The following is a 41957-nucleotide window of genomic DNA, read 5'->3' as shown; positions in this document are numbered from 1 at the left end:
GAACATTTGATAATTTAAGTAATCAAGAACCGAAGTTCTTGGCACCTTCATCAAACGCCCACACTTATCGACTGTTAATTTTTAAAGAACTTTATTCGGTGCTTCATCTGCCGTTTGCTTCGAATCGTTTTGTTCGCTGCAGCAGAGGAATGAGATTATGCTCGACCAGCTGAGCTTCGTCAACAGCTTATTTTTCAGTTGTGTGACAAATCTGGCGCGATGTCTGCACCGAACTGCCTCGCTACTCGCGCAGCGTGACGGTCGTGTAGTTCGGGTCGGCCTTGATCTTCTCTTGCGTGAAGGGAAGGCTTGGCCAGCTCTTGCGCGAATACAGCAGCGTCTGGTCGGCATACCACGGCGAAGCCGGGTCGACCGACTGCCCATACGTCAGCATCGCCTGCGCCACCGGCCCCTGCTCGTCGAACGTCACGGTCTGCAGATAGCTCTGGCCCCAGTGCGCGCCGACATAGCCTTGTGCCGTCAAGCCACTGCGCATCGTCAGTGATCCATACGTACCTTCCTGATTACCGTTGCCGCCATGCAGTGGGATCCGCACGCCATTGCGCGATTCGACCTGGTAGTCACCCAGGCGGCCATCGAGTAGCACCCCGAGCGACTGCAGCTTTTCCGCCGCTGTCCTGAGCGCCGCCAGCATGGCGGGCATAGCCGCCGGCGCCACGCCGGCCGGCGTATTGACCGGATCCGCCGGATCGAACGGCCGTGCCCATTTGTTCGGGATCGCTGTCGCCACTGCCCAGAATTCGCGGAACAGCACCGCGCCCCGGCTATCGAGATCGGCGCGCCGATCCCACGCTTGCAGCGTCGTGCAGGCTTGCTGCATCAGCGTGCTGCTCGCGCTACTGCAGGCGGTCAACAACTCGGGCAACACCAGCTCGGCCGCATAGACGCGGTTCGAGAACGCCAGCGCCTGCATGTCAGCGAGGGTCAACTTGTTGCGCTGGGCCAGCATATCCTCGACCTGGCGGAACCCGATCCGCGTGCGCAGACTTTGCTCGGCGTTCACCCGCCCATACAGCGGCGAATAGCCCAGCGGCGCCGGACCAGTGAGCAATGCCTTCGGATTGGTCAGCCAGTAACTGTCATTCGAATTGCCGACGTAATCGGTGCGCATCATCCACGGCGCCGTCGCCGGTGCGTAAATGCCGGCCGGCGCGCCCACATCCTGCCCCCAGCCGCAGCTGCTCTTTGACCCGTCGAACAGCAGCGCCGCCTGCAGCAAAAGGCAACCGTTGACGAACTTGTCCGCATTCATGTGCGGCACGACACTGGCGTCCGCATACAGCGTATTGCCATCGCGGTCAGCCGCCACCGTGTTCACCCATGGCAGCCCCACCACCTTGTCGAGTGAAGCCTTCAGCGTGCGCACACTGGTGGCGGTGCCGATGCCCAGCCACTGCTCGAGCATCCGGGTATTGCTGCGGTTGGGGTCGGCCAGCACATACGCGGCCTGCGCTGTCCAGGTCAGGCCCGCCGCCGGCCGGCTGATGACGGCGCCCTGGTGGCTGAAATAAAAGGTTTTGGTGCGCCGGCCGACCAGGCCGTCGGGCAGCAGCGCCTCGACCGTCACCGTTTTCGACGTCATCGTGCGCCGCGCCCCGTCATACAGATAGGTGGTGCCAGTGGCGTCGCCGGGATCCAGCGCCAGCCGGAAGGTGGTGAAGTGATTGGCGAACGTGACCGTGTGACTCCAGGCCACGTCGCGGTTGAAACCGATGACGACGGCCGGCACGCCGCCGATGATCACGCCCATCGCATCGTAGCGCCCCGGCACGGTCAGGTGGGCCTGATAGAAGCGGTCGGTGGTGGTCCACGGATAATGCGGGTTGCCAAGCAATAGCCCGCGCCCATTGGCGGACAAGTCCTTGCCCACCGCCAGCGCATTGCTGCCGAAACCTTGCCGGTTGAGCAGATCGAGCTGCGCGACCAGCGACGACGCGTCGATCTTGCGTGGTGCCGCCTTGGCCAGCGTCACGGGTGCGCCGGGAACCCGACCAGCCGCAACGAAGTCGCGGGCAAAGGCCTGGCCCGATGCGTGCAGCGCTTTTTCTGCCACCACCAGCATCATGTCGTCGAGCGAAATCGGGCGCACCCATTTCGTGTTGGCACACGCCGCCGGCAACTTGCTTCCCGCATCCTTCAGGTAACGGTTATAGCCTTCGACATAGCCTTCAAGCAGGTCGCGTGACTCACGCGCGCCGCTGGCATACCCCGCACGCAATTGCTCGATGTCGAGGTAGCCCTTGAAGAAGAAGTCGCTGTCCTCGTTGTTCAGGTCCATGAACCCGCTGCCGCCGCCATACTCGTCGCCGGTACGCTGGCGTGGCCGCGCGTCGGCGCCAAAGAACAGCGAGCGCTCACCGCGTACGGTCAGCACCGCATCGGCGAACATGCAGACATTGTCCTGGGCATAGGCATACGCCAATCCATACCCGAGGCTGCGGAAGTCGTCGGCCCGCACATGCGGCACACCATGCGCGGTGCGGGCGACGTCGACGTTGATGCGGGCAGCGGTGGCTGGGGGCGGCGGCTGAACGGCCGGATCGTCATCATGATCCCGACCACAGGCGCCCAGCGCCAGCACGAGTGAGATTGCAAGGAGGCGACGGTACGCAGCAGGATGACGACGTTGCATGAGGGACGCTTTCTGCGGCGGGCGCCGCGCGATCGAACCATAACGAAGTAAAACTAATGCAATACTTTAATCTTAAAATAGTTCCAACGTGCTATTTCTCTCGCATTGGTGCGGCATCGACGCGACAAAAGCGGCGCTCCAAAGCAAAAAAGCCCACCAGACACCTGGTGGGCTTTCTCTATATAACTAGCCTGACGATAAACTACTTTCACACTGGTTGCAGCACTATCATCGTCGCAAAATCGTTTCACGGTCCTGTTCGGGATGGGAAGGGGTGGGACCGATTTGCTATGGTCATCAGGCATAACTTGCTGGAAAACTGTTCCTCTACTGGGCAACAGGCTTCCTGAATTCCGGCTCGCATTCTAACAAGCAATTTCCGATACCGCCAGCTTTATCGCACACCCCATCAAAAACGCGGCAACGCCTGCACCGGGCCAGCCTGCAAGCCCGCCTGGCGCATTGCCACCTGCACGGCATCGATGCGCGCGGCCATCGACGGATGCGACGCCAGATAATGCAGCACGGCCGGTGTCTTGCCCTCCTCACGCTGCAAGGTGGTGAACAATTCGGTGGCGCCGCCAGCATGACCATAGCGGCATTGCAGGATAGCCAGTGCCTTCGCATCTGCGGCAGCTTCGCGGCCCCGCGAATAGCCCGACTCACCCAGATGCTGCGCCGGCGCCAGCACGCCCGCCGTCCCGCTACCGTCGCCCGTGAGCACGGTGGCAGCGGCAATCAGCACCAGTCGCCGGCCAACTGCGCGCAGATGATCGCGGTTGGCCATATGCGACAGCTCATGGGCCAGCACGAACGCCATCCCGTTTTCGGATTGCACGCTGTCGAACAGCGCCGAGAACATGATCACCACGCCGCCCGGCGCCACCATTGCATTGGGCGTGTCCGAGCGGTTCACGCGCACCGTGACCGGCCCGCTGACGCCAGCGCAGCGGCGCATGCCATCGACCAGCTCCTGGGCCCACGCTTCGCGCGTGCGCATCGCCGGCTCGCTCGCGGGCGGCGTCCATGCCACCATCTGCGTCAGCTGCGCCTCGGTCTGCGGCCCCATGCGGTCCACCACCACATCGACCAGCCAGCCCAGCACCAGATAACCGACCACCACCGCCGCCGACAGCGCGGCCAGGATCAGCACGAAATCCTTCAGAGGATGGCCGGGCGTGACGTTGTCGTTGTGTTCGGGCAGCGACGCCTGGTACTTCATGGTGCGGCGCTCTGTTCCACGTAATAGATGGCGGTGCCGTAGGCCAGTACCTCGACGCCATTGATCTGCCGCTGGTTGCCGGTGAGCGGCATCGTTTCGAGGCGCACGTTGACGATCTCGTGGGCACCCGGACAGCTTTCCTTCAGGCGCAGCACTGCTTCACGCTTGGCGCGATCAAGCAATGTCTCGTACGACTGCACCGGCCCACCCACCAGCGAGCGCAGCGCCGAGGCTGCCTTCTTGAAGTGATCGACGGCCACCACCACGCTGCCCGTGACCAGCTCGGTGCGCGCCACCGGCCCAGACCCAAGCAATGTCTTGAGCGACGTGGCCGGCAAGTGCAGCCACGTTTTTTCCCTGGCAATGATGGAGCGGTAATGCCTGGATTCGGCCATGCGTCCGAACACATAACCAAGTGCGATCGGCACCGACCAGAAGACAATCAGGAAAATTAAGTCCATCAGCCCACCGTCACTGCAGTGCCGTAGACATAGATCTCGGCGGCACCGGCCGCCACCGACGAGGTCGAGAAGCGCACATTGACGACGGCGTTCGCCCCCATCTGCGTGGCTTGCGCCTGCATGCGTTCGGTGGCCTGCGCGCGCGATTCTTCCAGCAACTCGGTGTAGCCCTTGAGCTCGCCGCCAACCATGTTCTTCAGTCCCGCCATGATGTCGCGGCCCACGTGCTTGGAGCGCACCGAGCTGCCGGAGACAACGCCGTGGCACGCCGTGATGGTCTTGCCCGGAACGGTTTCGATATTGGTCATGAACATGGAAGGCACTTTCTAAAGAAGGAGTCTTCGATTGTAGGCGCCGATCTTTATTAGAAGCAATGTCAACTGCATAGTCGCGCGAATGACTGCAGCATCACAGTAAAATACCGCCTTCAAATCCCCTCCTCCTGCCGCCACCATGTCGATCCTGCTCACCACCCTGAATGCCCGCTACACGCACGCCTCGCTCGGACTGCGCTACCTGCTGGCCAATATGGGCCCGCTGCAGGACCAGACCCGCATCCAGGAATTCGTCACCGGCGCCAAGACCGCCGACCTCGTCGAGCGCATCCTGGCGCACGCGCCGCGCATCGTCGGCTTCGGCGTGTATATCTGGAACGTGGAAGAAACCACGCGCCTGGTGGCGATGCTCAAGCGCGTCGCACCCGCCGTGAAGATCATCCTGGGCGGCCCGGAAGTCTCGCACGAGACCGGCGAGCAGGAGATCGTCGGGTTGGCCGACTATGTCATTACCGGCTGGGGCGACGTCACGTTCCCCAAGCTGTGCGGCGAGATCCTCAATGGCCCGAAGCCCTTGATGAAGATCCACGCCGGCGTGCAGCCGCCGATGGACGCCATCGCCCTGCCCTACGCGCTGTACAACGACGACGACATCGCCAACCGCACCCTGTATGTGGAAGCCTCACGCGGCTGCCCATTCAAGTGCGAGTTCTGCTTGTCGTCGCTCGACAAGACCGCCTGGCCGTTCCCGCTCGACGCCTTCCTGGCCGAGATGGAAGCAATGTACGTACGCGGCGCGCGCCTGTTTAAATTCGTCGACCGTACATTCAACCTGAACGTCAAGACGAGCCTGCGCATCATGGATTTCTTCCTCGACAAAATCGCGCAGTATCCGGACGACCCGATCTACGCCCACTTCGAGCTGGTGCCCGACCACCTGCCCGATGCGCTGAAGGACACCATCGCCAAGTTCCCGGCCGGCGCGCTGCAGTTCGAGATCGGCATCCAGAGCTTCAACCCCGAAGTGCAGGCGCTCGTGAGCCGCCGCCAGAACAACGAGAAGGCGGCCGAGAACATCCGCTGGCTCACGCAGCATGCCACCGCCCACCTGCACGTCGACCTGATTGCCGGCCTGCCCGGCGAAGACGTGGCCAGCTTCGCGCGCGGCTTCGACCAGCTGGTGGGCCTGGGCGCCGAAGAAATCCAGTTCGGCATCCTCAAGCGCCTGCGCGGCACGCCGATCATCCGCCACACCGAAGCCTTCGGTATGGTCTACGACCCGTACCCGCCGTACACCGTGCTGGCGACGGACAAGATCGACTTTGCGACCATGCAGCGCCTGGTGCGCTTTGCGCGCTACTGGGATCTGGTGGCCAACTCGGGGCGCTTTGCCAACACCACGCCGGTGCTGCTGGGCGAGGCGCCATTCGACAACTTCATGGCGTTTTCGGACTGGATCTACACGCGCACCGATGCGACACACCGCATCGCGCTGGATCGTCTGGCCAAGCTGGTGGCCGAGTACCTGCAGGTGCGCGGCATGGCGGCGCATGAAGCGGCCAGCCTGCTCGCCAGCGACTACGCCGGCAAGGTCGATGCGCCGGCACGCACGCCGCAAGCGGTCGCGGGCACGGTCCCGGATACGGCGCGCGCGGTGGCCCCGTCACGCCAGGCGCGCCACCTCGCAGCCTGATCGCGCAACCAACAATGTGGCAGCAGGCGCGATTCTCTTTTACACTGCCGCAATGCAGATTGAAAATGCGCCAACATTAACCATTCAACAGGCCGCCCAGGGGGCGGGCCAATCTGTCATCGCCAGCGGGGTCTGGCAAGTCCACGGCCTGTCGCAGCACGGTATCTTGAAGGGCATCACGCGCCAGCTCGCGGGCCTGAAAGACAAATCCGCCTGCACCTGGGATCTCTCTGGTGTCGATAGCCTCGACCACATCGGCGCCCAGATGTTCTGGAATACCTGGAACAAGCAGCGCCCACCGCGCCTCACGCTCGACCCACGCCAGGAAGACCTGTTCAAGCGCATCGAAGCAGCCAGCAAGATCACACTGCCGCGCCAGCGCGTCAGCCCCTTCGACTGGCTGATCAAGCTCGGCGCCGGCATGCTCGACTTCTTCGCGCACCTGCGCAGCTTCATTGGCCTGATCGGCATCGTGGTCCAGGACCTGTGGCGCTTTGCGCGCCGCCCGGCTACCGGCCCGTGGCGCGAAATCTCGGCCAATATCTATCACTCGGGTTTCCAGGCGCTGGGCATCACGGCGATCGTGGGCTTCTTGATCGGGATCGTGCTGTCGTTCCTGTCGTCGCAGCAGCTGCGCATGTTCGGTGGCGACGCCTACCTGGTCAACATCCTCGGCATGGCGGTGATCCGCGAACTGGGCCCGCTGCTGGCCGCGATCCTGGTTGCGGGCCGCTCGGGCTCATCGATCACGGCGCAACTGGGCGTCATGCGCGTGACCGAAGAACTCGATGCGATGCTGGTGATGGGCGTTTCGCACGGCTATCGCCTGATCCTGCCGAAGGTGATCGCGCTGGCGATCTCAATGCCCCTGCTGGTGGTCTGGACCGATGCGATGGCCCTGCTGGGCGGCATGGTGTCGGCAAAAATCGAGATGGGCATGTCGTTTCGCTACTTCCTGCAAAAGCTGCCTGACGCGGTGCCGTTCGTGAACTACACCATTGGCCTCCTCAAGGGCGCGACCTTCGGCGTGCTGATCGCGCTGATCGCTTGTCACTTCGGCCTGCGCATCAAGCCCAATACCGAAAGCCTCGGGCGCGGCACCACGACCTCGGTCGTCACCGCGATCACGGTGGTGATTCTGGCCGACGCGGTCTATGCAATCATCTTCAGCAACACGGGATTCTGATGGCGGACACCCAAGCACAATCCCCCCAGCGCCTGAACCTGCGGCCCGACGAAGATGTGGGCAAACCCGTCGTCGAGATCCGCAACCTGTGGACCCGCTTCGGCCGCACCGTCGTGCACCAGGACCTGAACCTCGAGATCTACGATGGCGAGATCCTGTCGATCGTCGGCGGCTCGGGCACCGGCAAGACCGTGCTGCTGCGCCAGATGCTGGGCCTGGAGCGCCCGTCGCAGGGCAGCGTGCACGTGTTCGGCGAAGACATCAGCGCGGCCAAGCCGGAGCAGCTGCAACGCATGCGCAACCATTGGGGTATGCTGTTCCAGCAGGGCGCGCTGTACTCGGCGCTGAACGTGTTCGACAACATCGCCCTGCCGATGCGCGAGCTGCATGCGCTGCCCGAGGACGTCATCCGCGACGCGGTGCTGCTCAAGATGGACATGGTGGGCCTGGGGCCGGAACACGCGGCCAAGATGCCGTCCGACCTGTCCGGCGGCATGGTCAAGCGCGCAGCACTCGCACGGGCACTGGCGCTCGAGCCACAGCTGCTGTTTCTCGACGAGCCGACCGCAGGTCTGGACCCCGACCTGTCGGACGCCTTTGTCACGCTGATCCAGACGCTGCACCGCGAACTGAAACTGACGGTGGTGATGGTCACGCACGATCTGGACACGCTGTTCGCGCTGTCCTCGCGCATCGCGGTGCTGGCCGAAAAACACGTGCTGGCAGTGGGGCCGTCGTGCGACGTGCTCAAGGTCGAGCACCCGTTCATCAAACACTTTTTCCTGGGCCCGCGCGGCCAGCGGGCACTGGAAGTGCTCGACGAGCGCCGGGCCCAGAACGAATCGGAGACACACTAGTATGGAAAACAGGTCACATGCGCTGATGACCGGCATCTTCACGATCGCGCTCTTGGTGGCGACGGTGCTGATCGGCCTCTGGTTCAACCGCGACAAGACCGAACTGGTGCAATACGAGATCGTTACCACGCAGTCGATCCCCGGCCTGAACCCGCAAGCGACGGTGCGCTACCGGGGCCTGGAAATCGGCCGCGTCGACACCATCGACTTCGATCCGCGCGTTACCGGCCAGATCCTGATTCGCCTGTCGGTCGACGAAGCCTCGCCGATCACCAGCACCACCTATGCCTCGCTTGGCTACCAGGGCGTGACGGGCATCGCGTTCATCCAGCTCAATGACGAGCGCACCGGGTCGCCGCGCCTGGCCACCGGCGGCGAGCGCATTGCCCGCATCCCCCTGCGCCCCGGCCTGCTCGACCAGCTCGAAGACCGCGGCCTGGCAATCCTCGACAAGGCCGAAAAGATCACGACCAGCCTCGACGAGCTGCTCAGCCCCGAGAACCGCGCCACGATGCTCGGCGCGTTCGAGAGCGTGGACCGCGCCGCCGACGCCTACGCGGCAATCCCGCAGCGGCTCGATCCGGTGCTGGACCGCTTGCCGTCACTGATCACGAAAGCCGACCGCAGCATGGACTCGATCGACACGCTGGCCACCAGCGCCACATCGATGACGCGCAACTACGACAACCTGGCCACGCGCCTGCAAGCGCCGGATGGCCCGATCGAACGCCTGAACAGCACCATCGGCGCGCTCGGCGCAGCCACCAGCGAACTGGAACTGGAGACGCTGCCGCACGTGGTGCAGATGACCGACGAAGCACGCGCCTCGCTGCGCGCCGTGCGCCGCACCGCGAATTCGTTCTCCGACCGCCCGCAAAGCATCCTGTTCGGCACACCGGGCGATGCGCCCGGACCGGGCGAGCCGGGCTTCGCGCCCCCGACCAAATGAGGACCACCGTGAATTTCCGCCCCTACCGCCTCGCCGTTGCCGTGACCGTTGCTGGCGCCGCGCTACTGGCCGGCTGCGCCAGCAACAAAGGCGCGCCCAATACCATCTATGACTTCGGCGCGCCATCGGTCCAGCTGTTCACGGCTGCCAATCCATCGTCGCAACTGCCTCCGATCGTCGTGATGGACGCCACCGGCGGCGCTGTCCTCGACAACGAGCGCATGGTCTACCGGCTGAACTACGCCGATCCGCTGCAAGCCCGTACCTACGCCGGCAGCCGCTGGAGCGGCACACCGCTCGACCTGGTCACGCGGCGCCTGAAGGTGCGCCTGGCGCAGGCCGGTGTCACGGTGCTGTCGGCCACCGACGCCGCCAACCGCGTGCCGATCCTGCGCATCGAGGTCGACGACTTCGTGCACGCTTTTTCGAGCACCAGCGCAAGCGAAGGGCAGATCCTGCTGCGCGCGTCGGTCCTGGCCGACCATCGCCTGGTGGCCCAGAAAAGCTTTGCGCACAGCGCACCTGCCCCAAGCCAGGACGCCGCCGGCGGCGTGGCCGCACTGGCTGCCGGCACTGACCGGATCGCGCTCGATCTCAAGAACTGGCTGTCGACCCTCGACCTGCAGGGCAAATGAGCGACGAGGCCATCTCCGCCGAAGTCGCAGCCGGGCGCTCGCGCGGCTCGCCGATCGTGCGCGCCGCGCTGATGGCGTATCTGCTCCTGATCATCTACGCCAGCTGGTTTCCGTTCACCGGCTGGCGCGATACGGGCGTAGCGCCGCTGGCATTTTTGAACCTGGTCAAGCAGCGCTACTTCACGGGCTTCGACGTCGGCGTCAATATCGTCGGCTACATCCCGTTCGGGATGCTGCTGGTGCTGTCGTTCTATCCGCGAGTGCGCGGCGTCTGGGCGGTGCTGCTGGCCGCGCTGATCGGCATCTTCACCACCGGCGTCATGGAAACGGTGCAGAACTTTTTGCCCAGCCGCGTGCCGTCGAACCTCGACTTCGTCACCAATGCGGGCGGCGCGCTGCTCGGCGCCGTGCTAGGCGCCCTGTGGGCGCCTGGCCTGCTCGATCGCAGCCGCCTGTTCAAGCTGCGCCAGCGCTGGTTCGCGCCGCATGCGAGCCAGGGCCTGGTGCTGGTGGCCATGTGGCCACTGGCGCAGATCTACCCGCAAAGCTATCTGTTCGGCCATGGCCAGGTGCTGCCGATCGTCTCCGGCTGGCTGTCGTCGTGGTTCGATACCGACATCGACCTGGTGGCCATGCTGCGCCCCGGCGTGACGATGAGCGTCGAGCAGTACTGGCTGTCCGAGACCATCATCACTGCCTGCGGCATGACCGGCGCGGCGCTCACGCTGATGTGCCTCGTGCGGCGCGGCGCCCCGCGCTTCTGGCTGATGATCGCTCTCTTGGGGTCGGCGCTGGCGCTCAAGGCGTTTGCCAGCTCGCTGCTGTTCCGACCCGACAACGCGTTCGTCTGGGTGACGCCGGGCGCTGAAGGGGGCTTTTTGATCGGCATGATCATGCTCTCGGGCCTGGTCTTTGCGCCGCAAGTAGCGCAGCGGCGTCTGGCGGTGGTGACGCTGATACTGGCGCTGGTGGTCGTCAACACGATTCCGGTGAACCCATATTTCTCGTCCACGCTGCAGGGCTGGGTGCAGGGAAAATTCCTGAACTTCAATGGCGCGGCATGGTTCCTGTCACTGAGCTGGCCGTTCTTCGCGCTCTGGTTCCTGCTACTGCCGTCACATAAACTCAATCGCCAGTAAGATAATACTTCTGCCTTTTTCGACGAGAACGCCATGACCGACCAACCGTTTTACCAGCACCACGTCTTTTTCTGCATGAACGAGCGCGAAGGCAAGGATGCGCGCCAGAGCTGCGGCAAGTGCGGCTCTGAAAAAGCCCAGAAACACGCCAAGAAGCGCATCAAGGAACTGGGCCTGAGCGGCGAAGGCAAAGTACGCATCAACCAGGCCGGTTGCCTCGACCGCTGCGAAGAAGGCCCCGTGCTCGTGGTGTACCCGGAAGGCGTCTGGTACACCTATGTCGATAACGAAGACATCGACGACATCATCGATACCCATCTGGTCGGCGGCAAGGTCGTCGATCGTCTCAAGATCTGACCATGAACATCCACTCGCAAAAATTTTATCTGGACGGCGACGCCGGCAAGATGCAATGCCTGCTCGACCTGCCCGACGACGCCCCGCGCGGCATCGCGCTGGTCGCGCACCCGCACCCGCTGTACGGCGGCACCATGGAAAACAAGGTGGCGCAGACGCTGGCGCGCACCTTCGTCACGCTGGGTTACGCCGTGGCGCGCTTCAATTTCCGCGGTGTCGGTGAATCCGAAGGCGTGTACGACGACGGCAAGGGCGAAGTGGACGACATGGCCATCATGTATGAGCACATGCGCGCGCGCTACCCCGACCTGCCGGTGACGCTCGCCGGTTTTTCGTTCGGCACCTTCGTGCAGGCGCAGTTCGCGCTGCGCCTGGAAGCCGAGGGCCGCGCGCCCGAGCGCCTGGTGCTGGTAGGCACCGCGGCCGGCAAATGGCCGATGCCGCCCGTGCCACAAGACACGATCCTGATCCACGGCGAGCAGGACGACACGATCACAATGCAGCAGGTATTCGACTGGGCACGCCCGCTGGATATCCCGGTGATCATCATTCCGGGCGCCGACCACTTCTTCCATCGCCGGCTCGGCCATATTAAAAATCTGGTCGTTCAACTGTGGCGCCGTGACATTTAACGGTCACAGTCCCCTATAATCATTCCCTTCTCTTGAGGCAGTGCCCCCGGGCATTGCCTTGCGCTCTACCACCGCTCCACCTTTTACAATGACGAACGTTTCCATGAAAAAACTGTTAGCGGCCTTTGCCGCCAGCCTGGTAATGATCTCGGCCAGTGCGCAAACCGTGCCGGCTCCATCCATCGCAGCCAAGTCGTGGTTACTGCTCGACACCACAAGCGGCCAGGTCATCGCGTCGCAAGACCAGAACATGCGCATCGAACCGGCATCGCTGGCCAAGATCATGACCGCGTATGTCGCGTTTTCGGCGATCCGCGACAAGCGCCTGTCGATGAACCAGATGGTCAATGTGTCCGAGCGCGCCTGGAAAGTCGACAGCAGCAGCTCGAAGATGTTCATCGACCCGCGCGTGCCAGTCTCGATCAGCGACCTGCTGCATGGCCTGATGATCCAGTCGGGCAATGACGCCGCCGTGGCGATCGCCGAAGCCGTTGCCGGCGACGAAGCCACCTTCGTCACGCTGATGAACCGCGAAGCGCAGCGCCTTGGTTTGAAGAGCACACGCTTTGCCAACCCGCACGGCCTGCCGGACGCGAACAACTACTCGACCGCCGCTGACCTGGCCAACCTGGCCTCGCACGTGATCCGCGACTTCCCCGAGTTCTACAAGATCGACTCGATCAAGCAGTTCACGTACAACAAGATCACCCAGCAGAACCGCAACCGCCTGCTGTGGCTCGATCCGACCGTCGACGGCATGAAGACCGGTCACACAGATTCGTCGGGCTACAGCATGATCTCATCGGCGCGCCGTCCGAACGGCAGCACCGGTGAGCGTCGCCTGGTCGCCGTCGTACTGGGCACCAGCTCGACCGAGGTGCGCACGCAAGAGAGCCAGAAGCTGCTGAACTGGGGCTTCCAGAACTTCGACACCGTCAAGCTGTATTCGAAAGGTCAGGCGATCCAGACCCCGCAGATCTGGAAGGGCAGCCAGCCGACCGTGAAGATCGGCTTCACGCGCGATATCCTGGTGACGGTGCCGAAGGGCGTGGCCGGTAAACTCAAGCCGGTGCTGGAGCGCCGCGATCCGCTGGTCGCGCCGCTGGCGCGCAATGGCGCGGTCGGCACCCTCAAGATGACGGTCGACGGCAAGCCGCTGCTGGTGCTGCCAGTGGTCGCGCTGGAAGAAGTCCAGGAAGCGAGCATCTTTGGCCGCGCCTGGGATTCGATGCGTCTCTGGATGCAGTAATCCGGTCGCCTGATCCGACAAGCCCGCCCGCGCAGCAGCGCCGGCGGGCTTTTTTTTACCTCGAAACGATGCGTAGTCATTCACCTTGGAACGCTGAACCGTCATTCCCGCGCAGGCGGGAATCCAAGCCCATTGCGTGCCGAGATCAAGGTTGCAGCAAGGGTGCGCAACTTGGGTTCCCGCCTGCGCGGGAACGACGTATCGGCTACCGCTATAATCGTGTAATCCTGTCATGACGAAAGAAACACGATGTCGCCTGCCCTGCCTGCCGATCTGCGCTGCTCCCGCACCCTCACGCGCGAAGGCGGCCCGACGCTCTCGCGCATCGTCGCCGGCATGTGGCGCATGACCGAATGGGCGATGCCGGTCGCGGCGCGCGTGGAATTCATCGAACAATGCATCGCGCTGGGCGTGACCTCGTTCGACCACGCCGACATCTATGGCGACTACGGCGTCGAGATGCTGTTTGGCGAGGCGCTGCGCGCCCAGCCGTCGCTGCGCGCGCGCATCGAACTGGTGAGCAAGTGCGGCATCCGGCTCATGTCGGCCAAACATCCCGGCCACACGATCCAGCATTACGACACCGATGCGGCGCACATCATTGCGTCGGCCGAAGAATCGCTGCGCCGCCTGCACACCGATCACCTCGATCTGCTGCTGATCCATCGCCCTGACCCTTTGATGAACTTCGACGAGATCGCCGAAGCGTTTACGCGCCTGCAGGCGGCCGGCAAGGTGCGCCACGTGGGCGTGTCGAATTTCACGCGGCACCAGTTCGAGTCACTGAATCGCCGCGTCGCCCTGAGCACCAACCAGGTCGAGTTCTCGCCACTGGTGACGGCGCCCCTGTTCGACGAAACCTTCGACGGCCTGCAAGACCTGGGGATTGCGCCGATGGTCTGGTCGCCGCTCGGTGGTGGACGCCTGTTCGACCCGGCCAACGAGCGCGCGGCCGTGCTGCGCCAGACGATCCAGAGTATTGCCGAGCGGCTGAACCAGCCGTTTGCCAGCGTGGTGTTCGCGTGGATCATGCGCCTGCCAAGCCGGCCGATTCCACTGACCGGCACCGGCCGCATCGCGGCGATTGCCGACGCGGTGGCCGGCACGACGTTCGCGTTGTCGCGCGAGGACTGGTTCCAGATCCTGCGCGCTGCGCGCGGCCACGAGGTCGCATGATGCTCGAGGCCCACGTCAAGATCGTCGAAGGCAAGGCGCTGACGGCGCCGCAAAAGAAGGATCTGCTGAACCGGCTGGCACGGATCGAGGGCCAGCTGCGCGGCGTACAAAAACTCATCGCGCTGGCCGACACGCCACTGGACTGCGACGCAGTGGCGCAGCAGATGGCGGCGGCGCGCAAGGCGCTCGACCGCTCGTTCGTGCAGTTGCTGACCGCGTCGATCGTGACCCAGACCAGCGGCGCGGCCGACCTGCCGGAGGCGCGGGAACGGGCCGCGCACCTGGCAGCGATGCTCGACAAGTTCGCCTGAAGGTCGGTTCCGTGGGCGTGGTGGGGGCGGCTGTGCGTTGACGCTGTGATCATCTCTGGCCGCGATACTTGAACGTAGGGTGGACGGCTCTGCCGTCCACGCGTCGATCGCTATCGGCGCTGTTTTTCGCGCCGGATGATCTCACTGCCAACCATCACCGCGTGGACGGGATACCCGTCCACCCTACGCCGTCCACGCGGCGATCGCTATCGGCGCCGTTTTCGCGCCGGATGATCTCGCCGCTAACCATCACCGCGTGGACGGGGGGACCCGTCCACCCTACCGTCAATCCTCTTCGTAGACCCTTGGCTGCGCCACCCCGCGCCAGCCCATCTTCCAGCCGATATTGAGCAGCAGCGTCAGGCTGATGTACACCAGGAAGAACAGCACGAAGAAGCGTGTCTGCAGCACGGCCAGCAAAGCCGCGCAGACGGCGACGATGACGATCATCAGCTTGCCGCTCGGGTGCTTGGAGCTGGGGAAGCGGATGGTCGACACCATCAGCGCGCCAACCACCACCATCAGACCCGCGACCATGAACGCCTGGGCCATCTGGGTGACCGGATCGGGCCAGGCCACGACCACGGCCGACACGCAGGCCGCGCCGGCGGTGATCGGCATGCCGACGAAATAGCGCGGGTCGGTGCGGCCCTGGCTGATATTGAAGCGCGCCAGGCGCAGCGCGCCGCAGGTCACAAACACGAAGCAGGCCAGGCCGCCCATGCGCACCAGCGTCGGATGCACGTCGTTCAGTTGCGTGAAGCCGTAGCAGTACAGCAGCAGGCCCGGGGCGCAGCCGAAGTTCATCACGTCGGCGATCGAGTCGAGCTGCATACCGAAGCTGGACTGGGTGTTGGTCGCGCGCGCCACGAAGCCATCGAGCGCATCGAACACGCCAGCCAGCACCAGCAGGATGGCGGCCAGGCGGAAGTCGCCCGGGTCGCCCACGCGCGCATTGTCGACCGAGATCACGATACTGGCGAAGCCGCAGGCAATCGACAGCAACGTGACGGAACTCGGCAGGGCGAACTTGGCGCGTGCGAGGCGTTGTTGGTTAATAGGCTTCAATGGACGACTCGACAAGATAAATGATGGCTTATTCTACAGCCTGCAAATCAAGGTGGTTGCGCGTTGACGTCACCACCCGCCATGACGTCAAGATTTGCCCTAGAATATCGAATTAAGCCCGTATTGACAGGAGTTGTAAAATGAGCTATACGCTCCGTTGGCAGCTGATGATCCCAGCCCTGGCTGCCGTCCTGGGCCTGGCTGCCTGCGGCAGCAGCGATAGCGACAGCCTGTCCGGCCAGGTCACCGGCGGCACCGCCGTCAATCCAGATTCGTCCGTGGCCCCCGACCCCACCGGAGTCGCAGCGCCGACGCAGACTGGCAATATCGCTGTCGACGGGCGCAACTGGATCAACTACCGGCGCAGCCAGATCAAGGTACCGCAGGTGTCCGAGAACGCGCAGATCAACAACGCCGCGCTCGGGCATGCCGAATACCTGCGCGTCAATAACCTCATGAGCCACGACCAGATCGCCGGGCGCCAGGGCTTTACCGGCGCCGACCTGGGGGCGCGCCTGAACGCAGCCGGCTACACATTGCGCGCCGATCGTGGCTATGCCTATGGCGAAGTCATCTCGGGCAGCCGCAACGGCTCCGGCTTCTACATGGCCGAAGAACTGATTACCGCGATCTACCACCGCTTCGTGATCTTCGAGCCGATGTTCCGCGAGATCGGTACCGGCGTGGCCACGGCCAGCAGCGGCTACCGCTACTTCACGGCCGATTTCGCCAGCCGCGACGGCTTCGGCCCCGGCATCGCCCGCGGCACGCTCGTCACCTGGCCGTTCAATGGCCAGACCCAGGTCGTGCCGAACTTCTTCAGCAATACCGAACAGCCCGACCCGGTCCCGAACGCCAACGAAGTGGGTTATCCGATCAGCGTGCACACCAACCTCGATGCCAGCGTCACGGTCACCAGTTTCAGCGTGCGCCCGCGCGGCGGCAGCGACCTGGCCGTGCTGCGCGTCCTGCCGCTGTCCGACAACAAGCCTGCTGCCGCCATCATCCCGCTGCAGCCGCTGCGCGGGTCCACCGTCTACGACGTCAGCTTCGCCGGCACGGTCAATGGTGCGGCCGTCACGCGCACCTGGTCGTTCACTACACGGTGACGAGCGCCCCGAGCGGCGACGCCGCAGCCGTCATCGACCTGGCGGCCGCCCTGGACCGGGTCATGGGCGACCGTGCGATGTTCCTGCGCCTGCTGGCGCGCTTCGCCGGTGACTACCGCGACCTGATCCCACGCCTGCAAGCCGCCATCGCCGCCGGCGACACCGTGCTGGCACAGCGCATCGCCCACACGCTCAAGGGCGCGGCCGGCATGATGGAGGCACTCCCGCTGCGCCGCCTGGCGCTCGAGGCCGAACTGGCGCTCAAAGCTGACGGCGCGGCGCCGCCGGCGCTGATCGATGCGCTGGACTGTGAGCTGACGCGGGTGCTGGTGGAAGTGAATGCGCTGCTGGCGGCGCCGGCTGTGGCGCCTTTGCCGGAGGTGTCGTCAACGGCAGCGCCAGCGCTGCCGGTCGATGCGCGCGACCTGGCGCGGCTGCGCGCGATGCTCGACATCGGCGATGGCCGCGCACCCGAGCTGGTGGCGCTGCTACGGCCACGCCTGTTGGTCACGCTGGGCGCCGACCGCATGGCGGCACTGGAGAAGTCCATCGAGCGCTTCGATTTCGAACATGCGTTGCTGCTGCTGGCGCAGGCAGGCAACGCATCGCCGCCAGACCTCAACGCGTAAACTCGGCCTCTTCGTCGAAGGCATCGGCGCAGGGCTTGCCGCAGAAGCGCCGCACGCTGTCGAGCGGCTTTTCGCAATACCAGCACGAGCCCTTGGCGGGCAGGTTGGCGCGGGTGGGCGCGGCGCTCACGGCGGCGGCAACCGAGACGGGCGGCGCCTGAAGCGGCCTGCCACCGTTCGGAAAACTCTCATAAGTCGTTTCCAAGATCCACCCCCTGATACGGCAACCTGAAGTCAGAGAAAGATTACTTCAGTGGAACTCCATGCCCATGAGAAAGCGCAAGCGGGAGCCCAACTGGCGAACCCAGCACTGCGGTTCTTTGCGTATCAGTGTGCTCCGAATGCAATGTGGGTGCAATCCCTGATCTGCCGTGCCGATGCAATTTGACGCAACTGCAACATGCGGAGCGGATTACGTTACTTCGCCGGTTCGAGCGTGACCAACAGGCCCGTGCGGGTGGTCTGGATGCGCGTCGGGACGAACTGCACGCCGGCGTAACGCAAGTCGCTCTGGTCGAACGCATATACCGGCATGTCGCGCGCGACGGTGTCGATCAGCGTGTTGGCCACGCGCGTCAACTGGCGCTCGGCGTCGGGATTGCCAAGCTGCAGGCGGTCGACGCGCGGCTCGGCCATCATGACGGCGGCGCGCCCCGGATCGATGTACAGGCGGCCCGAGAACGCGACATTGCCGGCCCAGGCGCGTGCAAACGGCGGCGCGACCGATGCATCGACGGCAAGCGCGACCCGGTCCTGGTCCGGCACCAGCGACAGTTGCGGGCGCGTGAGCTGAACGTCAAAAATGTCGAGCAGGCGTTCGTTGATCGGGAAGCGCTTGTCGAGGCTGGACTGCAGCTTGTGCAGCGGCAGCTCGACCTGACGCGGGCCGAGGACGCTGGCGCAGGATGAGAGCAGGCAGGCGCCAAGAGCTGCGGCGGTCAGACGCAGCGCCGTGCGGCGCGCGGGGTGAAGCTTGGAAGAGGTCATGTGCTGGTCCATGTTCCAAGCCTAGCATGCCGGGCCCCAGCGCACGCGACGCTTACTTTCCGATACAGAATCGCCCGAAAATCACCCCCAGCAAATCATCCGGCGTGAACTGCCCGGTGATGCTGGAAAGCTGATCCTGCGCCAGCCGCAGCTCTTCGGCAAACAGGTCCAGCGACTGGTCATCCTGCATGGCATGCTGGCGCGCCAGCTCCAGATGGTCGCTGGCCGCGCGCAGCGCAATCAGATGCCGCTCGCGCGCCAGAAACAGCGATTCACCCGTCTGCTGCCAGCCGGCGATGCGCAGCAGTTCGGCGCGCAGCAGGTCGATGCCGAGCTTTTCGTGCGCCGACAGATACAGGTGCACAGCGTCCGTGCTTTCATCTTTTGACGGCTTGTGGCCCGACAGGTCGATCTTGTTCCAGATGCGCACCACCGGCACGTTGGCCGGGAAGGCTGCGACGATGGCTTCGTCGGCCGCGCTCGGGCCCAGGTTCGCGTCGAGCAGGTGCAGGATCACGTCGGCCTTGCCCACTTCGCCCCAGGTGCGCTCGATGCCGATGCGCTCGACCACGTCGATCTCGTCACTGATCGCGCGGATGCCGGCGGTGTCGATGATGTTCAGCGGGATGCCCTCGATCTGGATCGTCTCGCTGACCTTGTCGCGCGTGGTGCCGGCAATCGGCGTGACGATGGCAACGTCGGCGCCGGCCAGTGCATTCAGCAGCGAGGACTTGCCCACGTTCGGCTGCCCGACCAGCACGACATTCAACCCTTCGCGCAGCAGCGCGCCTTGCGCCGCCTGGCGGAATACGTGTTCCAGCGCCGTGATGATGCCGGCGAGCTGGCCGCGCGCGTTCGACTTTTCGAGGAAGTCGATTTCTTCTTCCGGAAAATCGAGCGTGGCTTCGACCAGCATGCGCAGATTGGTCGTCTGGTCCACCAGCGTGTGCACCACCTGCGAAAACGCGCCCGACAGCGACTGTGACGCCGACTTCGCGGCCGCTTCGGTGGAGGCGTCGATCAGGTCGGCCACCGCCTCGGCCTGGGCCAGGTCGAGCTTGTCGTTGAGGAACGCGCGGCGCGTGAATTCGCCCGGTTCGGCCAGGCGCAGGTCCATGCTGATGCCCGCTTCGAGCACACGCCCCAGCAGCATCTGCAGCACGATCGGGCCGCCGTGGCCCTGCAGTTCCAGCACGTCTTCGCCGGTGTACGAATGCGGTCCCGGGAAGTACAGGGCCAGGCCCTCGTCGATGATGTCGCCGTTGGCGGCCTTGAACGGGATATAGGTTGCATGGCGCGGCGCGAGCGTCGCACCGGGGAACAACGCGGCGATCAGCGCACCGAGTTCCTTGCCGGAGGCGCGTACGACGCCGATGCCGCCGCGGCCCGAGGCAGTGGCGATGGCGGCGATGGGTGAGGTATCGAGTTTCATGGAGCGATTGTAAGGGATACGGGTGATGGGTATGGGGGATGACTTGGGTTCCCGCCTTCGCGGGAACGACGGTTTTCAAGCTGCGGGCTGCGGCATGGCCATGGCCCGCACAACCGGCACGTCATTCCCGCGCAGGCGGGAATCCAAGTCCACCACACCCGCCAAAAAAAACCCGCGCACACGGCGCGGGTTTCTCGTCAAGACCGGGGCAGCTTACTTCGCTGCGGCCGTCTCGAACTTGCGCGTGATGACCCACTGCTGCGCGATCGACAGGATGTTGTTGACCACCCAGTACAGCACGAGGCCGGACGGGAAGAAGAAGAACACCACCGAGAACGCGATCGGCATGAACAGCATCATCTTGGCCTGCACCGGGTCGGTCGGCTGCGGATTGAGCTTGGTCGTGATGAACATCGACACCGCATAGATGACCGGCAGGATGTAGAACGGGTCAGGCTGCGTCAGATCCTGGATCCAGCCGATCCATGGCGCGCCGCGCATCTCGACCGACGCCTGCAGCACCCAGTACAGGGCGAAGAACACCGGCATCTGCACCAGGATCGGCAGGCAGCCGCCCAGCGGATTGATCTTCTCGGTCTTGTACAGCTCCATCGTGGCTTGCTGCATCTTGACTGGATCGCTCTTGAAGCGTTCGCGGATCGCCTGCATTTTTGGCGTGACCACACGCATCTTGGCCATGCTGCGATAACCTGCCGCCGACAGCGGGAAGAACGCTAGCTTGATCAGGATGGTCAGGGCGACGATGGTCCAGCCCCAGTTGCCCAGCATCGCGTGCAGCTGCGTCATGACCCAGAAGATCGGCTTGGCGATCACGGTCAGCATGCCGTAGTCCTTCACCAGCTCGAGGCCCGGGGTGATGGTTTCCAGTGTGCGCTCGTCTTGCGGACCCGAATACAGGCGCGAGTCAACCGACACGGTGGCGCCAGGCGCCACGGTGCCCATCGACTGCACGGTACCGATCGCATACAGGTTGGTGGCGATCTTCTTGGTGAAGATGTCGCGCGGCGTACGGTCGGCCGGGATGAAGGCCGAGACAAAGAAGTGCTGCGAGATCGCGACCCAGCCGTTGTCGGCCTTCAGCGCGTGATCCGCACTGCCCTTTTCGATCTTCTCGAAGGTCAGCTTCTGGTACTTGTCCGCGTTCGTGTACAGCGTCGGACCGGTGTAGCTTGGCATGAACCACGAATCGGTAGCCGGCTTGGTACCGTCATGCTGCAGCTGCAGGTACAGCGATGGCTGGACCGGCGCCGTGCCGATATTGGTCACGTCGTGACGCACGCCGATCAGGTAGTCGCCCTTGCGGAACGTCAGCGTCTTGGTCAGGCGCACGCCGCCCTGCTCCGCATCCATCACGACCTGCACCTGGCCATTCGCGCCCAGCGTACGCACGCCAGGACGCACGGTGAACGGCGTGGTGTGGTTCGGCAGCACGCCAGCGGCGGTGGTGCCGATCAGGCCAGTCTGGCCCAGGTACACGTTCGGACCGTTCACGCTGAACAGGACCTGGTTCTTGGTCTTGTCGAAGTGATCGCGGTACTGGAGCATCTCGAGGCGCTTGATCACGCCGCCGACCGGGTCGATGTCGACCTTGACGACGTCGGTGGTGACGGTAACGACCGGGCTTGCCACGGCGGCCACTGGCGCGCCGCCAGGAACAGCAGGCGCACCTGGCGTGGCCGGCACACCGGGCACGGCATTGCTGCCCGCTTGCGGTGCAGCCGGCACATCGGATGTCTTTTGCTGGGCAACCTGGGCCGGACGCGCCGGCGAGAACATCGACTGTTTGCCGTTAGCCACCATCCAATTGTTCCAGAGAACAATCAGGGAAATGGCGAACACGATCCACAGGACAGTACGTTTATTGAATTCCATTGGAGTCTTCAGGAGTGGTTGCAACCGCAAGCGGCTGAATGGGATTCCTTGGCGCCGTGAGGCGGCACCGGGTCGAGGCCGCCGGCGTGCCACGGATGGCAGCGGCCCACGCGGCGCGCGGCCAGCCATGAGCCGCGTGCAGCGCCGTGGACGCGCAACGCTTCGATCGCATAATTGGAACAACTGGGATAGAAACGGCAGCGCGGCCCGAGCATCGGCGAGATCAGCAGTTGATAACCGCGCAAGATCCCGACAAACAGCGAGACGAGCAGCGCTTTCATGCCGCGTCCACCGGCGCCGGGCGCCGCAGCTGCGACGCGAACAGGCGCGTCAGTTCCACCTTCAACGCGGCCTTCAGGGCCCGGTTCGTGGCCGGGCCATCCTTGCCGTTGACCGGCCGCGACAAGCGGACGATGCAATCGACAGGCGGCAGGCCGGTGGTGCGGAACAGTTCGCGCGTGAGGCGCTTGATCGTGTTGCGCGTGACCGCGCGCGGCGCAAAGCGCTTGGCCGCAACGACGCCCAGCCGCGCATGCGGCAGTGCGTTCGGTCGCGTATAGAGCACGAAATGCGCCGTTTTTTGCGCTGGCCGCAAACGAAAAACGGATGAAAATTCATCCGTTTTAACGATGCGCCGAACGCGCGCGAAGTCGTGCGAACCTTCGCCTGTCATCACTGACCGCAACGTGCGGTGTGTGACTTAGACAGCCAGACGCTTGCGGCCTTTGGCGCGGCGAGCGTTCAGGACTTGACGGCCACCACGGGTAGCCATACGTGCGCGGAAGCCGTGCGTGCGCTTGCGACGGACGACGGAAGGTTGGTAAGTACGTTTCATGGTGGTCTCGCTTAAAGCAAAATAAGATGCAAAATCGGGTCTGACTTGAGTCAGATTCGGCGCCGATGACAATTTCGCAGATTAAGCTCGCGTCATGCCACAGGTCTCTCTTCGCCCGACTACCAGCCGCTGAAATTATCAGCCTGACACGGTGCACGGACGGGGAACCCTGAATTAGACTCTAATTCGCGCATCAGTGTCAAGGTGGATGTTGTTTCGCAAGCCGCCATCACCGCCCTTCCCGGCCCCGCTGCCGGGCACCCCGACAGGCCGTTTCGGTGGAAAATATGTGTAGCGCCTGTGGATAACTTTGTCCGGTGCGGGTAAAATAGCGTGTTACGTATCAACAAGCGAAGTAATGGAAAATTTTTGGCAGACCTGTTCCGCGCAGCTAGAGCTCGAGCTCACGCCACAGCAATATAGCGCGTGGATCAAACCGCTGGTCGCCCTCGACTACGAAGATGGCAAGCTGCGCGTGGCCGCACCGAATCGCTTCAAGCTCGACTGGGTCAAGACACAGTTTGCCACCCGCATCACGGAGTTGGCAGCCCAGTACTGGGAAGCGCCGGTCGAGGTGCAGTTTGTGCTCGACCCCAAAACACATCCGTCGCGCAACACGGTCAGCGCCGGTGCGTCCGGTTCGACCGCAACGGTCGACTTCAACGCCCCGCGCCCGGCGCCCGGCGCTGAACACCCGAGCCCGAACAGTGGCAACGGCCCGAGCCACAACCAGAACCTGAACATCGCCAACTCGCCGAAACGCGAGCAAAGCCGCATCAACACCGAGCTGACCTTCGACAGCTTCGTGACCGGTAAGGCCAACCAGCTGGCGCGCGCCGCCGCGATCCAGGTGGCGAACAACCCGGGCGTGTCGTACAACCCGCTGTTCTTCTATGGCGGCGTCGGCCTGGGTAAGACCCACCTGATCCATGCGATCGGCAACCAGGTCATGGCCGACCAGCCGAACGCGCGCATCCGCTACATCCACGCCGAGCAGTACGTGCGCGACGTCGTGACCGCCTATCAACGCAAGGGCTTCGACGACTTCAAGCACTACTATCACTCGCTCGACATGCTGTTGATCGATGATATTCAGTTCTTTGGCGGCAAAAGCCGCACGCAGGAAGAATTCTTCTATGCGTTCGAGGCGCTGATCGCCGCGAAGAAACAGATCATCATCACGTCAGATACCTATCCGAAAGAGATCACGGGCATGGACGACCGCCTGATCTCGCGCTTCGATTCCGGCCTGACAGTGGCGATCGAGCCGCCAGAGCTGGAAATGCGCGTCGCGATTCTGCTCAAAAAAGCGCAATCCGAAGACGTGACGCTGTCGGACGACGTCGCCTTCTTCGTCGCCAAGCACCTGCGCTCGAACGTGCGTGAGCTCGAAGGTGCACTGCGCAAGATCCTGGCGTACTCGCGTTTCCACGGCAAGGACATCACCATTGATGTCGTCAAAGAAGCGCTGAAAGATCTGCTGTCGGTGCAGAACCGCCAGATCTCGGTGGAAAACATCCAGAAGACGGTGGCGGACTTCTTCAACATCAAGGTCGCGGACATGTACTCGAAGCGCCGGCCGGCCAACATCGCCCGCCCGCGCCAGATCGCCATGTACCTGGCCAAGGAACTCACGCAAAAGAGCTTGCCGGAAATCGGCGAACTGTTCGGCGGACGCGATCACACGACCGTGTTGCACGCCGTGCGCAAGATCGCGGGCGACCGCCAGAAGAATCCCGAATGCAACCACGAGCTGCACGTGCTGGAACAGACCCTGAAAGGGTAATCCGGCAGCAGCCGGGCAGACGCCTTGTGTTTGCCGCAGGCAATGGCACAATATCGTTTTAGTAATAATTAACCAATCAAACGTACTGAGGATAAAATGCAACTGGTCAAATCCACCCGAGATACGCTTCTCCGGCCACTGCAGATCGTGAGTGGTATTGTCGAGCGTCGGCACACTATGCCGATTCTGGCCAATATCCTCATTCGCAAAGATGGCCAGAACGTGTCGTTCCTGTCGACCGACACCGAAGTACAGATCACCACGCACGCCAATATCGGCGCGGGCGATGAAGTCGCCGGCACGACGGTCGCAGCACGCAAACTCCTCGACATCCTGCGCGCGCTGCCGGAATCGGGCGACGTCACGATGACGCTGCAAAACAAGCGCCTGGCCGTGCAGAGCGGCAAGTCGCGCTTCGCGCTGCAGACGCTTGCGGCCGAAGAGTTCCCGACCGTCTCGATCGCCGACACCTACAACGCATCGGTCACGCTGCCGCAAAAGACGCTCAAGCACCTGTTCAACATGGTGTACTTCTCGATGGCGCAGCAGGACATTCGCTATTACCTGAACGGCCTGCTGCTGGTGCTCGACGGCAGCAACATCATTGCCGTGGCGACCGACGGTCACCGCCTGGCCTTCTGCTCGGTGGAAACCGAACAGCAGTTCGAGCGCCAGGAAGTGATCATCCCGCGCAAGACCATCATCGAACTGCAGCGCCTGCTGGAAGAAAGCGATGAAACGGTCCGCCTGGACATCGCCGCGTCGCAAGTCAAACTGACCTTTGCCGACATCGAGCTGGTCTCGAAACTGGTTGAGGGCAAGTTCCCTGACTACACGCGCGTGATCCCAAAAGGCTACAAGAACGACTTCACGATCAGCCGCGATGAACTGCTGCGCTCGCTGCAGCGCGCTGCGATCATGACCAGTGACAAGTTCAAGGGCGTGCGCTGCATCATCGAGCCGGGCGTCATGAAGATCAGCTCGACCAATGCCGACCAGGAAGAAGCAGTCGAAGAACTCGAGATCGACTACGGTGGCGATTCGATCGACATCGGCTTCAACGTGACCTACCTGCTCGACGTGCTCAACAACCTGAAGTGCGACCAGGTCAACATCGCCCTGGGCGACTCGAACTCGTCGGCGCTGATCTCAATTCCCGAGGTCGGCGACTTCAAGTATGTCGTCATGCCGATGCGTATTTAAGAAGGCTGGCTGACCGGCGACCTAGCGTCACAAGTTAGCCCAACCCCGTCGTTCCCGCGCCGGCGGGAACCCAAGTTCGCTGGCGTTCACGCACACTTGGATTCCCGCCTGCGCGGGAATGACGGTTCCGGGGTCGCAGGCCAGAAGTTGCAGCCTGCGCCGTCCCGGATCCACCCGTTTTATAGAAAGTAGTCCATGTCCGAGAATACCCCAGCAGAAAATATCCCCGCCATCCCGGTGGATGATTATGGCGCCTCCTCGATCCAGATCCTGGAAGGTCTGGAAGCGGTGCGCAAGCGCCCGGGCATGTACATTGGCGACACGTCCGACGGCACCGGCCTGCACCACCTGGTCTTCGAAGTGCTGGACAACTCGATCGACGAATCGCTGGCCGGCCATTGCACCGAAATCCACGTCACGATCCACTCGGACAACTCGATTTCGATCACCGACAACGGCCGCGGCATCCCGGTCGGCCTGAAAATGGACGACAAGCACGAGCCGAAACGCTCGGCAGCCGAGATCGTCCTGACCGAGCTGCACGCCGGCGGCAAGTTCGACCAGAACTCGTACAAAGTTTCCGGCGGCCTGCACGGCGTGGGCGTGTCGTGTGTGAATGCACTGTCAAAACTGCTGCGCGTGACGATCCGCCGCGACGGCAAAGTGCACCAGATGGAATTCGTGCGCGGCGTGCCGCAAAACCGCGAACTGGCGATGGTCAACGGCATCGAAGTCTCGCCGATCAAGGTCATCGGCGAAACCGACAAGCGCGGCACCGACGTGCACTTCTGGGCCGACGAGACCATCTTCAACCACGTCGAGTTCCATTACGAAATCCTGTCCAAGCGCATCCGCGAACTGTCGTTCCTGAACAATGGCGTGAGCATCAAGCTGACCGACCAGCGCTCGGGCAAGGAAGAAATCTATGCATTCGAAGGCGGCACGCGCGGCTTCGTCGAATACATCAACAAGACCAAGAACGTGCTGCACCCGACCGTCTTCCAGGCGACCGGCGAGCGCATGTCGGACCAGAACACGAACATCTCGGTCGACGTGTCGATGCAGTGGAACGACGCGTTCAACGAGCAGGTGCTGTGCTTCACGAACAACATCCCGCAACGCGACGGCGGCAGCCACCTGACGGGCCTGCGCGCGGCGATGACGCGCGTGATCAACAAGTACATCGACGAGCACGAGTTCGCCAAGAAGGCCAAGGTCGAGATCTCTGGCGACGACATGCGCGAAGGCCTGACCTGCGTGTTGTCAGTGAAAGTGCCGGAACCGAAATTCTCGTCGCAGACCAAGGATAAACTGGTGTCGTCCGAAGTGCGCGGCCCGGTCGAAGAGATTGTCGCCAAGACCCTGACCGACTTCCTGGCCGAAAAGCCGAACGACGCCAAGATCATCTGCGGCAAGATCGTCGAAGCCGCCCGCGCCCGCGAAGCCGCGCGCAAGGCACGCGACCTGACGCGACGCAAGGGCGTCATGGACGGCCTGGGCTTGTCGTCGAAACTGGCCGACTGCCAGGAACGCGACCCGGCGCTGGCCGAACTGTACATCGTCGAGGGTGACTCGGCAGGCGGCTCGGCCAAGCAGGGCCGCGACCGTAAATTCCAGGCCATCCTGCCACTGCGCGGCAAGGTGCTGAACGTGGAAAAGGCGCGCTTCGAAAAGATGCTGTCGTCGGAGCAGATCACGACCCTGATCGCCACGCTCGGCACGTCGATCGGCCCGGACGAATTCAACGTCGAGAAATTGCGCTACCACCGCATCATTATTATGACCGATGCGGACGTCGACGGCGCCCACATCCGTACCCTGCTGCTGACGCTGTTCTACCGCCAGATGCCGCAGCTGGTCGAGCGCGGCCACATCTACATCGCACAACCGCCGCTGTACAAGGTCAAGGCCGGCCGCGACGAACGCTACCTGAAGGACGACATCGAAGAAGCCAGCTACATGATGACGTTCGCGCTGAACACCGCGTCGCTCATCCCGCGCGATGGCGCCGAGCCGATCAGTGGTGAAGCGCTGGGCGAACTGGCACGCCAGTACAACCTGGCCAACACCATCATGATGCGCCTGACGCGCGTGATCGACCGTGCAGCACTGACCGCGATCTTCAGCGGCGGCGTCGCACTGGACCTGACCACGCTCGAGAACGCCGAAGCATCGGCGCAGGCGATGGAAAAATCGATCAACGACCCGGCCGTCAAGGTCAAGGTGCGCTCGGATGACCTGTCGGAAAAGCACGCGCTGCGCATCGAACGCATCTACCACGGCAACGTGCAGGTGACGTCGATCGACGCCGACTTCGTGGCAGGCGCCGATTACGCGGTGCTGGCCAACTCGGCAGCCACGTTCCAGGGCCTGATGGGCGAAGGCGCGATCGTGCGCCGCGGCGAAGGCGAGCGCATGAAGGAATTCGCCGTGCGCGACTTCCACGCAGCGATGCTGTGGCTGCGTGAAGAAGCCGAACGCGGCGTGTCGAAGCAGCGCTATAAAGGGCTGGGCGAGATGAACCCGTCGCAGCTGTGGGAAACCACGATGGATCCCACCGTACGTCGTCTGCTGAAGGTGCAGATCGATGATGCGATCGCGGCGGATCAGATCTTTACGACGTTGATGGGGGATGACGTGGAGCCGCGTCGGAACTTTATTGAGGCGAATGCGCTGCGGGCAGGCAATATTGACGTGTAATCGAAAACACCCTGCATTAAACGGTCTCTTTTGAGACCGTTTTTCTCAGTGCACGAATGGAATGCAATGTATCAACCAGACTCAGATAAATGTTATCGTGCCACAGGACAAGTTTCTAAAAATCAATAAAATCGATACTGCAAATCTTTATCTGCACTACTTTTTGGTGTTTTATTTTCTTTGACATCTAGTCTAATGTTTGCGTATGAGGCTACAGACTTTACTTAGCACTCGAAGAGCCACAGTTTCACTTACATCCCGGCGTATTAAAAACTTAAAGGCAACGTAACCATCGAACGCACGTTGCATTCGAAGTGCCTCATGGATCACTGCAGCTGTTGACGCATCTATCCGTCTTTCGATACTCATCGGTTCGCCCTCCCTAGAAGATGGACAGCTTTAGTTCTGCCAAATTCCACACCAAAGCTGGCAGTTTTAGCTTGATCAACACTGCGTGCGACTCTCAAAACTCGGGACATTGGCACATACTGTTCATACGTACAGTATATTTCTCTGGCAGAAGCATCATCTCCAAGATAGAATAAGTGACCTGTCCTGCCACAACGGCCCACACCCGGCCATATTTCTTGCAAAATGGATAAGTTAACACCTGCCCATCGCAGTTGGCTCATGGGACGCGTTAAATCAAAAAATACTAGTCCCGAGATGGCCGTTAGGCGACTGGTATTTTCAATGGGTTTTCGATATCGACTTCATGTCAAGTCTCTTCCAGGCAGCCCAGATCTTGTTTTTGCCGGGCGCAAAAAAGTTGTATTTGTGAATGGATGTTTTTGGCACGGCCACGATAGTTGTAAATATGGTCGATTGCCAAAAAATAATACCGACTTTTGGGCAGCAAAAATTACCCGCAATCGCGAACGTGACACTGAGAACATCAATGCCTTAGAAAGGCTAGGTTGGAATGTGCATACCGTATGGCAATGCGAATTGAAGAATCCTGAAAAATTACAGAGTGAATTAAATGACTTTCTTAGTTAATACAGATCAGCGACCAGTAGGGATCGATCTTTTTGCGGGTGCAGGAGGACTGTCACTTGGGTTTGAACAGGCAGGATTTGATGTAGTTGCTGCCGTAGAAATAGATCCAATACATTGCGCAACTCATGAATATAATTTCCCAAATACAACTACCATTTGTAAGAGCGTTACCGATCTAAGCGGCGACGAAATTAGAAAAATGGCAAATTTAGGAAATAGCGAGATCGATGTGGTATTTGGCGGCGCACCATGCCAAGGATTCTCAATGATTGGAAAGCGCGCTCTTGACGACCCAAGAAATCAGTTGGTGTTTCACTATGTTCGCTTAGTAAAAGAACTAAAACCGAAATACTGTGTTTTTGAAAACGTCAAAGGACTTACTTTAGGAAAACATTCGCAATTTTTAACCGAATTGATCAATGCGCTTCAAGATGCGGGATATGACGTTTTGCAGCCGTATAAGGTACTAAATGCAGCAAGTTTTGGAGTGCCACAAGATAGACAGCGCCTTTTCTTGATAGGTACTAGGCGCGGCTTAGTAAAACCAACTTATCCAGAACAAGTTCTCCCCATGACGACTGTTTGGCAAGCGATCGGCGATCTACCTGATGCTAATAGTTTCAAGACTCTTAAAATAAAAGATTCAGTTCGTACTCAATGGGAAACTACAGCGGAGTATGCGCTTCATTTGCGCGGTCTTACGCAAGACCCCAAAGACTTTAGCTATCCTAGAATTTTTGACACATCTCTGCTCACTTCTAGCCTGCGTACTGAACATACAGAACAATCCCAAGAGCGTTTCCGCTCAACACAGCACGGGAAGACCGAAGAAATTAGTAGATTTAGGAAATTGCCACCTGATGGTTTATGTAACACCTTGCGCGCTGGGACCGATAGTGCCCGAGGTGCATTTACTTCAGCGAGACCGATTCACCCTTTCCATCCGCGTGTCATCACTGTGAGAGAAGCAGCTAGACTACACTCCTATCCCGACTGGTTTCGATTTCACACAACAAAATGGCACGGTTTTCGACAAATTGGAAATAGTGTGCCACCAATGCTGGGACGAGTAGTGGGCGAGGAAATAATGAAAGCCCTAGGAAAACAACCGACGAAACCTACGCAATCAATTTCTACTGGTGAAGTTTCATTGCTTGACTTTGATATGGGAGCCGCTGCCCGTTACTTTAGCGTACCGCACAACACAATCGCACAGCGTTTACGTAAGACAGAAATTTTAAATAATGAGCTCGGAGAGACCGCATGAGTGAAGGTCAAAAAAGAAAACCAAATAGATACCAAGCCATTATTCAAGTTGTTTTTGATCGTCACTATGAAATTGGAATAAAAGAATTCGAGTTTGATCGTAGTGAGTTTAAAGATATTGCACTTCATTTAGGAATCGAACTACCGGACAATCTTGGCGATTTACCTTACTCATTTCGTTACCGAAATGAGTTACCTGCAAAAATTCGGGAAACTGCAGAGCCTGGAATGGAATGGTTAATTAAGGGCGCAGGACGTGCAAGATACAGATTTCAACAGGTCAAACTTAACAGAATTATACCTAGGGAAGAGCTAATTACTATAAAAATTCCAGATGCTACACCAGAGATAATCGGCGCATATGCACTTAATGATGAGCAAGCGCTACTGGCAAAAGTTCGTTATAACCGCCTGATAGATATATTTATGGGTGTGACAGCCTATTCATTACAGAATCATCTTCGTACAACGGTGAAAAAGATCGGTCAGATTGAAATAGATGAGATTTATGTAGGAATAGATCGGAATGGGCGCCAGTATGTTATTCCAGTTCAAGCCAAAGGTGGAAATGACAAACACGGCTCTGTTCAAACTGGACAAGACATTGCATGTTGCGCGGAAAAATTCCCTAATCTGATATGCAGAGCTGTTTCTGCACAGTTTATGACACGAGGACGTATTGCAATGTTCGAACTAATGTTGAATGATGATGAAATATTCGTGGTGTCGGAAAAGCACTATCAACTTGTACCAGCTCAATCGATTACCGAAAGTGACCTTTCAATTTATCACGCGATGAGCGACTGATCATTCAAAATTTACAACTACGGTTATTCTAGGGCTAGTCCACTAAAAAACTTGGTGAGAATTCGGTAGAATCCTCACCATTTTATTTCTCAAAAATTCACATTCTCTATAAAATAAGCTAAATCTGTTAAATTAGTTTATTTCTTGCGTGCATCATGTTATCGTTTCCCACAAATTGTTTGGAGCGGATATGACTCAACCAAGTGGCACTCTGGTGATCGATGCATCACCAACTAAAACATTCTTTGTCGACATGCTGACACGAGATATTGCACTAGAACAAGCGATACTCGATTTAGTAGATAACACAGTCGATGCTGCTAAAGGCTTAGCAAAGACCGGAAATTTCCCATTTGATGGGTGTGAGGTGAGAATTTTATTTGATGCTGACCACTTTCAAATTTCCGATAATTGTGGCGGCTTTGACCGACAGACCGCTGCATCTTATGCGTTCAAGTTTGGACGACCAGTTGGATCGTATCGTACTCCGCATTCGATCGGGCAGTTCGGAGTGGGAATGAAGCGAGCTCTGTTTAAATTTGGTCATCATTTCATCGTTCGCTCGGCTACTAAAGATGATTCCTGGTCTGTCGATGTGGACGTACATCAGTGGGAAATGGAGCCCGGGTGGAGTTTCGAATGGGCCAATTTTGTCCCTGATGAAAGTGTATCTCAAGAGACACCTGGGACAGAGATCATTGTAAAGGATCTTCGACCTGAGGTTTCTGCAAGGTTCTCCACTGAGAGATTCAAAAATACGATCATCACTTTGATCAAGTCTAAGCACCGTCAGTTCATCGCAGGTGGACTGAGAATTTTAGTTAATGGCAACACTTTGACTGCCACGAACTTATTATTGCTCGTCCAAGGCACTGACTTCAGACCAGGTGTACAAGAACCTGCATTCGTTTGGCCAGATAAAGCCATTACTAGAACTAAGATCATTGTTGGCTTAGGTAATAGTGCGCCAAAAGAAGCGGGCTGGTATGTAATTTGTAATGGTCGAGTCATTCTAGAGGCAGATAGGCGTGACGTAACGGGATGGGGAGTAGCTGAGGAAATGGCAAATGGACTTGCGATTCCTAGCTTCCACAATCAATATGCACGTTTCCGAGGAATTGTTACATTCGACTCAGATGATTCCGCTCAAGTACCGTGGAATACAACTAAGACTGACGTTGACCAAGATAGCCCAGTGTGGCGGCAGACATTTTCGAGAATGGTCGAAATGATGCGGCCTGTCATTACATTTCTGAACGAGCTTGATGCTGATATTGATGAGCATTCACGTGACGAAAGTCCAATGCATCAGTTTGTAAACAGCGCTGCACTTGTTAAAGCCGAAGATCTGCCTGCACAAAGTACATTTGTTGCGCCAGCTAGAGGATCGCTTCAAAAGAAAATAAGAACGATTAAAGTTCAGTACTCTCGACCAGTCGACAAAGTCGAGTTTTTAATGGCCGAATTAGCTCTTGGAAGCGCGAAGTCTGTTGGCGAGACTGCGTTTGACATGCTTTATGAGCGGATGGGTGGCGAATGAGCGCGAGTTTTAAAAAAATTGACTATTCTCTGCGTCCTGCGAAACATGCAGAACGTCGTATGTTGTGCGATGTGTTTCGAAGGCTTTCGCCATTTGGGCGAATAGAAGATTACATTTATGTCGGATTTGGATCCATCTGGTTCTCCGATTTTATCCTAGTGCACAAAACGCTTGGGGTGAAAAATATGATTTCTATTGAGCAAAATACAGCGGCAAGGCAAAGGATAGAGGAAAATAAACCATTTAGAATTCCTGTAATTTATCAGCAATCAAAAAACGCACTACCTGACCTTAATTGGTCAGCTGACCAATTCATATGGCTGGATTATGATGATCCTTTATCGACAGACATGCTTCTCGATATGAGGTTAGTTGCAAGCCGTGCGAAGTCCGGTACTGTCTTATCTGTTTCTGTCCAGTGTTCGCGTGCGCCACAATTTGCTGAGGCCGAGCGGGATGGCAGCGTTTCGGCAATAAACAGATTCGCGGGAACCTTTGGACGTGATCGAGTTCCTGCAGAGACAAAGTCAGATCAACTGGTCGGATGGCCATATGGCGCGCTTAGTCGAGAGATGCTGCGTCAGGAAATAGAAAATGAGCTTGCATCAAGAAATGCTACTCAAATTACTAATCCTTTCAAATTTCGAACTATCTGCGAAATTGAATACGAAGATGGTGCGAAAATGACTACACTTGTAGGAATTTTTTATACTTCCGAAGATCAAGCTTTAGTCGATAGGTGCGATTTTAAAAAAATGGAATTTATCCGTGCTGACGATAAGCCGATCAGGATAGTAGTCCCAAAACTTACTTTACGAGAATTTAAGCGTCTCGAGAGTCAGTTGCCATTACTTGAAGGGACCGATCTCCAATTAGGAACAATTCCAGAAGCGGATGCACGTCATTTTATGAACATGTATCGTTATCTACCCAGCTTCGCAATTCTGGAGCATTGAAATTTAGAAAATTGAAATTGAGACTGAAATTCGATGTCGAAAATTTTAATACTCAGCTCGCTCCTATTATGATTCTAAAATCACAAGCCTAATGCAGCCGGTATTAGGCGGCCATCTGGCCGCCATCTGATCGGAGTCGATCACGGCAAGCTAATCTTTACTATTGAGTTCCCGGACGTTACATACAGCAGCCCTTTACCGTTCGTAACGATGCCGCGAATGTCACCCAAGCTCCCCGGCAAATCCCCAACCCGCAGTGTCGTCGCCCGCGTCGTCCCAGCCACCGTCGTCACCACACCCGCCGGCGTAATCTTGCGAACGAGGTTATTCACCGCGTCAGCCGCATACAGATTGCCTTGTGGATCAACCGTCAGCGCCACCACCTGCTCGAAGCGCGCTGCGTTGCCGGTGCCGTTCACCGCGCCGCGAACGTTCGGCGCACCAGCGATCGTAAACAGATTGTCCGAGCCAAAATTGGCCGTCGGATTCCAGCGACTGATCTCGCGCTCGAGGTCGAACAAGTACACGACATTGCTGCTGTCCACCGCCACCCCGCGCGGCGCCAGCGTGCGCGTTCCGAACAGGTCGCCCACCGTGTTCTGCCCTTCCAGAATTCCCGTCCCACCCGCGCCGATGGCAAACCGACGCGTGCCGTAGTTGTTAGTGATGTAGAGATTGTTGTTGGCGTCGACGGCGATCATGCCTGGCGTGACATCAGGCCGGCTCGCTGTCGCGATGTTGCTGCCAACCGGGATCGTGGTCACCGTCGCGACCTGGCCACCCGTTGTGATGCTGCGGATGTTCACGTCATCCGCCACAAATACCGTGCCGCCGCTCCCCACCGTCAACGCAACCGGATTGACGAAGCGCGCATTGGCGGCAGCGCCGTTGGTCAGCCGGCTCTGCCCTGCGCCGCCGGCCAGCGTGGTCACCACACCGTCCGGCGTGATCTTGCGGATGACGTAGTTACCGCGATCTGCCACATAGACGTTGCCGCTGCTATCAATCGCCAGCCCGTGCGGATTGTTGAAGCGCGCCGCCGTGCCGGTGCCGTCCATGGTCCCGTCGGCAGTCGGGTCGCCCGCGAACACCGACAGCGCCGCCGTTTGTGCTGGCGGCGGCTTGCCATCGTCCTTGTCCTTGTCCTTCGGGATGCCGTCACCGCAACCGGCCAGCAGCGCCATCAAACCAACGGCGCCAAGCAGATTCAGGCGCGAGCGGGACACATCATTAACAGGGCGGCGCATTGGCAAAATCTCCAGAAAGTATCTCGAACGATGCTATCACGGGCCTTTGCGCGCGGTGGTGCTGCCGGTGATGGCTGGTGCATAAACTGCGTCGGACATTCCCCTGCGGCGTGTCAGATACAGGCGACGTACTTGGGTTCCCGCCTTCGCGGAAACGACGTTTTCACGTTGACTGGAAAATAATGCCACCCCGAATTCCCGTACTTTCTTTTCCACATGCGCCTATTGTCCGCTTGACATACGGCGCCGAGTTCCTTAAAGTCGAAATTATGTCTTTCACCCTGCATCTGTCGAACACTCTCCCTGCCGCTGGCGCGCTATCGCTAGCTGCACTGCTACTACGCGCCTGATCGTTCGGCCGTACGCCCGGCACACGCCGGTCCCCACAGCAGCAGGAAAGTCGCAGATGTCTACCACGCCAATTTTCGCTTCATCGTTTTTCCTCACCGGGTCCATCCTGGCGGCGAGCGCTTGCGTCCAGTGTGTACTGGCACTAAACCTACCGACCGGTTGCCGGGCCTCGCGTTTCGTGGCCCGCCCGGCAGCCTCCGCCACCCGCAGGCGCATCCGCGCCGCCCAGTGACCAAACCAATCAGGAGCACCCGATCATGTTGACCAATCCCGCCGCCAAGTACCGTCCCTTCCCTGCCATCGACCTGGCAGACCGCCAGTGGCCAAGCCGCACCATCACCACGCCGCCGATCTGGATGAGCACCGACCTGCGCGACGGTAACCAGGCATTGATCGAGCCAATGAGCCCGGAAAAGAAGCTGCGCTTCTTCAAAATGCTGGTCAAGATCGGCATCAAGGAGATCGAGGTGGGCTTCCCGTCCGCCTCGCAGACCGACTTCGACTTCGTGCGCATGCTGGTCGACGACAAGCACATCCCGGACGACGTCACCATCATCGTGCTGACCCAGTCGCGCGATGAGCTGATTCGCCGCACCGTCGAATCGGCCGTTGGTGCCAAGCGCGCGATCGTCCACGTCTACAACTCGGTCGCGCCGGTGTTCCGCCGCGTGGTCTTCAATATGGAGCGCGACGAGATCGTGCAGATCGCGGTCAAGGGCACGCAGCTGATCAAGGATCTGACATCCCAGCATCCGCAGACCCAGTGGGGCCTGGAGTATTCGCCAGAATCGTTCTCGACGACCGAGCTGGATTTCTCGAAGCAGATCACCGATGCGGTCAGCGCCGTCTGGCAGCCGACGCCGGCCAACAAGATGATCGTCAATCTGCCGTCGACCGTCGAAGCGGCCACGCCGAACGTCTACGCCGACCAGATCGAGTGGATGTGCCGTAACCTGAACAACCGTGAATCGCTCGTCATCAGCGTTCACCCGCACAACGACCGCGGCACCGCCGTCGCCGCTGCCGAACTGGCCGTGATGGCCGGTGCGGACCGCGTCGAGGGCTGCCTGTTCGGTAACGGCGAGCGCACCGGTAACGTCGATCTGGTCACCCTGGCCATGAATTTGTACACGCAGGGCGTGCACCCGGGGCTGGACTTTTCGGATATCGACGCCGTGCGCCAGCTGGTCGAGGACTGCAACCAGCTGCCGGTGCACCCGCGCCATCCGTATGCGGGCGATCTGGTGTTCACGGCGTTCTCGGGTTCGCACCAGGATGCGATCAAGAAGGGTTTTGCGAAGCAGCAGGCCGACGCCATCTGGGAAGTGCCATACCTGCCGATCGATCCGGCCGACCTGGGGCGCAGCTACGATGCGGTCATCCGCGTCAACAGCCAGTCGGGCAAGGGCGGCATGGCCTACCTGCTCGAACAGGAATACGGCCTGCAACTGCCGCGCCGTTTGCAGATCGAGTTCTCGCGCGTCGTGCAGCGCCAGGCCGACGAGAGCGGCCGCGAAATCAACCCGGCCGATCTGCACGCGCTGTTCGCGCGCGAATACCTGGATCAGCAGGAGCCGTATCACTATATCGCGCACCGCATGACCGAAGACAGCGCGCATGACGTGCAGCTCGAAGTCGATGTGGCGCGCCACCATGCGCCGCAGGTGTTCTCGGGCCGCGGCAACGGGCCGATCGACGCGTTCGTCACGGCGCTGGGCCTCGAGATTCGCCTGATGGATTACCACGAGCATGCAATCGGCTCGGGCGCCGATGCCCGTGCGGCGTGCTATGTCGAGCTGCGGGTGGGAAATGGCCCGACGTTGTTCGGTGTCGGCATCGACAGCAATATCGTGACGGCGTCGTTCAAGTCGGTGCTGTCGGCGGTGAACCGCCATGTGGTGAGTGCAGAGCCGAATTCGGACGCATTGGCAGCGTAACGCGTGGGCGGCAAAGCCGCCCACCCTACCCGGCTATCCGAACGGTAGGGTGGACGGGTCCCCCGTCCACGCGGTGATGGTTGGCGCCGAGATCACCTGGCCCGCAATCAGGCGCCGCGATGATTCACCGCCCACTCATCCGATCCACAATCTGCAACGACGCGCGCTCGCTCATCACCAGCACGAGCTTGAGCCGCGCGCGCGTCATCCCCACGAACAGCTTGCGCAGCGTCTGCTCGTCGAGTTCTTCGAAATCGATCTCGGTAAAAATCAGCGCCGGCGCCGACTGCCCCTTGAAGCGGTACACCGATTCGGCCAGCAATCCGCCTTCGCGGAACACCGGCGTGCCGAACAAGTCGTACGCACCCGTGAACGAGCGCAGCGAGTGCGCATCGCTCAGGCGATCGAGCTGCAAAATGGCCGACTTTTCGCGGCCGCGAAACGCGCAGATCGCGATGTCCTGGCGCCCGAAGCCGGCCGCTAGGCACGACGTCACGGCGCGCCGCGTCTGTGCCAGCATCGCTTCGACGTCGCCTTCAGGATAGGTCAGCTCTTCGATGTCGGCGCCCTTGAACGGGCTGCCCGCCTCTACCGGCTGGTGCGATGCGCCAATGGACGTGAGCATGTCGACGATCTGGCGCGGGCTGCGATAGTTGACATGCGAATGCAGCGTCACCCAGCCCGGCAGTGGCACCATCCCGCGGCCGTACAGGTTCTGGTCCGGGTCTTCCATCCAGATCGCGCGGCCGCCCTCTTTCAGCATGCGCAGCACGATGTCGCGCCACGCCACCGAAAAGTCCTGGCCCTCGTCGACGATGACGACGTCGAATTGCCAGGTTTCGGGCAAGGTGGCGTCGGCCATCGATGCTTCGATCTTTTCCCACACATCCGCCGCCGCGTAATCGGGCGTGATGTCCTGCGCGCGCAGCCAGGCGTCCGACAGCATGTGGAAGGTCGCCACCCGCCCGCCGGCCGGCACCAGCCGTTCGATGTGGTCGGCCAGCGGCCGGTTGAAGCACACGTACAGCGGACGCAGGCCGGCGTCGATGGCAGCGCTGTATTCGGCCAGCGCCAACTGCGTCTTGCCGCTGCCGGCGGTGCCGATCACGTGCAGCCGGAATGGCGAGAAGTCGAGCCGCCGCGCCCAGGTGGCCAGGCCGCCCGAGAGTTTGGTGACCATCGCCTCGGCGTTGCCGATCATGGCGCTCGGATCGGGCCGCAGGTTCAGTGTGTCGCCCAGGAAGCGCGTGACCTTGTCGAAGTCGTCGGTGCGCTCGGTGATAGGCAGCGCCTCGCGGATCACGCGCGCCAGCTTGGGTTTGTTCGATGCGTCGATGATGTGGTCGGCGTCGATGCCGGCCAGTGGCTGGTCGCGCACGATGTAGTCGGGGCAGTACAGCAGGTAGTCGATGGACAGCTTTCCCTGGAAGCGCTTGGCCAGGCCCTCGATCGTGGCCAGGATCTGCGTGCGGACCTTGCGCGGCTTGCCCTGGTAGCTTTTGACTAGGCCGTCCGGCGTCTCGTTCAGAAAACCGGCGACCTGCTCGATGACCAGGATGCGGCCATTCGGCGCGAGCACGATGAAGTCGACGTCGCCGTACACCGAATAACCCTGCTCGACGTTCGTCCAGTGCACGCCGTGGTAGATCACGTAGGGCGTGTCGGCCAGGCGCTGCTCAAGGTAGGCGAGCGTCTCGATTTCGCGGGCGGCGGCGCCCGTGACGGACAGTTCGCGCCAGCCGCTTGGTTGGATATGGGCCATGGTGTCCGCTAACGTTAATAAGGTGGAAACTATTGTAAGACTGTTTCCACGATAGCCACACACCGTTGTCCATACCACGCACCCAGTGCGCGGAAAGCTGTCGAATGGTTGCCTGAGTGAAAAATCTATTGTGGCTGTACGGCAATCCAGTGCACACTTTCGTTCATCCCGTTTCGTGCAGGTTTCCTTGTGTATTTCACTTCCCCGTTCTCGCTGATCCTGCGCACGGCGCTGGCGCTGTTCGGCCTGCTGCTCGCGACCGGCGCCGCCCAGGCTGGCGCGACGTACCGCTTCGGCGGCGCAGCGGTACCGGGCTGCTCACTGTCGGGCAAGGTGTACACCTGCCCCAGCAGTGCGGGTATCGCCTCGGACGACAAGATCATCATCGACTCGGGCTATACCGTCAGCGTGCGGTCCGATTTCACGTTCGGCTACAACCAGGGCCTGACGATGTCGGGCACCGCGCGCCTGACCAGTACGGGCAATCTGAGCATCGCTGATCTTCCGCCCTCCAACCTGAATGTGACTGGTGGTTCATTCAGCTCTGCCAAAACCTTCACCGCGGGTAACCAGGTGCAGACCTTCAAGGCCGACATCAGCGCCGCGTCGCTGGTGCTGGGCAGCGGGTCGACCTTGCAGATCACCGGCACGCTGGTGTCCACCGGGCCGGTCACCGTCGGGTCGAACACGACGATCACCGGCCCTGTCACCGGCACCACGGTCTCGATCGGCACGCCGGTCAGGATCACGGGCGACGTCAAGGCCTCCACGAGCCTGTTCCTGGGCTCGGGCAGCACGATCGACGGCAACGTCGACACCGGCCAGATGACGCTGCAAGCCTCGGACGCGCTCATCACGGGCAACGCAGCGGTTGACTTTGCAAAGCTGGACTGGCACGGCCGCGTGGCCAAGAAAGTCATCTGCAAGACAGGCACGCGCCCTGGTGAGTGCGACTGTGTGGAGAACCAGAGCGGCTATCCGGTCAACACCCCCGAAGGCCCGACCTGTGAGTCGGCCAAGCCGGCGACGGCCCCCTTGCATCATTTTCAGATCACCCATGACGGCAGCGGCCGCACCTGCGCGCCGGAAAGCGTGACCGTGACGGCCTGCGCCAACGAGTCTTGCAGCGCCTTGTACAAGGGCGGTGCACAAATCACGTTGTCGCCGGGTGCAGTGGCAGCCACCATCGACAGCTCCGGCACCACGCTGGCGCAGGTGTCGCGCAACACGGCCGGCACGGACACCCTGCAACTGACGCAAAGTGGCGCCAAACCGGCCACCACCTGCTACAACAGCACGAGCAAGAGCACCAGCTGCGCGATAACATTTGCCAGCGGCGTGAGCTTCCGGATCGACGCAAATCACCACAAGGCCGGTGACAGCGCGGGCGCCATTGTCACGGCGCTCGCGCCCGACCCTGCTACTGGCCAGTGCGTGGCGGCCTTCAGGAACACCAGCAAGGATATCGCGTATGCCTGCCAGCATGTCACGACCAGTGCCGACACCAAGGGGTTGCAGCTGACCGACAACACGACCAAACGCGCCGCCACGCTGGCTTGCGCCACTGGTGCGGCGCAAGCCGTCAACAGCCGGTTCGATGCCGACGGCAAGGCGCAACTGACGCTGGTCTACCAGGATGTGGGCACGCTCAAACTCCTGGCGTCGTTCGACGACGCCCAGGGCGACACCACGGTGACCGTCGCGCCCTACACCTTCGACTTTTCAACATTGCCCTCCTCCCCCGTTCGCGCGGGCGAGAATTTCCAGGTCACCGTCACGGCAGTCAACAAAGCCGGCGCCACCACGCCAAGTTTCCACCGCAGTGCCCTGGCGGCTGGTGCCACGCTCACTGACATTGGGCTGTCCTGCGTCGGCAAGGGCAGCGCCGGCCTGTTCACTGGCGCCAGGACGGAATTCAATAGCGGCGTCGCTGTGGCGACCCTGGCATGGGGCGACGTCGGCATGCTGGACCTGAAGGCGACGTTGAGCGATTTTTTGGGTAGCAAGGTAGACGTGCTGGGTACCAGTGGCGAGACAACGACATGCACGCCAACCGTCGGCCCCTTCATCCCCAAATATTTCAAGGTCGATTATCCGGCTGCGAGCAAGACACGCGCGTTCTACTATGCCGGCGAGCCCATCCCTGTCGAGGTGGCGGCGATGAATGCGCAGGGCGCCATTACCAGGAACTATTCGGGCGACCTGGGCCTGAGCGAAACGGTGACGCTCACCGCTCTCAATCCGGCCGACTATGCTGCAATCAAGGACACCAGCGCCGAACTGAAGGACTTTACCGTGCCCGCAAGCGCCTTCAAAGATGGGCTCGCACAAGCCAGGCCAGCCTACGGGCCGAAAACTGCGGCGCCGATCGCTGCCAGCATTTTGCTCAGGGCCAGCAACAGCGGGGGCGTGGTGACATCGGGCGATGGAAAGGGCAGCTACGAGATAGCCCGGCCAGCGGTCCACAGTGGCCGCCTGCGTATCGCCAATGCATTCGGTCGCATCAACACGCCACTGCCGATGCGCATCGAAGCCTATTACTGGACCGGCAAAAGCTGGCTGTTCAATCAGAAGGATGACTTCACCGTGATTCCGGCCAGCGCGTTCGTGCAAGCGGCCCGGTCCAACGTGACGGGCGGCGTGGCGCCGACGATT

General features: G+C 60.7%; 37 protein-coding genes and 1 rRNA gene (1 of these 38 cut by a window edge). 23 read left to right on the top strand and 15 right to left on the bottom strand.

The window, feature by feature from the left end; translation table 11 throughout:
• Positions 1–241: 241 nt before the first annotated feature.
• From HD842_RS13850 to HD842_RS13830, 5 genes are all read right to left on the bottom strand, one after another.
• Positions 242–2653: a penicillin acylase family protein gene (locus HD842_RS13850; protein ID WP_183555254.1), complete on the bottom strand. Its 2412-nt coding sequence runs from the start codon at positions 2651–2653 to the stop codon at positions 242–244.
• A gap of 189 nt (positions 2654–2842) precedes the next feature.
• Positions 2843–2955, bottom strand: a 5S ribosomal RNA gene (gene rrf, locus HD842_RS13845).
• Positions 2956–3062: 107 nt separating this feature from the next.
• On the bottom strand, positions 3063–3875 hold the full coding sequence (locus HD842_RS13840) for a M48 family metallopeptidase (protein WP_183555253.1): 813 nt from the start codon (positions 3873–3875) through the stop codon (positions 3063–3065).
• On the bottom strand, positions 3872–4336 hold the full coding sequence (locus HD842_RS13835) for a YbjQ family protein (RefSeq protein WP_183555252.1): 465 nt from the start codon (positions 4334–4336) through the stop codon (positions 3872–3874). The genes HD842_RS13840 and HD842_RS13835 overlap by 4 nt, the downstream gene beginning before the upstream one ends.
• Positions 4336–4650 (bottom strand): YbjQ family protein, encoded by a 315-nt coding sequence (locus HD842_RS13830; protein WP_183555251.1) that lies wholly within the window; start codon positions 4648–4650, stop codon positions 4336–4338. The genes HD842_RS13835 and HD842_RS13830 overlap by 1 nt, the downstream gene beginning before the upstream one ends.
• A 139-nt stretch (positions 4651–4789) precedes the next feature.
• Here HD842_RS13830 and HD842_RS13825 point away from each other — a divergent pair, with 139 nt between their 5' ends.
• From HD842_RS13825 to HD842_RS13775, 11 genes are all read left to right on the top strand, one after another.
• The gene (locus HD842_RS13825; protein ID WP_183555250.1) at positions 4790–6304 is read left to right on the top strand and encodes a B12-binding domain-containing radical SAM protein; all 1515 of its coding nucleotides are present in this window, start codon (positions 4790–4792) and stop codon (positions 6302–6304) included.
• Between the two features lie 52 nt (positions 6305–6356).
• On the top strand, positions 6357–7490 hold the full coding sequence (locus tag HD842_RS13820) for an MlaE family ABC transporter permease (protein WP_183555249.1): 1134 nt from the start codon (positions 6357–6359) through the stop codon (positions 7488–7490).
• The gene (locus HD842_RS13815; RefSeq protein WP_183555248.1) at positions 7490–8347 is read left to right on the top strand and encodes an ABC transporter ATP-binding protein; all 858 of its coding nucleotides are present in this window, start codon (positions 7490–7492) and stop codon (positions 8345–8347) included. The genes HD842_RS13820 and HD842_RS13815 overlap by 1 nt, the downstream gene beginning before the upstream one ends.
• A 1-nt stretch (position 8348) precedes the next feature.
• Entirely contained in the window at positions 8349–9296 is a 948-nt protein-coding gene (locus tag HD842_RS13810; RefSeq protein WP_183555247.1) for an MlaD family protein, read from the top strand.
• A gap of 8 nt (positions 9297–9304) precedes the next feature.
• Positions 9305–9931 carry an ABC-type transport auxiliary lipoprotein family protein gene (locus HD842_RS13805; RefSeq protein ID WP_370660836.1) on the top strand — a complete coding sequence of 209 codons (627 nt, stop codon included), beginning with the start codon at positions 9305–9307 and terminating at the stop codon, positions 9929–9931.
• Entirely contained in the window at positions 9928–11070 is a 1143-nt protein-coding gene (locus tag HD842_RS13800; protein WP_183555245.1) for a VanZ family protein, read from the top strand. The genes HD842_RS13805 and HD842_RS13800 overlap by 4 nt, the downstream gene beginning before the upstream one ends.
• Before the next feature lie 33 nt (positions 11071–11103).
• A complete protein-coding gene (locus HD842_RS13795; protein ID WP_183555244.1) occupies positions 11104–11427 on the top strand; it encodes a (2Fe-2S) ferredoxin domain-containing protein in 324 nt (107 codons plus the stop codon).
• Positions 11428–11429: 2 nt separating this feature from the next.
• Positions 11430–12059, top strand: coding sequence for an alpha/beta hydrolase (locus HD842_RS13790; RefSeq protein ID WP_183555243.1), 630 nt, complete (start codon positions 11430–11432; stop codon positions 12057–12059).
• 103 nt (positions 12060–12162) lie between these two features.
• Complete coding sequence (locus tag HD842_RS13785; protein ID WP_183555242.1) at positions 12163–13308, top strand: D-alanyl-D-alanine carboxypeptidase family protein; 1146 nt, start codon at positions 12163–12165, stop codon at positions 13306–13308.
• 249 nt (positions 13309–13557) lie between these two features.
• Positions 13558–14484 (top strand): aldo/keto reductase, encoded by a 927-nt coding sequence (locus HD842_RS13780; RefSeq protein ID WP_183555241.1) that lies wholly within the window; start codon positions 13558–13560, stop codon positions 14482–14484.
• Complete coding sequence (locus tag HD842_RS13775; RefSeq protein ID WP_308638431.1) at positions 14481–14795, top strand: metal-sensitive transcriptional regulator; 315 nt, start codon at positions 14481–14483, stop codon at positions 14793–14795. Before HD842_RS13780 ends, HD842_RS13775 begins: the two co-directional genes overlap by 4 nt.
• A gap of 285 nt (positions 14796–15080) precedes the next feature.
• Here HD842_RS13775 and pssA read toward each other — a convergent pair whose 3' ends face one another.
• Positions 15081–15863: a CDP-diacylglycerol--serine O-phosphatidyltransferase gene (gene pssA / locus HD842_RS13770; protein ID WP_183555240.1), complete on the bottom strand. Its 783-nt coding sequence runs from the start codon at positions 15861–15863 to the stop codon at positions 15081–15083.
• Positions 15864–16003: 140 nt separating this feature from the next.
• On the opposite strand from pssA, the gene HD842_RS13765 reads away from it, so the two are divergent.
• Both HD842_RS13765 and HD842_RS13760 read left to right on the top strand, forming a co-directional pair.
• Entirely contained in the window at positions 16004–16972 is a 969-nt protein-coding gene (locus tag HD842_RS13765) for a CAP domain-containing protein (protein WP_183555239.1), read from the top strand.
• Entirely contained in the window at positions 16969–17601 is a 633-nt protein-coding gene (locus HD842_RS13760) for an Hpt domain-containing protein (protein WP_370660835.1), read from the top strand. The genes HD842_RS13765 and HD842_RS13760 overlap by 4 nt, the downstream gene beginning before the upstream one ends.
• Here HD842_RS13760 and HD842_RS13755 read toward each other — a convergent pair.
• The 7 genes from HD842_RS13755 to rpmH all read right to left on the bottom strand — a co-directional run bounded on the left by HD842_RS13755 (position 17591) and on the right by rpmH (position 22748).
• Positions 17591–17806: a hypothetical protein gene (locus tag HD842_RS13755; protein WP_183555324.1), complete on the bottom strand. Its 216-nt coding sequence runs from the start codon at positions 17804–17806 to the stop codon at positions 17591–17593. The two genes, HD842_RS13760 and HD842_RS13755, sit on opposite strands and share 11 nt — an antisense overlap.
• A gap of 212 nt (positions 17807–18018) precedes the next feature.
• Positions 18019–18588, bottom strand: coding sequence for a DUF1439 domain-containing protein (locus HD842_RS13750; RefSeq protein ID WP_183555238.1), 570 nt, complete (start codon positions 18586–18588; stop codon positions 18019–18021).
• A 52-nt stretch (positions 18589–18640) separates the two neighbouring features.
• Entirely contained in the window at positions 18641–20020 is a 1380-nt protein-coding gene (mnmE, locus tag HD842_RS13745) for a tRNA uridine-5-carboxymethylaminomethyl(34) synthesis GTPase MnmE (RefSeq protein WP_183555237.1), read from the bottom strand.
• Positions 20021–20233: 213 nt separating this feature from the next.
• Positions 20234–21913: a membrane protein insertase YidC gene (yidC, locus tag HD842_RS13740; protein ID WP_183555236.1), complete on the bottom strand. Its 1680-nt coding sequence runs from the start codon at positions 21911–21913 to the stop codon at positions 20234–20236.
• Positions 21914–21921: 8 nt separating this feature from the next.
• The gene (gene yidD, locus HD842_RS13735) at positions 21922–22194 is read right to left on the bottom strand and encodes a membrane protein insertion efficiency factor YidD (protein WP_183555235.1); all 273 of its coding nucleotides are present in this window, start codon (positions 22192–22194) and stop codon (positions 21922–21924) included.
• The gene (gene rnpA, locus HD842_RS13730; RefSeq protein WP_183555320.1) at positions 22191–22586 is read right to left on the bottom strand and encodes a ribonuclease P protein component; all 396 of its coding nucleotides are present in this window, start codon (positions 22584–22586) and stop codon (positions 22191–22193) included. Before rnpA ends, yidD begins: the two co-directional genes overlap by 4 nt.
• Before the next feature lie 27 nt (positions 22587–22613).
• Entirely contained in the window at positions 22614–22748 is a 135-nt protein-coding gene (gene rpmH, locus HD842_RS13725; protein ID WP_040378179.1) for a 50S ribosomal protein L34, read from the bottom strand.
• Between the two features lie 358 nt (positions 22749–23106).
• On the opposite strand from rpmH, the gene dnaA reads away from it, so the two are divergent.
• The 8 genes from dnaA to HD842_RS13685 all read left to right on the top strand — a co-directional run bounded on the left by dnaA (position 23107) and on the right by HD842_RS13685 (position 34005).
• On the top strand, positions 23107–24534 hold the full coding sequence (gene dnaA, locus HD842_RS13720) for a chromosomal replication initiator protein DnaA (protein ID WP_183555234.1): 1428 nt from the start codon (positions 23107–23109) through the stop codon (positions 24532–24534).
• A 96-nt stretch (positions 24535–24630) separates the two neighbouring features.
• On the top strand, positions 24631–25737 hold the full coding sequence (gene dnaN, locus HD842_RS13715; protein WP_183555233.1) for a DNA polymerase III subunit beta: 1107 nt from the start codon (positions 24631–24633) through the stop codon (positions 25735–25737).
• A gap of 195 nt (positions 25738–25932) precedes the next feature.
• On the top strand, positions 25933–28437 hold the full coding sequence (gyrB, locus tag HD842_RS13710; RefSeq protein ID WP_183555232.1) for a DNA topoisomerase (ATP-hydrolyzing) subunit B: 2505 nt from the start codon (positions 25933–25935) through the stop codon (positions 28435–28437).
• Between the two features lie 594 nt (positions 28438–29031).
• Positions 29032–29436, top strand: coding sequence for a very short patch repair endonuclease (locus HD842_RS13705; RefSeq protein WP_183555231.1), 405 nt, complete (start codon positions 29032–29034; stop codon positions 29434–29436).
• Positions 29420–30703, top strand: a complete 1284-nt coding sequence (locus tag HD842_RS13700; protein ID WP_183555230.1) for a DNA cytosine methyltransferase — start codon at positions 29420–29422, stop codon at positions 30701–30703. Before HD842_RS13705 ends, HD842_RS13700 begins: the two co-directional genes overlap by 17 nt.
• Entirely contained in the window at positions 30700–31509 is an 810-nt protein-coding gene (locus HD842_RS13695; RefSeq protein ID WP_183555229.1) for an endonuclease, read from the top strand. Before HD842_RS13700 ends, HD842_RS13695 begins: the two co-directional genes overlap by 4 nt.
• 190 nt (positions 31510–31699) lie before the next feature.
• The gene (locus tag HD842_RS13690) at positions 31700–33049 is read left to right on the top strand and encodes an ATP-binding protein (protein WP_183555228.1); all 1350 of its coding nucleotides are present in this window, start codon (positions 31700–31702) and stop codon (positions 33047–33049) included.
• Complete coding sequence (locus HD842_RS13685; RefSeq protein WP_183555227.1) at positions 33046–34005, top strand: O-methyltransferase; 960 nt, start codon at positions 33046–33048, stop codon at positions 34003–34005. The genes HD842_RS13690 and HD842_RS13685 overlap by 4 nt, the downstream gene beginning before the upstream one ends.
• A gap of 140 nt (positions 34006–34145) precedes the next feature.
• On the opposite strand, the gene HD842_RS13680 is transcribed toward HD842_RS13685, so the two are convergent.
• On the bottom strand, positions 34146–35252 hold the full coding sequence (locus HD842_RS13680) for a DUF839 domain-containing protein (protein ID WP_183555226.1): 1107 nt from the start codon (positions 35250–35252) through the stop codon (positions 34146–34148).
• A 605-nt stretch (positions 35253–35857) separates the two neighbouring features.
• On the opposite strand from HD842_RS13680, the gene leuA reads away from it, so the two are divergent.
• A complete protein-coding gene (gene leuA / locus HD842_RS13675; RefSeq protein ID WP_183555319.1) occupies positions 35858–37540 on the top strand; it encodes a 2-isopropylmalate synthase in 1683 nt (560 codons plus the stop codon).
• A 124-nt stretch (positions 37541–37664) separates the two neighbouring features.
• Here the strand turns inward: leuA and HD842_RS13670 are convergent, their stop codons facing one another.
• Complete coding sequence (locus HD842_RS13670) at positions 37665–39302, bottom strand: ATP-binding domain-containing protein (RefSeq protein ID WP_183555225.1); 1638 nt, start codon at positions 39300–39302, stop codon at positions 37665–37667.
• A 189-nt stretch (positions 39303–39491) separates the two neighbouring features.
• Here HD842_RS13670 and HD842_RS13665 point away from each other — a divergent pair, with 189 nt between their 5' ends.
• On the top strand, positions 39492–41957 hold the 5' portion of the coding sequence (locus HD842_RS13665) for a DUF6701 domain-containing protein (protein WP_183555224.1). Its footprint extends 273 nt past the window's final position; only the first 2466 of its 2739 coding nucleotides appear in the window; its start codon is at positions 39492–39494; its stop codon lies beyond the right edge, outside the window.

The sequence above is a fragment of the Massilia aurea genome (assembly GCF_014200505.1).
GTDB lineage: Bacteria > Pseudomonadota > Gammaproteobacteria > Burkholderiales > Burkholderiaceae_D > Telluria > Telluria aurea_B.
Note: the sequence above shows the minus strand (reverse complement) of the source record. Positions and strands in the feature narration are given on the sequence as shown.

Coding starts and splice junctions, on each gene's coding strand:
- HD842_RS13820 (WP_183555249.1), top strand. CDS start 6,357: ATGCAGATTGAAAATGCGCCAACATTAACCATTCAACAGGCCGCCCAG.
- rnpA (WP_183555320.1), bottom strand. CDS start 22,586: ATGACAGGCGAAGGTTCGCACGACTTCGCGCGCGTTCGGCGCATCGTT.
- gyrB (WP_183555232.1), top strand. CDS start 25,933: ATGTCCGAGAATACCCCAGCAGAAAATATCCCCGCCATCCCGGTGGAT.
- dnaA (WP_183555234.1), top strand. CDS start 23,107: ATGGAAAATTTTTGGCAGACCTGTTCCGCGCAGCTAGAGCTCGAGCTC.
- yidC (WP_183555236.1), bottom strand. CDS start 21,913: ATGGAATTCAATAAACGTACTGTCCTGTGGATCGTGTTCGCCATTTCC.
- HD842_RS13850 (WP_183555254.1), bottom strand. CDS start 2,653: ATGCAACGTCGTCATCCTGCTGCGTACCGTCGCCTCCTTGCAATCTCA.
- yidD (WP_183555235.1), bottom strand. CDS start 22,194: ATGAAAGCGCTGCTCGTCTCGCTGTTTGTCGGGATCTTGCGCGGTTAT.
- HD842_RS13840 (WP_183555253.1), bottom strand. CDS start 3,875: ATGAAGTACCAGGCGTCGCTGCCCGAACACAACGACAACGTCACGCCC.
- HD842_RS13795 (WP_183555244.1), top strand. CDS start 11,104: ATGACCGACCAACCGTTTTACCAGCACCACGTCTTTTTCTGCATGAAC.
- HD842_RS13780 (WP_183555241.1), top strand. CDS start 13,558: ATGTCGCCTGCCCTGCCTGCCGATCTGCGCTGCTCCCGCACCCTCACG.
- HD842_RS13835 (WP_183555252.1), bottom strand. CDS start 4,336: ATGGACTTAATTTTCCTGATTGTCTTCTGGTCGGTGCCGATCGCACTT.
- HD842_RS13775 (WP_308638431.1), top strand. CDS start 14,481: ATGATGCTCGAGGCCCACGTCAAGATCGTCGAAGGCAAGGCGCTGACG.
- HD842_RS13700 (WP_183555230.1), top strand. CDS start 29,420: ATGACTTTCTTAGTTAATACAGATCAGCGACCAGTAGGGATCGATCTT.
- HD842_RS13800 (WP_183555245.1), top strand. CDS start 9,928: ATGAGCGACGAGGCCATCTCCGCCGAAGTCGCAGCCGGGCGCTCGCGC.
- HD842_RS13810 (WP_183555247.1), top strand. CDS start 8,349: ATGGAAAACAGGTCACATGCGCTGATGACCGGCATCTTCACGATCGCG.
- HD842_RS13830 (WP_183555251.1), bottom strand. CDS start 4,650: ATGTTCATGACCAATATCGAAACCGTTCCGGGCAAGACCATCACGGCG.
- HD842_RS13785 (WP_183555242.1), top strand. CDS start 12,163: ATGAAAAAACTGTTAGCGGCCTTTGCCGCCAGCCTGGTAATGATCTCG.
- rpmH (WP_040378179.1), bottom strand. CDS start 22,748: ATGAAACGTACTTACCAACCTTCCGTCGTCCGTCGCAAGCGCACGCAC.
- HD842_RS13825 (WP_183555250.1), top strand. CDS start 4,790: ATGTCGATCCTGCTCACCACCCTGAATGCCCGCTACACGCACGCCTCG.
- HD842_RS13680 (WP_183555226.1), bottom strand. CDS start 35,252: ATGCGCCGCCCTGTTAATGATGTGTCCCGCTCGCGCCTGAATCTGCTT.
- HD842_RS13690 (WP_183555228.1), top strand. CDS start 31,700: ATGACTCAACCAAGTGGCACTCTGGTGATCGATGCATCACCAACTAAA.
- HD842_RS13790 (WP_183555243.1), top strand. CDS start 11,430: ATGAACATCCACTCGCAAAAATTTTATCTGGACGGCGACGCCGGCAAG.
- HD842_RS13705 (WP_183555231.1), top strand. CDS start 29,032: ATGGATAAGTTAACACCTGCCCATCGCAGTTGGCTCATGGGACGCGTT.
- HD842_RS13695 (WP_183555229.1), top strand. CDS start 30,700: ATGAGTGAAGGTCAAAAAAGAAAACCAAATAGATACCAAGCCATTATT.
- dnaN (WP_183555233.1), top strand. CDS start 24,631: ATGCAACTGGTCAAATCCACCCGAGATACGCTTCTCCGGCCACTGCAG.
- HD842_RS13685 (WP_183555227.1), top strand. CDS start 33,046: ATGAGCGCGAGTTTTAAAAAAATTGACTATTCTCTGCGTCCTGCGAAA.
- HD842_RS13750 (WP_183555238.1), bottom strand. CDS start 18,588: ATGACCTCTTCCAAGCTTCACCCCGCGCGCCGCACGGCGCTGCGTCTG.
- HD842_RS13670 (WP_183555225.1), bottom strand. CDS start 39,302: ATGGCCCATATCCAACCAAGCGGCTGGCGCGAACTGTCCGTCACGGGC.
- mnmE (WP_183555237.1), bottom strand. CDS start 20,020: ATGAAACTCGATACCTCACCCATCGCCGCCATCGCCACTGCCTCGGGC.
- HD842_RS13765 (WP_183555239.1), top strand. CDS start 16,004: ATGAGCTATACGCTCCGTTGGCAGCTGATGATCCCAGCCCTGGCTGCC.
- HD842_RS13815 (WP_183555248.1), top strand. CDS start 7,490: ATGGCGGACACCCAAGCACAATCCCCCCAGCGCCTGAACCTGCGGCCC.